Genomic DNA, 57,671 nt, shown 5'->3' on the forward strand with positions numbered 1-57,671 from the left:
AGAAACCGTCTCGAATTTCGAGACGGTTTTTTTATTCTGTTCATTTTCAAATTCCGATTTCTACCTTCGAAATTATAGCACCCAGTATATCATTTAATTTTTTATAACTTTAGCGTCTTTAACTAACAATACAAGGATCCTTTTATTTTTGAATCAAGTAGCAGGTAACGTTAAACATATGATGATTAACAAAATTGTTAGCTTATTCCTGATATTGCTATATGGCACTCTGCCCATGGCCCAAAACGAAACCAACAATTGGTATTTTGGTGATGAAGCTGGGCTTAATTTTAGCAATAATTCGCTAAGCGTTTTGACTGACAGTGCCATGGATACTCAGGCCGGTTGCGCTACTATTTCGGATAGCAGTGGACAATTACGATTTTACACCAATGGTCAAACTGTATGGAACCAACAACATGAAGTCATGGATAATGGAGCGGATTTAGCAGGCGAAATCAACGGCACCCAAACTTCCATTATCATCCCAAAACCAAACGACCCAAATACCTATTATATTTTTGTGACACGACAAAATAGATCCACATCATCTCCAGTGCTTCTGCCAGGATTGTATTATTCTGAGGTCCAGTTTTCAGACCAGTATCCTTTAGGGACGGTGGTCCTAAAAAATGTCAGACTGGCCCTTTCCGTAACCGAACGTCTAACCGCCATACACCATGCAGAAAGCAATACCATAAGAGTGATTACCTTTGGTAATCTTTCGGGTATCACTAGCGCTCCAGATCAGGACTTTATAATATTTAATGTTACAGAAAATGGTGTGGCTACAAGACCAATTGTTTCCACTCAAAGAAGCACAAACTCTGCAGTTGGCGCAATGAAAATTTCACCGAATGGACAATATCTTGCCATTGCTGATTATGGTTCCAACTACATCAATTTATACAATTTTGACAATGACAATGTCACATTTAATCACCACTCTATTATAAATTCAGTTCCAGGCTTCGGAACCTATATGCCTTATGGTATAGAGTTTTCTCAAGATTCAAAATTGATATATTTTACGGTCAAAGACACTTACAACACTAGTTTTTTACAAAAACATCTCATAGAAAGCACCACGGGAGTCAATCAAACAGTAACAATTGCTTATACCAAAGCTTATGAATTTGGAAGCTTGCAATTGGCCAGAAATGGAAATATTTACGTAGCAAATTTCGAGCAAGACAATCCCTTAATCTCCTCAAACCAAATTGGAGTCATTACAGAAGCTGAAAGCTTAGAAGCTGACAGCGGATTTCAACCTTTAGCCATAGGTCTGGAAACTGGCCAATCGAACAAAGGCCTGCCAAATTTCATTCAATCGTATTTTAGGAATAGGATCATCACCGAAAATGTATGTGTCAACCAAGCCTTTGAGTTTTCAATGGATACGTACGCGCCTGTTGAAGCTGTGTTGTGGGACTTTGGAGACGGCAATACTTCCACTCTGTTGGAGCCAACCCATCAATACCAGACGCCTGACGAATACTTGGTAAGAGCAACCATCACTATAAATAACGCACAAGCTGATCTTTACAAAATGGTTGAAGCCTATGCTCTACCGTCAATAAATCCCGGTGAAAGCTTGCTGCAATGCGATTTGGACAACGATGGTTTTTCTTTTTTTAACCTCAACACCATTACTGAAAAAATAAACAACCCAAATCCTGAGGATGAACTGCTCTTTTATGAAACCATATCTGATTTGGACAATGATAGAAGCATCGAAAATCCTGATATTTACGAGAATAGAAGCAATCCACAGGAGCTTTTCGTGAAAATTATTAGTCCAGAGGGATGTGAAACCATAAGTAATTTCTTTTTAGAGACTCTACATATTGAATTGCCCAACCTTAGTCCAATATACGCTTGTGAAGATTCAGATGAGATTCCTGATAATGGCAAAGCTACTTTTGATTTAGCTACAAAAGAAATTGAGATAAGAGCTCAATTTCAAATTGCCAACTCATCACTGCTAACCTTCTATGCCACATTTTTGGATGCAGAAACTAAAATTGATCCTCTTTCATCAAATCATAACACCGCTACCACAACCATTTGGGTGCGAATTGACAATCCAGACACTGGATGCAACGGAATTGGAAGCATAGAACTATTTGTAAATCCCGAATTACCTTTAGATATTCAAGAACGTTATACCATTTGCGATCCAAGCTTACAATCTGTTATTAGTTTGGATGGGAATACGTCCAACGACCGATGGGAGTGGAGAAACGCTTCTGGTACCATTCTCTCGACAAACCGGATATTTCACCTTACAGAACCTGGAAACTTCTCCGTAACAGTTTATAAATTGCAACATGGGATATGGTGTTCACGAACAGAAGAGTTTGTGGTCAATGACATCACCCCGCCCGTTTTTGATGAGATAAAAGCTGGAGATTATGAGATTTCAGTTTCCATCACAGGCGATAGTCTCTATGAATTTTCATTGGACAACACTTACTATTACGGCCAAAGCACATCTTATATCTTTTACAACGTCCAACCGGGAATTTATACTATTTATGTTAGGGATACCAACAATTGCGAACCACCAATTGCCACTGAGGTTTCATTTATTGGTTTCCCAAAATATTTCACCCCAAACGGCGATGGATACAACGATATATGGAAAATTCATGGCATTTCATCTGAATTCTACAGGTCAGCCCACATCGAAATTTACGATAGATACGGCAAACTTTTGCATACCATGGATTTAAAAAACAATGATTCTGGATGGGATGGCACCTTCAAAGGTGAAGTTTTAGGATCCACAGATTACTGGTTCACTGCAACCTTGATCGATCTTGACAACAACGCCATCAAACAAAGTGGTCATTTCAGTCTCATCTTATAATTATCGATTTCTCCAAAAGAAAGGCGTCAATAAAATCAAAACCGTAAATAGCTCCAAACGTCCAATGAGCATTAAAAAAGAAGCCCACCACTGCGCCAATGGGGGCAATGCGGCATAATTGTTTACTGGACCAAAATTGCCCAAGGCCGGCCCAATATTGCCAAGACTAGAGGCGGCCAATCCGATAGCGGATCTAAAATCGATCGCAAACATTGAAAACACCAAGGCACCTACAATAAATGAGATCATATATAAAATAAAAAATCCGAGAATATTATAAACAACAACTCCCGTTATCGCTTTTGTATTATAGCGAACTGGCAACACAGCATTGGGGTGAATTGCTCTTTTAAATTCCAAGAATCCATTTTTTATCAAAATCAGATGGCGCATCACTTTCACACCTCCTGATGTACTCCCCGCTGAACCTCCTAAAAACATAATCCCAAAAAATAAAACCATTAAAAATGGCGTCCATAAGGTATAATCTGCGGTAATAAATCCGGTTGTGGTGATGACGGTGACTACCTGAAACAAGGCATGTCTAAAAGCACTTTCTCCCGCCCCCCAAACCATAGGGTGCTCCAGGGTAGAAAGCGATAAATCGGCTCTAAAATAGATGATCAATGCGGCAATAATCGTAAAGGTAGCTATGAATCTGAAATACCAATGCAGCTCTTCATCACCTAAAGCTCTTTGTACTTTTCCCTTGAAGGCATAATAGCTCAATACAAAATTGGTTCCTGCCAAAAACATAAAGGTGATGATTATATATTGAATGAGCGGCTTGTCATTCCAATAGGCCACACTCGCGTTTTTCGTAGAAAACCCTCCTGTAGACAAGGTGCTCATAGCATGATTTATGGCGTCAAAAAAGGACATGCCCGCTACCTTTAACAAAATGGTCTCTGCCGCTGTGTAGCCAAAATAAATCAACCATAAACGCTTTGCTGTATCGGTGATGCGCGGATGCAATTTATCGGCACTTGGTCCTGGTGCTTCTGCAGCAAACAACTGCATGCCGCCAATACCCAATAAGGGCAAGATCGCGATAGCCAAAACAATAATTCCCATGCCACCAATCCAATGGGTCGTACTCCGCCAAAACAAAATCCCTTTGGGTACCGCCTCAATATCATTTATAATGGTTGCTCCAGTAGTGGTATATCCGGACATGGTTTCGAAAAAAGCACTCGTAAAACTCGGAATGACCTCCGTGACCATATAGGGCAAGGTGCCGGAAATGGCCATGACCACCCAACCAAAGGTAACCACCATATAGCCTTCCCGCTTATTCATTTCCTTACTGTGCTTTTTGGTAGCAACCATGAAAATAATACCAAACAGCAACACGGCAACTCCAGAAAGAAAAAGATTCAAGGTAACGCCATCATCATAAATAAAACTGACTAAAGTAGCCAATAGCATAAATCCACCATTGAACAATAATAACAGTCCAAAAAAATAAAAAATGATTTCGTAGTTGATTTTCATATCTTTTCACGCCATCTCATGAAGATTCAAAGTTGTTCTCTCCGTAGTTTGCGACTAATTCAAGGTTAGTTTAAAGCATTATGTTTTAAAAGAATAGTTTCTCTACTTCGGTAATCGCCTTTGGCAAACAGCAAACCACCACTCTATCACCACCCTGTACTTTAAAATCGCCCAGTGGGATAATCCCTTTGCCATCTCTTATGACACCACCAATAATGGCTGATCGGGGAAATTCGATATCCTTTATCACTCTTTCGGTAATCTTAGATCGGTTTTTAACAACAAACTCCAATAATTCGGCATTCATATTATTGAGTTTTGTCATTGCAACCACCTCGCCCTTTCGGATGTATCTAAATATATTATTGGCAGCCAATAGTTTTTTATTGATCAAGGTATCAATTCCGATCGATTCAGAAATCTGATAATAATCCATGTTTTCCACTAAGGCAATGGTTTTCTTCACACCTTTGGATTTGGCTACCAAACAGGACATAATATTGGTTTCTGAATTTCCGGTAACGGCAATAAAAGCATCCATATTGCCTATATTCTCTTCTTCAAGTAGCTCTGCGTTTCGTCCATCGCCGTTTACAATCAATACTTTGGGCATATCATCAGCCAATTCAAAAGCGACCTCTTTATTGCTTTCAACCAGTTTAACGTTGAAGTTGGCACGACATAATTCCTTCGCCGTTTTATGGCCAATCTTACTGCCCCCAAGAATCATCACATTCTTAACATCTAAACGCATCTTTCCTGAAAGCTTGAACAATTCTTCGCTCCCTCCTTTTGAGGTCACAAAAACCACTTTATCTCCTTCTTTAAACTCTGTATCACCGCGTGGAATGATGGTGTATTGCGTCCCAAAGCGCTGAATGGCGATGGGCACAAAATGAATCTGTGGGAATACTTCTGCCGCCTGCTGAACCGTTTTCCCTACAAAGGTGGCAGTCATAGACAACCTTAAACTCAACATGGTCAAAGCACCTTGTTCAAACTCATAACCATCATCAAAGCCATATTGGTTCAATAGCAACTCTATCTCTCCTGCTGCCAAAGACACTGGTGAAATCAATTCATCAATCCCAAATTTTGAAAAACCAACCTCATCTTTTTGATCAATAAACTCTGTATTTGAAATCCTGGCAATGGTTCGTCTGGCGCCAAGCTGTTTGGCCAGCACGCAAGCTGTAATATTGGTAGTTTCAGAAGATGTTACGGCAATAAACAGATCTGAATTTTCAACCCGTGCATCTTTCAAAACGGCAATGGACGTAGCATCCCCTTTAATCACCCGAATATCCAAATGATCAATGGCATAGACCAAACTTTCCTTTTTTGTATCGATCAAAGTGATTTCCTGGGATTCGTAAGATAATAGTTTTGCCAAATGAAATCCGACTTCACCAGCACCTGAAATGATTATTTTCATTTAATACATCTTTCAAAAAGAGCTACAAATATAAGATATTTAAAAGTTTCCTATTTAATTTGGAAAGGATATAATGGTATGCCGTCAATATAAAAATCAAGAACTACGAACAGGTTTTGTAAGCTTCTAAAGGACAATCACTTTTTAATTGTGCCATAGCGCTTGGTGTAAACACCTTGGGTTGGAAACTGATTTCTCGCCTTTGAAGGTAGCATTCCAAATCATCAACATTTTCAGCTTTTCACCTCACATTGACAAATTTGCAATAAAAAAATATGTAGTTTTGCCAAAAATAATGCCATGTCAGAAAAAGTAAAACCATACAAGGACAGTCAAGCGAACAAGAAGGAACAAGTGACCAAAATGTTCGACACGATTTCAAAGGAATACGACGGTTTAAACCGGGTCATTTCTTTCGGAATTGATATTAAATGGCGAAAAAAAGTGGTGGACATTATTGCCAAAACCCAACCTAATCGGATTCTTGATATTGCTACTGGCACGGGCGACTTAGCCATTAATCTTGCACAAACCAATGCCCAAGAAATCATTGGATTGGATATCAGTGATGGCATGCTTGAGGTTGGCAGACAAAAAATTGCGGATAAAAAACTGAATGACAAGATCAAAATGACGCTTGGCGATTCTGAAAATCTTCCGTTTGAGGACAACAGTTTTGATGCGATTACCGTCGCTTTCGGTGTCAGGAATTTTGAGGATTTAGAAAAAGGCCTCTCCGAGATTCTACGTGTATTGAAACCCGAAGGCACGTTTGTAATTTTAGAAACATCTGTTCCGATCAAGACACCGTTTAAACAAGGCTACAAATTCTATTCAAAGTATATTTTACCAACTATTGGAAAAGTGTTTTCGAAAGATCGGGTCGCTTATTCCTATTTGAGTGAATCGGCATCTATTTTTCCTTATGGCGAGGCCTTAAACAATATTTTGAGACAAATTGGGTTTAACAATGTTAAGGATTTGCCTCAAACCTTTGGTGTGGCTACCATTTATACGGCAACCAAGTAAACATCCCATTTTAATTGACCAAGAACCTCAATACAATGAAAAGAACTGGTATTATCATTCTATTTTTACTGATCTGCAATTCGGCATCAGCACAATTATTCACTAAGGAAAGAGTTAAAAATCAAGAGAATTTTGATAAGGACCGATTGACCTGGGGCTATTTTTTAGGTTTTAATAGTTATGACTTTAAGTTTCAATACCACGAAGATTTAAAAGATGTCACGGTTAAGACAAGTCTCGGATTTAACGTGGGTTTAGTGGGAGATTTGCGCCTCAACGACTATTTTAATTTACGTTTTGAACCAGGTTTGTACATCTCAAAAAGAAATCTGGAATACGATTTTCCAACTACCAATCCTTCAGACCTCTTCCGAGAAGTGAATTCTACCTATATTCACTTTCCCTTTTTATTAAAAGCCAGCACTAAACGCATCAACAATTTTAAACCTTTTATTGTAGGAGGCCTTTCAACCGCTTTAAACTTGTCCAGTAACCAAGATGGCGATGACAATCGCGCAGGAAAGTTCCGGACCAAAAAAAGCATGCTCTTTTATGAGGTTGGATTTGGGATCGACTTTTATTTGGAGTGGTTTAAGTTTACACCATCTATAAGAGGTGTGTTTGCCATTAACGACGAATTGATTAGAGATCGCGACCCTAATAGTCCTTGGACAGATAATATTGCCTCTATGGAAACACGTGGCGTTTTTATAAATTTCACGTTTCAGTAGGTTCGGATTTCGAGTTTCCTGCTTTGAGTTTCCCGAGGATTCCACAGATTTTCGCAGACGATAACTGATATAAGTTAATAGACCAGAGCTCGTTAAAAAAATCCCAAATTAGAGTTGACCATTATTCGTTATTCAAAATAAACAATCTTCAATCGGTAATTGAAAAAACACCCCGCTCATCCCTAATCCCTAATACCTAATACTACCCGCGCCTCTTAAACTCACTCAATAAAATAGCGGTGGCCGTTGCCACGTTCAGACTTTCCGTTTCTTGATGTTTACTAAAATGTGGAATACCGAGTCGATTTTCGATAAGAACTTCAATTTCAGGAGAAATTCCATTAGCCTCATTGCCCATGATCAAAATGCCTTGTTTTGGTAAAACCTTTTCGTAGATACTATGCCCATCCATAAAAGCACCAAGCTTTTGAACTTTTGTTGTTTTTAAAAAGGTCTCCAAGTTGAGATATCTGACATTGACCCGAGTCAAAGAGCCCATTGTAGCCTGAACCACCTTCGGATTGTAGCAATCGACCGTCGTTTCACTACATACCAAATGCTCAATTCCAAACCAATCGCACAGTCTAATGATGGTCCCTAAATTTCCGGGATCACGAATGGCATCCAAAGCGAGGATCAAGGTATCTGTAGCAACTTTTTCTTCGTTAGGAATTTCAAAAACCGCCACCACTTGTTGCGGGGTCGTTAACGCACTCATCTTTTTGAGTTCAGGTTCAGTAACCGTATAAAATTTTTCAGACGGAACATTATAGTCACCCCTCGTCAGAGCATATATACCGTGGAGCTTAAAGTGGGATTTTAAAAATTCGTCCACAGCTTTTTTTCCTTCCACCCTAAACAACCGATGTTTCAATCGCTGTTTCTTTTGTCCTAAACTTGCAATTATTTTTATTTGATTCTTTGTTAACATTAAAATGTATTTACTTTTGTTACGTTACTGATTCCTAAGAACGATAATTGCAATAGTTGTTTTACCTCCTAGAAAAACAGTAAATTTGATCCCATCAATACTTATGTCCACTTCCTCTTGAAAGTTAAGGTAGCAAAAATATCACTTATTATGGCAATATTCCTATTGCTAGCGTCTTGTAATGCCGTCAAGCGTGTTGCCAAAGACGAGCATCTGCTCATGGACAATACAGTTTACATCAACGATAAGAAGACCAATACAGACGCGCTTAACAGTTTATTGTTTCAAAAACCAAATGGCAAATTTCCATTGTTCGGCGTTCCAATCAGATTGCATATTTACAACCTGGCCCGTCCCAATATAGATTCCATTCTAATTGCCAAATACAGGAATCCTGACGATCCAAAAACCGGTCTCAAAAATTTCATATCCCTAAAACAATATGAAGCCATCATCAATTCGAGAAAGAACTTCAATACCTGGTTAAAAAATACAGGAGAGCCACCGGTCACCATCGATTTGTCAAAAACTGAAAAATCAGCAACCAACCTTAAAACTTATTACTATAAAAATGGATGGTTCAATGCGGATGCTACCTATAAGATTGATACCATAGATACGCAACGGGCAAAAATGAGCTATTATATAACCACTGGAAGCCCTTATTTTATGGATTCCATAAGAACCAGAATAGCCTCTCCCGTTATAGACACACTTTATAAGGACCTTAAAAAAAACTCGTTACTGGTAAAAGGTGAGCAATTTAAGGAAGAAAATTTAACCAATGAGCGTGAGCGATTGGCAACAGAGTTGCGCAACTCGGGACTTTATCATTTTGCGCAAGATTATATCACCTATGAAATTGATACCATTGGCACCAATAAAAAAGTTAATACTGATCTTATCATCCAAAATCGGATCATTAGATATGACGACTCCACTACAACAAAACCATTTAAGGTGTACACCATCAAGGATGTCAATATCTTTACGGATGATGCCTATCAAAATAAGAACCTGACGCCTACAGATACCATTAATTATAAAGGTTTCAATATTTACAGCTACGGGAAATCCAAATACCGGGCAAAAGCATTAACCGATGCCATATTTATTGCCAAAGGTGATATTTTTAAAGATATCAATCGTACGCGGACCTACCGGTATTTAAGCGAATTGCAGACCTTCAAATATCCAAATATTGAGTATATAGAAAACGCAAGGGACAGTTCTTTGACCACGAATATTTATTTAATTCCCAAGAAAAAATTCGGATTAAATTTCAATACTGAAATCTCACAAAGTAATATACAAACTATTGGACTTGGGTTCAGCGGTGGGCTTCTGATCAGAAATGTATTTAGGGGCGCCGAAACATTTGAAGTCTCGGGACTTGCGGCAATTGGTTCCTCTAAAGAATCTGGCAGTAAGAAAGATGTGTTTTTTGACATCACTGAAGTAGGTGCGACCGTTAAACTTACCATCCCGCGTTTATTTTTTCCGTTAAATACTGACCGGGTCATTCCAAAATACATGTCGCCAAGCACCCGAATCAGTGCGGCCGCTACAAGTCAGCGTAATATTGGTCTGGACAAGCAAACCTTTACGGGAAACTTAGGTTACAATTGGTATCCTAATGCTAAAGTCACCAATACCCTGGATCTCTTTAATGCGCAATACGTCAAAAACCTAAATGCCGATAATTATTTTGGGGTGTATCAAAATTCATACAATAGCCTTAACAGTATTGCAAGAAACATCAATTATATTGCTAACACCGAAGCCTTAGCCATTCCTGATGGTGCCGATCAATTTATAAGCGATGTTTTGAGCAACAACACCCCCTTAACGCCGGCAGATCCAAATTATAAAAATGTCAATAATATTGATCAACGAAAAACAAGATTGACGGAAAACAACCTCATCATTTCGTCCAGTTTCAATTATGTCAAAACGAGGCGAGAAAGCATTTTTGACAATGATTTCTCAACAATAAGATTTAGAGTGGAATTCGCGGGAAATATCCTCGCTAGTATTTCAAAATTTGCTGGAGTTGAAAAGAACGCGAATAATCGTTATGATATTTTTGGGGTGGCCTATTCGCAGTATTCCAAAGCTGAAGTGGATTATGTCAAATATTGGGACTTGGGGAAAAAGAATGTTTTTGCCATCCGGAGTTATGTCGGGATTGCTGTGCCTTATGGCAACTCAGACAACATTCCGTTTTCCAAGAGTTTTTTTGGCGGCGGACCTAATGATAACCGTGCGTGGACGGCCTACAATCTGGGCCCCGGACGAACCAAATCAACCAATGAGTTTAATGAAGCCAACTTTAAGCTCCATTTCAGTGCCGAACACCGTTTTAATCTTTTCGGATCTATTTACGGTGCCTATTTTGTGGATGCCGGCAATATTTGGAACGTTTTTGATAATGTCACTGACCCCGAACAAACCTTTGATAATTTCAGTTCGCTTAAAGATATAGCCGTAGGTTCAGGGTTTGGCTTGCGCTACGATTTCAGCTTTTTTGTTCTGCGCTTGGACGTCGGTTTTAAAACCTATGACCCTTCCTATAACAAAGGAAGCAGATGGTTTAAAGACTACAACTTTGCAAATGCCGTTTATAATATTGGCATTAACTATCCTTTTTAGCACCAAAAGACCTCTCTCATATTACCAATTACGAGTTCAAATGCAACACTGATTCTGTTTTCCATTGATATTTACCATAAGTCATCACTACTACAAGGTTATCGTTGCATTTACATGGGCTGTTCACAAAAAACAATAAGGCCAAATCCGTAACTTTGCTTTAATTTCATTATTTTTGAATCTAATTAAAACATAAAATTATTATGAGTCACAACATAAAACCAGGTGTTGCTACCGGCAAGGAGGTGCAAGCTATTTTTAAACTTGCAAAAGAAAAAAAATTCGCATTACCAGCAGTAAACGTCATTGGTTCCAACACCATTAACGGTGTATTGGAAACAGCGGCCGAACTTAATGCTCCGGTTATCATCCAATTTTCCAATGGTGGGGCCGCTTTTAATGCAGGTAAAGGCTTGAGCAATGAGGGTCAGAAAGCAGCTATAGCAGGATCTATTGCAGGTGCAAAGCACGTACATCAAATGGCTGAGGCTTATGGTGTTCCCGTGATATTACATACTGACCACTGTGCTAAAAAATTATTGCCATGGATTGACGGTCTATTGGATGCCAGTGAAAAACATTTTGAGGAAACTGGCAAACCCCTTTATAGCTCACACATGATTGATCTTTCTGAAGAGCCTCTTGAGGAGAACATTCAAATCTGTAAAGAGTATTTAGAGCGCATGAGCAAAATGGGCATGACCTTAGAAATTGAATTGGGCATTACCGGTGGTGAAGAAGACGGGGTGGACAATACGGATGTGGACGACTCAAAACTCTACACGCAACCTTCAGAAGTGGCTTATGCTTATGAAGAATTAAGCAAGGTCAGCGATCAATTTACCATTGCGGCTGCTTTTGGCAACGTGCATGGAGTTTACAAACCTGGAAATGTGAAATTAACGCCGAAAATTCTTAAGAATTCTCAAGAGTTTTTATCTGAAAAACACAACTTACCACACAACCATATTGATTTTGTATTCCATGGGGGATCGGGATCAAGCGTTGAAGAAATTAGAGAAGCTATAGGTTATGGCGTGATCAAAATGAATATAGACACCGACATGCAATTTGCGTTTATGGGTGGAATTCGTGATTACTTCAAGCAAAATGAAGCCTATTTACAAACTCAAATTGGAAATCCTGACGGAGAAGATATTCCCAACAAAAAGTATTATGACCCTCGGGTATGGTTGAGAAAGGGTGAGGAGACTTTTGTTCAACGGTTGAAACAGGCCTTTGAAGATTTAAATAACGTAAATACCTTATAGTTTTACACAGGATTTGCTGGAGGGTTATTTTAATAGCCTGAAAAAAGATTGATGTGATTTTAATCATGGAGTTTCCTTCCCGATAGCTATCGGAATTCGCAGGAATAGCGCATTTAAGAGTTAGATATCGTAAAAACTTCATAACTTTGCGGGAGGTTTTAGGATATTATAAGATCACGAAAAGAATATAAGATAATTTCTAATCATAAGATTCCTTCCCGATAGCTATCGGAATTCGCAGGAATATAAATCGTAAATCAATATGTCTTGGTTTAAAAGAAAAACAAAAGGTATTACCACTACCACAGAGGAGAAAAAAGACACGCCTAAGGGCTTGTGGTACAAATCTCCAACGGGTAAAATTATTGATACAGAAGAACTTGAGAAGAACTTTTTTGTCAGCCCTGAAGACGGATACCACGTAAGAATTGGCAGCAAAGAGTATTTCCAAATTTTATTTGATGATAATAAATTCAAGGAATTGGACGCCAATCTATCTTCAAAAGACCCCTTGAAATTTGTAGATACCAAAGCCTATCCCGATCGGTTGAAGGCTGCAGAGGAGAAAACAAAACTTAAGGATGCGGTACGCTGTGCCGTAGGAAAATCTAAAGGCAAGAACATTGTTGTGGCTTGTATGGATTTTGCTTTTATTGGCGGCTCCATGGGGAGTGTGGTAGGCGAAAAAATTGCAAGAGCAGGCGATTATGCCCTCAAGAAAAAATTGCCGTTTGTTATCATCTCTAAATCGGGAGGTGCACGTATGCAGGAAGCTGCTTTATCCTTGATGCAATTAGCCAAAACATCGGCTAAATTGGCGCAGTTGGCTGATGCAGGCATTCCTTATATTTCTTTAAGTACCGATCCTACAACGGGTGGTACAACCGCTTCATTTGCTATGCTGGGCGACATTAATATCAGTGAACCTGGTGCGTTGATCGGGTTTGCCGGTCCACGTGTAGTAAGAGATACGACAGGACAGGAATTACCGGAAAACTTCCAAACCGCGGAGTTTTTATTGGAACACGGCTTCTTGGATTTTATTACGGAGCGTAAGGATTTAAAGAATAAAATTAATCAGTATATCGATTTGATTACCAATCAGCCGTTGCGGGTATAGTCCCAATATAACGTCTCATTGTAAGAATCTAACGTTGAAAATAGCGGCGGAGTAACAGCCTCTACTGAAAAACAACTTGCCACGAAGTGATAGTGTTTAAACAAAAAACTATCATTCGTGGCATTTATATTAAGAATAGGCTTAAGATGCCAATTCAGCCTTCTGAAAATACACCCTAAAGGTGGTGCCTACACCTACGGTACTTTTAACCTCAATCTTTCCACCCATTCGTTCCACATGGTTTTTAGTGATGAACAATCCTACACCTCTCGAATCTGAGAATTTGTGGAATGTCTTTCTGAACTGAAACAAATCATTCTGATGGGTCTCCAAGTCGATGCCCAGACCATTATCTTCAATTTCCAAAATGACAAAATCGTCTTCAACGAATGACCGTAAGCGCACATAGGGACTTCGTTCTTTTGAGCTGTATTTGATAGCATTGGTCAAGAAGTTAAGAATGATACTATCTAAATAAACAGATACCCCCATAACATGGACATCGTGGTTGACCTCATTGATGATTTTACAATCTTCATTTTTGGCTATGGCATTCATATTATAAATGGCATTTTCAACGAAAGCACGCAATTTTTTTGGTGATAGATTACCATGCTGAGAAAAATCATCCCTTCTGACCTCATTCAGGTTGGATATCGTAATTTCTAACTGGGACAATGACTCTTTAAGCATTTTAAAATTCTCGTCATCTTTAATCCCTGCAGTTTCTTCTTCCATAAAATCCGTAATCATGCCCAAATTACCAATATGGCTTCTAATATCATGAGTTGCGATATGTGCAAAATTCATCAGCTTGTCACTTTGATTTTTCGCAATTTCCTTGATGGAATTTATTTCCCAAAGGATCTCTTTCTGCTTTGTAATGTCCACCACCTGAGAGATAAAATATAGCGGACGTCCATCAGCATGAAACTGCATAGAAACCGACAACAAGCACCAAATCACACTTCCGTTTTTATGAAAATAACGCATTTCAATCTGATAACTATCTATTTCCCGACGCTCTAATTTTCGAAGCTGTATAATATCAGACTCTAAATCATCCTTATGGGTGATGTCAGGAAATTTCATTGCATAGAACTCTTCTTCAGAATAGCCTAAAAGTTCAGTCATGCTTTGATTGACCTTAACCCATCTATAATCCAAACCTACAATGGCAATTCCATTGGGTGCATTTTCAAATATATTTTCGAAAAGCTTATCCTTTATATCTACTAAGTGTCTTGGCATGCGATTAACTGAATTAACCTCAAAAATAACTGTTAACAGGTCAAAAAACTGACCTATTAACAAATATTTATACCCCAATTGGTACAAAACACCCATTGAAAACTTCGAACCATTGACACCACGTGTTGGAATTTAAGATTTTTTCATCTGAAGCATTATTCATGTAACATTAATCACTATCTTTGCACCGTGATTCGAAAATCGAGTCCGTACATAACAATCATTTACAATAATATTAGCATGTATTTAGATCAAAAAGAAAAAGAAGCCATCTTTACAAAACACGGTAAAGGGCCAAAAGACACAGGTTCTGCAGAAGGACAGATTGCGTTGTTCACTTATAGAATCAACCATTTAACAGGACACTTAAAAAACAATCGTAAAGATTTTAACTCTGAGCGTTCTTTGGTAAAATTAGTTGGTAAACGTCGTGCCTTACTCGATTATTTAACTAAGAAAGATATCTTAAGATATCGTGCCATAGTAAAAGAATTAGGGTTAAGAAAATAATCACTATAAAGACCACGCCTTTCAGCGTGGTTTTTTGTTACATTAATATCAATTTAACTACAAGGTGTTAATCACCTAATAGGATTAAAGATAAAAGAAGCGAAGTTCCAAATTACCCCCGATAGTTATCATTCCGATAGCCCTTGGGTGGGACAAAAAAGTTTTTCATTGGTCAACACACAACACTACACAACAACACAACCCTGTCCGTCCAGTAAGGCGGAGACCATTGTTTAATTAGAATAAAAAATTTATGATTCCAAAAGTTTTTAAAGAGGTCATTGACCTTGGTGATGGACGTACAATCTCCATCGAAACCGGAAAATTGGCAAAACAAGCCCATGGCTCGGTTGTTGTGCAATCTGGAAAATGTATGTTATTATGTACAGTTGTTTCCAATTACAAACAAAGTGATGTTGACTTTTTACCGTTAACAGTAGACTATAGAGAAAAATTTGCCGCTGCAGGACGTTATCCTGGTGGCTTTTTCAAAAGAGAAGCAAGACCAAGTGATGGTGAAGTATTGACCATGCGTTTGGTAGATCGTGTATTGCGCCCACTATTCCCAAGTGATTACCATGCAGAAACTCAAGTGATGATTCAGTTGATGTCTCATGACGACGATGTGATGCCTGATGCTATGGCTGGATTGGCTGCATCTGCTGCGATTCAATTATCAGATTTCCCATTTGAATGTGCCATTTCCGAAGCTAGAGTGGGTAGAGTCAATGGCGAATTCATTATCAATCCGACCCGCGCGCAATTGGAAGCGTCTGACATCGATATGATGATTGGTGCTTCTGCTGATTCCGTGATGATGGTGGAAGGTGAAATGGATGAAATATCCGAAGAAGAAATGGCAGAAGCCATTAAATTTGCCCATGAAGCCATTAAAGAGCAATGTGCTGCACAGGTTAGATTGGCTGAAGCCGTTGGGAAAAAACCTGTTCGTGAATACGAGCCGGAAAGAACCGACGAAGATTTAGCGAAGAAAATCCACGATATGGCTTATGATAAAGTATATGCCATCGCAAAAGCTGGATCGGCCAAACACGAAAGAAGTGATGCTTTTGACGCCATTAAAGAGGAAATCAAAGCCACTTTTTCTGAAGAAGAATTAGAGGATTACGGTGGTATGGTATCTAAATACTATTACAAAGCCGAAAAGGATGCAATCCGCGACCTCACCTTAAATGAGGGCTTACGCTTAGACGGAAGAAAAACAGATGAGATCAGACCGATTTGGTGCGAGATTGATTACTTGCCATCTACTCACGGTTCTGCTTTATTTACACGTGGAGAAACCCAAGCCTTGGCAACCGTTACTTTAGGAACTTCAAGAGAAGCCAACCAAATTGACATGCCATCTTATGAAGGCGAAGAGCGTTTCTATTTACATTATAACTTCCCTCCTTTTTCAACCGGTGAAGCACGTCCAATTCGTGGGACGTCCCGTCGTGAAGTAGGACACGGTAATTTGGCACAACGTGCCTTAAAAGGAATGGTTCCTGATGAGTGCCCATACACCGTTCGTGTGGTTTCAGAAGTATTGGAGTCTAATGGTTCGTCTTCTATGGCCACCGTTTGTGCTGGTACAATGGCCTTGATGGACGCTGGGGTACAGTTAAAGAAACCGGTTTCTGGTATTGCCATGGGCTTGATCTCTGATACCGATTCTGGAAATTATGCGGTATTGTCTGATATTCTTGGCGATGAAGATCACCTTGGCGATATGGACTTTAAAGTGACTGGAACTGCAGATGGAATTACCGCTTGTCAAATGGACATCAAGGTCAAAGGTCTGTCATACGAGATTTTAGTGAATGCATTAAAACAAGCCCGTGATGGCCGTTTGCACATTCTTGACAAATTGGTAGAAACCATTGCTGAGCCAAACTCAGACGTTAAAGCACATGCTCCGAAAATGGTGACCCGTGTGATTCCTAACGAATTCATTGGTGCATTGATTGGACCTGGAGGAAAAGTCATCCAAGAATTACAAAAAGAGACCAAAACGACGATTGTTATCAACGAAGATCCGGATACTGAAGAAGGTATCGTGGAAATTTTAGGTACCGATCAGGAAGGGATCGATGCGGTATTGGCAAAAATCGATTCGATATTGTTCAAACCTAGCGTTGGTAATTCGTACTTAGTAAAAGTCATTAAAATGCTCGATTTTGGTGCGGTCGTTGAATATGAAGATGCGCCAGGAAACGAAGTGTTGCTACACGTGAGTGAATTGGCTTGGGAACGTACAGAAAATGTTTCGGACGTTGTGAATATGGGTGATGTTTTTGAAGTGAAATACTTCGGAGTCGATCCTAAGACGCGTAAAGAAAAAGTGTCTCGTAAAGCATTGTTGGAAAAGCCTGAAGGTTTTAAGGCAAGACCACCAAGAGATAACAACCGAGATAATAGAAGTGGCGGACGTGATAACCGTGGCTCACGCGATAATCGTGGCTCACGTGACAATAGAGGTCGTGATGACCGCAAACCAAGAGAAAATAAAAAAGAGGATTAATTTTCCCTTATCATTCTGAATACTTTCCAAACCTGACAGGTTTTAAACATCTGTCAGGTTTTTTTATGGCCATTTTTAAGATAGTAACCCGACAAAATTGCAAATTCCCGACAACCTGTCACCTTTATAAAATTTAACAATTGAGAATATGACAAGTTTTCTCTACCCTAATTCAGAAATATGTGATGATAGCTATTCATAATTATGAAATTGATGAATCCCTAAATTGATTTTCTAAAACTGGACTTCCGTACAGTCCTTGCAGCTATAATGGAAATTTATATTGATAATCAATACACTAAAAAATGAAAGTATTAGTCATTGGAGCAGGAAATATGGGATTGACCTATGCAGAAGGCATGGCCAACTCTCCCTTGCTCAATAAACATAAACTTCGGATTTTTGACACGGATCCAAAAAAAATCGAAACCTTAAGACAACAACCTCAATTTGATGTCTATGACACGCTTGACGATTGTCTGCCAAAAGCGGACCTCGTTTTTATAGCGGTAAAACCTTACCATAGTGCCGATCTTTTCAAGATCATGATACCAATGCTCAACGACGACCAGATCTTTGTGTCGCTGATGGCTGGAGTGACTATAGAAACCATTCAACAGCAATTGGGCAAAAGTAAGGTGGTACGAACCATGCCAAACCTTCCGGCGCAAGTTGGAAAAGGCGTGACTTCCTATACCGAATCGGACACGGTCTCAAAAGTAGAGTTACTGATGGTAAGAAATCTATTAGATACCACTGGAACTTCCATACATGTTGATACAGAAAAATTTATTGACGCCTCAACAGGAATCTCAGGAAGTGGTCCGGCTTATGTATTCTATTTTATGCAATCAATGTTGGATGCAGCCTTAAAAATGGGCTTCTCACCATACGATTCCAAAGTCTTGGTGAGCAACACGTTTGAAGGAGCCATTGAGCTCTTTAATCAGAATGATATGTCACCAAAAACATGGATTGAAAAAGTGGCCTCCAAGGGTGGTACAACCCAAGCGGCCATTGATTGTATGGACGATAATAATGTAAAACAACTCATTCAGGACGCGGCCTATGCAGCATTTGATAGAGCCGTCGAATTGGGAAAAAAATAATAATGGAAACGAAACGAATAGTAGTAAAAGTTGGTACCAACGTACTGACCAATAAAGACAATAGAATTTTAGGCCCTGTTTTAAGGGAACTGGTAAGACAAATATCGGTATTGAACGAAAGGGACGTTGAAGTGATTCTTGTGTCCTCCGGATCGGCCATTGCCGGTAAGGAAATTTTAGGTGAGACCAGCATTCAGGATCCCTCCATCAGAAGACAAGTGTACTCATCTGTAGGTCAACCTCGAATGATGCGTCATTATTACAGTCTCTTTCATGATTATGGCATGCGGTGCGCCCAGGTTCTGGCCACCAAACGCGATTTTGACCCAGGCAAACACCGAGAAAACATGATCAACTGTTATGAGGGGCTTCTTGCTGAAGGAATCACACCCATTGCCAATGAGGACGATGCCACATCATTGACCATGTCCATGTTTACTGACAACGACGAACTGGCGAGCCTTGTGGCGGAATTACTGGATGTTGACCGATTGATTATCCTCTCGGATACCAATGGTCTATATACCGGTCACCCTGATGATGAAGACTCCACCCAATTGAAAGAAGTCTCAGTCAATCAAGCCGTTGAGCAATATGTCAAGGCTTCCGGCAAAAAAGAAGGCGAAGGTCGCGGCGGAATGGCTTCAAAATTAAAGATTGCCAAAGGAACAGCCAGAAAGAATATCCCAACGTATATCGCCAACGGAAAATTGGAAAATGTCATCGTGGATATTGTTGATAACAAAGAAATTGGAACAAAGTTCATTAACAAAAAAGAGGGCAGCACCACCCATAGCGGCAAAACGCCACTCCCTGGAATAAAAGTGCAATAATCTTAAGCTCGACGTATTTATAGATGGCTTCGCTCGAACAGTAGAATGGCGATGCATTCCGTGAAATCGGAATAAGGATGAAAGGGTTACAAGTTTTACCCTTGAAAGATTTCCAATGGTGGTTAGCTTTTATATAGCCAAGATAAATGGATTGGCAAAAAACTTAACAGTAATATTATTTAAAATAAACACATATTATGAAACTCTTAAAAACAGATATAAAAAATAAAGTGCTTAAATCAATGATGACCATTATTGATAAAGAGCGCAACAATATTTTAGAAGCAAACAAAAAAGATTTGGATGCCTTTGGCAAAGATGATCAAGCGCTATATGACCGCTTGGTGGTTGATGATTCCAAAATTGATGGGATGATCACTGCCATATCAGAGGTGGAAGCCCAAGACGATCCTGTTGGTCAGGAAATCTCCGATTTAATTTTAGATAGCGGATTGCAGATTACCAACAAAACGGCGCCTTTTGGGACCATTTTGATCATTTACGAATCCCGACCGGATGTGACTATTGAAGCGGCTGTGTTAGCTTTTAAGGCCAATAATAAAATCCTTTTAAAAGGCGGAAAAGAAGCCTTGAACAGTAACCTCATTCTCGAAAAGTGTTGGCACCAAGCCTTGGAAGAAAATGGACTTAGCAAAGACTGGATCAAGCTTCTTCATTTACAGCGTGAAGAAACTCAGGAATTCTTAAGGAATCCGACCGAAAAAATTGATTTGATCGTGCCAAGAGGTGGCGAACGCTTGATTAAATTCGTTAAGGACCATGCTACCTGCGCCGTCTTGATCAGCGGAAGAGGAAACAATTTCCTATATGTTGCCAAAGATGCCGATTGGGAGAAAACAGTCAAGGTCATCGTTAATGCTAAAACCGATAAAATTTCGGGTTGTAATGCCTTGGACAAGGTTTTAATCGATAAAAACATCCCAAATTATGAAACAAAGCTAAAAGACCTTCAGGCTATCTTACAAAATCTGAACGTCGAATTGCTGGTGGATGATAAGGTTGGTAAAATTTTAACCGATGTTGCCCAAATTAAAACGGATGACACCTGGTACGAAGAATTTTTAGCCATGAAGCTCGTTATTGCAGAAGCTGAAAATGAAGATGAGGCTATTGACATGATCAACACCTATTCTGGTGGACATTCAACCTCTATCCTTACTGAAGACCCTGCCCTGGCACAAAAATTTATGGAGCAAGTAGATAGTGCTGCGGTTTACCATAATGCCTCTACCCGATTTACTGATGGCGGACAAATGGGCGTTGGCGCCGAATTGGCCATTAGTACGGATAAGCTACACCACAGAGGCCCATTAGGATTGAAACAATTGGTCACCAATAAATATTATGTATTTGGTGATGGCCACGTGAGAGTGTAGATGGTTTGAGGTTTTTGAGTAATTAGCGCCCCGTCCGAACCTGCCTTTTCATGTCCGAATGAACACATTCAGGCAGACGGTACGGGCGGGTTAGGGATGAGAATTAATGATTGTTGATTGTTGATTTTTGATTGTTGATTATTGATTGTTGATTTTTTGAAGAAGGAATAACGAATAATAATCAACTCTAATCGAAGACAAAGATTAACGATTGTTGATTTTTGATTGTTGATTGTTGAATCAATGAATAACGGTCCACTCTCATCAGGGGTGTTCAGTGAGAGGAGAGCGAGATGTCAATGCCGACTGCGGCCTGTCAACTGCTGACTTTAAAAGTTAAAGATTCCTAAAAATTTGTATTTGTCAGAAATAAAAGTATATTCTTTATTATGGTTCATACAGATAAAGAGAAGTATACGGAAGTTTTAAGTACCTCATTAGAGTACTTAGAAAACATTGGTTTTGAGAATATCAAAGCAGACGCAGAGGGTTACGAAACCCCAAAATCATATCTCAAAAAGGGTAGTGATATTAACATTACACCGGATATTGTAGCCGAAAAAGAAGGCAGGAAGCACTATTTTGAACTGAGTTTAAAATCGGATAAAACTCGTCTTTTAAAATCAAAATGGTTGTTTTTAAACACGTTGAGTGCCATGAGCGCTTCCCGTTTTAAAATCATTACCACTCGTGGACATTATAAGTTTACGAATGAGATGCTTGAAGACATCAATTTGACAGATAAGAAATTGATCAAACTTTAATTATAAAAATGGTTTTTAGTAGCTTTACTAAAAACCATTTTTTTTTATGCCACGCTATCTCAAAAGAGATCTACACTTCTGATTAACTGACACATATCCCCCAAGTCAGGTCACCTCAATCACTCAAAAAACATCTCACTTTAAAATATATTTGACTTTCTTGTAACATTTCGAACCCCTTTTACGTATAACTACTTACGAAAGGATTATTCACTATATTAAATAAGAGAGGCACATTTAAATGAGACAACTCAAAATTACGAAGCAAGTTACCAATAGGGAAACGGCTTCGCTAGACAAGTATCTTCAAGAAATTGGAAAAGTTGACTTAATTACCGCAGATGAGGAAGTGGAATTGGCGCAACGTATTAAAGCTGGAGATCAACTGGCTTTAGAAAAGTTAACCAAAGCCAACCTACGATTTGTCGTATCGGTAGCAAAACAATATCAAAATCAAGGCTTGACCTTACCCGATTTAATCAATGAAGGTAACTTAGGTCTTATTAAAGCGGCGCAACGTTTTGATGAAACCCGCGGATTCAAATTTATTTCCTATGCCGTATGGTGGATCCGTCAGTCCATTTTACAAGCTTTGGCCGAGCAATCGCGTATTGTTCGATTGCCATTGAATAAAATTGGCTCCATCAATAAGATCAATAAGACGTTTGCATTTTTAGAGCAAAGTCATGAGCGTCCGCCAAGTGCCGAGGAAATTGCCAAAGAACTGGACATGACTATCAATGACGTGAAGGAGTCCATGAAAAACTCTGGCCGTCACGTATCGATGGATGCGCCTTTGGTGGAAGGTGAAGATTCGAACCTTTATGATGTTTTACGCTCTGGCGAATCGCCAAATCCGGATAAAGATTTATTGCATGAGTCGTTGCGTACAGAGATTGAACGTGCGTTGGAAACATTGACACCTCGTGAAGCCGATGTCATCCGTTTGTACTTTGGTTTGGGCGATCAACACCCGATGACCTTAGAAGAAATCGGCGAAACATTCGATTTAACGCGGGAACGTGTCCGTCAGATTAAAGAAAAAGCAATTCGTAGATTGAAACACACCTCAAGAAGCAAAATATTAAAAACTTATTTAGGATAGTCGCACTTAGTGATGATTACTAAATGACAGCAACAAACAGCACATTCTCTTAAATGAGACACCTGCATTCGCAGGTATTAAGCTGTTCGTTTTTTGATTGATGAAAGAACCCTCGGCTGATTACCGGGGGTTTGTTTTTTTGAAAATGAAAATGAAGTCGAAATTGCTAATGAATGTTGAACATTCAATCTCGAAGTTGAGATGCTATTTCACAAAAGACACAAAGAAGAATTTGATAAAATCCTTTGTGTAACTTTGAGTATCCTTTGTGGAACTTCGTGTCATAGCTCCTATAACTGAAAACCTCCCGCAGATGACGCTGATTTTCGCAGATGAGAACTTCCTATTCTGGCTGTGGAAAAAGAGATTAAATTGCCTGTCCGTCCGAAGATTCATTGAACGCGGAAAGTTGAAATTGAAATCCCTAATTGTACTTCGCTAATTGGAGTTGACCGCTATACATTCAACAATCGTCAATCACTAATCAACAATCGTTCAATAATCTCTCCGATAACTGAAAACCTCCCGCAGATTACGCTGATCTTCGCAGATAAGAACTTCCTATTCTGGCTGTGAAAAGAGAATAAATTGCCTGTCCGTCCGAAGATTCATCGAAGGCGGAATGTTGAAGTCAAAACCTGAAACCTGAAAACAATAGAAACTAAATTCAAACGTAGCTGCTAAAAACTGAGACTGCATGCTGCCGACTGCCAAGTGTATACTGTCTACTACAAAATACCCTCTAAAGAAAGTTTTTAATATCGAATAATGAATGTTGAACACCCAATCTCGAAGTTGAGATGCTATTACACAAAAGACACAAAGAAGAATTTGATAAAATCCTTTGTGTAACTTTGAGTATCCTTTGTGGAACTTCGTGTCATAGCTCCTATAACTGAAAACCTCCCGCAGATGACGCTGATTTTCGCAGATAAGAACTTCCTATTCTGGCTGTGGAAAGAGAGTTGCAATTACCTATCCGTCCGAAGATTCATCGAAGGCGGGAAGTTGAAGTCGAAGCTTGAAACTTGAAACCTGAAACCAATAGAAACTAAATTCAAACGTAGCTGCTGAAAATTGAGACTGCATACTGCCAAGTGTATACTGTCTACTACAAAATACCCTCTAAAGAAAGTTTTGAATATCGAATAATGAATGTTGAACATCCAATCTCGAAGTTGAGATGCTATTTCAAAAAAGACACGAACCAGTCGACCGACAGGCAGGGAAGTCACAAACGACACAAAGAAGAATTTGATAAAATCTTTTGTGGAACTTTGAGTATCCTTTGTGCAACTTCGTGTCATAGCCCCTATAAACCTGAAAACCTCCCGCAGATTACGCTGATTTTCGCAGATAAGAAATTGCTATTCTGGCTGTGGAAAGAGAGATTAAATTGCCTGTCCGTCCGAAGACTCATTGAAGGCGGAAAGTTGAAATTGAAATTCCCAATTGTAATTCGCTAATTGGAGTTGACCGCAATACATTCAACAATCGTATATCACTAATCAACAATCATTCAATAATCTCTCCTATAATCCTGAAAACCTCCCGCAGATGACGCTGATCTTCGCAGATAAGAAATTGCTATTCTGGCTGTGGAAAGAGAGTTGCAATTACCTCTCCGCCCGAAAATTCATCTAAGGCGGAAAGTCGAAACCTGAAACCTGAAAACAATAGAAACTACATTCAAACGTCTCTGCTAAAAACTGAGACTGCATACTACCGACTGAAGACCGTCAACTGCGGACTTTTTTTCTCTATCTTTGCAAAAACTTTACAACAACACAACAATAACAAATATGTCTTCAAAACTTATTGCCCCTTCAATTTTAGCAGCAGATTTTGCCAACCTTCAACGTGATATCGAAATGGTCAACCAGAGTGACGCCGATTGGTTCCATATTGATGTGATGGATGGTCATTTTGTACCCAACATTTCCTACGGAATGCCGGTGATTTCAGCCATTAAAAAACACGCCACCAAACCCTTGGATGTGCATTTAATGATTGAAAAGCCTGAGCGCTATATTGAAGAATTCGCGAATGTTGGCGCAGACATTATTACGGTGCATTATGAATCCACCGTGCATTTGCATAGAACATTAAGACAAATCAAAGATGCAGGCTGTAAGGCAGGTGTTGTGCTTAATATCACGACTCCTCTCGTGGTTTTGGAAGACATCCTTCCAGAATGCTATATGGTGTTGTTAATGTCCATTAATCCCGGCTTTGGCGGTCAGAAATTTGAAGAGGTTACTTATAAACGTATCAAGAATCTGCGTCAAATGATTGATGCGCAAGGCTTGGACACGCGAATTGAAGTTGATGGTGGCGTCACCGATAAAAACATCCAAAAACTGGTGGAAGCAGGCGCTGATACTTTCGTCGCCGGAAGCCATGTCTTTGGAAGCGATAATCCAACCGAAACAATCAAGGTTTTACGAGAATTGGCCAACGCATAAGTGCAACTATCCTATCGACTTTCTAAGACGGATTTTTGATTTACGACTGTTGCCCGAACGTACCGTTTCCTTCCCAATGGAATTCATATAATCCTGGCGGTACCGGTCGGACGGGCTGAGGTGCTTAATTTTCCTATTTTTTGGTCAATCGGTTAATTTTAGACAATCGATTATAGTCGTTGAAATAGTAGAGTTCAATTAGGTGAACCTATTCCATAATCCATTGGGTAATATATTTAACACGAGTAGCCTTAAGGTGGCTTTATCCTGCCTTTATCCTGCCACTATCCCGCCGCTATCCCAACAGCACCTACGGAGTTAAATTTCGGTATCTTTTGATTTATTTTCCTTCAAAAATTCTAAATTCAACAACCCAATATCAATTTCACCAAACAGAGGGCTATGAGACAGTATCTGAAACCAATTATTAAGTTCTTTATTCAGGGACAACCCACTAAAAACTACCCACTACAAGCCACCCACCCCTCACTCTAAAGCCTCATAATCAAAAATTCAATCAAATCTGTGGTGGTCACAATTCCCACTAATTCGTTATCATCCACAACCGGCAGTGCATGAAATTCTCTTTTAGTCAGAATTTCGGCAACCTCCTTGATACTCGCCGTAGAAGACACGCTCACCACATTTTTTGCCATCACCTGTTCAATGGTAAACATATTATAGACCAAGCTTTCAATCTCACCATCATCATCAACAGCGTCTACGAAACTAATTCGCAGCAGATCGGTGTAACTCAACATTCCGATAATGGACTTCCCATCAACCACAGGGATGTGTCTAATTTTATGTTTTTTAAATAAATATTCTGCCCTTTCAAGATCATCGTCTTTTTTGAGTTTGACAATTTTAGTGGTCATTATTGCAGAGACTAATTGGATATTTTTCATGGTATTTCGTTTTATGATTCAATGATAAAAATAAACCATTGTTTGCGAAAAAATCATGATATATATCACTCCTTAAACCTATTCCAACCCACAAAAATTTCTCTACGCCATCATAAGCACCAGTTCATGCCCTCGAACCTCAGACCTCAATAAACACCCCAATAATCAATGTTTCACCCCCAACACCATATAGAACACCCAAAACCCAAAACCAACAACAGACAACCGACAACCCCACAACCGACAACCCATAACAGACAACAGAGAACCCACAACAGAAGACAGACAACCGACAACCGACAACCGACAACCCACAACCGACAACCAAAAAAATCCGACCCACAAATAAATTGCAAGTCGGATTTCAATGATTAGATATTATTCTACATTAACTATTCCCATAACCATAGTTATACCCATAGTTATAGCTGTATCCGTACGACTTGCTTGCACCAACGCTATTGATCACATAAGCCATATTTTTCAACTTGCCACTTTCCGATAAATCTTTAGAGAATTTCAAGAGATTCTTCTCGGTAAAATCGGCTCTTGCTATATAAACGGTAGCATCCGCTAACTGAGAGATCAGCATGGTATCGGTCACCAAAATGGTTGGTGCGGTATCGACAATAATATAGTCAAATTCCTCTTTGGCTTCTTCAATAAGCTTTGTAAAACGGCCATTGGTCAAAAGGTGCGCAGGATTTGGAGGAATGGTGCCTGATAACAAAATACGGTGTCGTGGGTGTTGCTCAAAACCACTCACCAACATCTCTTTCCAATTAAAGCTATCATCATGGAGATAATTGGAAAGTCCTGGCGTGTCTTTGCCTTCTTCAATATGCACATGGATCTGCGGATTTCTTAAATCGGCACCCACCAGTAACACTTTCTTATTGATACTGGATAACGCCAAGGATAAATTGATACTTACATAAGTCTTGCCTTCACCTTTGATGGTTGAGGTACAGTAGATCACTTTTCCTTTTCCATCGTCCTCTGCCGGCAAAATATAATTAACATTGGAACTTAAAATTCGAAAAGATTCTGCCAATACCGACCGCGCATTTGGATCGTCAAAAACAAAGCCCTTATCTTTCTTCATATCCGGAATTTCACCAATCACCGGTACCTTAGGGTTAATCTTTGTAACATCCTCTTTACTGTGCAATTTGGTGTCCAGCAAGAAGATAAGATACAGCAATCCGAATGGAACAAGCAAGCCGCCAACAAAGGCACCTAAATAAACGATTCGCGACTTCGGTGAAATTGGCGCGTTCCCCGTCAAAGCATGCTCTACAATCTTTATAGATGGCTCCGTAATGGCTAAATTAATTGCAGCTTCTTCGCGTTTTTGTAATAATAGGAGGTATAGACTCTCTTTAATATGCTGCTGACGGTCAATGGCGCGCAATAACTTTTCCTTTTCAGGAATCTGTGCTACTTTTCCGCTGAATCGTTGATTTCTGTTTTCCAATTGTTGGCTGGACGTTTCCAATTGGTTGACGTAGTTATTGAGAGAGCGGTTGATATTCGCTTTAAGGTCTTCAATTTCGGCTATAGCCTGTTTCACGATGGGGTTATTGGCACCACCACTATTTAAAAACTTATCCCTATTAAGTACGGCTGTATTATAATTAGCAATTAATTCATTAATGCCGCCGTTATTAATCCCAATATTGGCCGGTAACAAATCGGACTCCGTGTTCTCGGTAAGCGACTGTTTCAATAAGCGGGATAAGGCCAATTGGCTCTCTATTTGAAAGGCTTCCTCTTCGGATTTAGTGCGTTGCTCCAAGCCGAGTTCTGCATCTACCTTAATATCCACCAAATTATTCCGCTGCTTAAAATCTTGACGTCCTGATTCAATCGAATCCAATTCTTCAGCCAAGTACACAAAACGATCGTCAATAAAATCTAAGGTCCGTTTGGAGATCAACTGCCGGTCGTTGATGCCATCATTATCAAACACCTCCATCAACGTGTTGACGATGTTTTCCGAAAGGGCCTTACTTTCGCCCTTAGTCGATATTTTCAACAAGTCACTTTGTTTACCTATAGGCTCCACCGAAATTGCAGATTTTAAGCTTAAGGCGACATTTTCTATCGGTCTAAAGGTTATAATAAAAGTCTTCCCTATCATATCTGATTTGGAGCCTTCAGCTCTAAGATCTACTTCAAAAGGCAGCTCATGGAGTTTGCTATAGGTTGAAAAACCATCAAAAGACACGGTAGCTTCATCATCTCCACTGATAATTTCTAAACCTTTGTTCTTAATTTTAAGTTTATAGGATGAACTTTTTAAGATACTATCTGGATGAATTAGTTGCTCAAACTCAAAAGGTAGGCTTTCTTGCTGGGTCGTTCTTACTGTCCCCTCCTCATAGAAACTCGTATTTAAGTTTAATTCCCTTACCACACGGTCCATCATAATATAAGACGTTAAAATTTCCGTCTCATTTTCCAAATTGATGTTTGAACGTTTAAAAATAAAAGCCGCCGTTGGCAATTCCAAGCCATCAGATTTATCCAAAATTTTGATTTTAGAATAGGTCTGATAAATACGAGGTGAAAACCTCACGTATAGATAGGCGCTGATTAAGGCAATAACTAAGCTTAGTACAAACCAAGGCCAGTATCTTAAATAGCGTAAAATTTCCTGCTTTAAATCGAGATGCTCCTCTTCTTCAAACGCATAAGGTTTATTGACAGAATCTTCCATAATTATCGCGTTAATAAGATGGTTATACTTAAGACAAGAGAGATGACAGTGGCCACGGTACCTACATTACCAACAAATCCTGACGATTTAACTTTCGGATCATTAGGATTCACCACAATCAAGTCGTTGGGTTTAATAAAATAGAATTCACTATTCATGAATTCCGCCGAGGTTAAATCAATATGGGTCACTTTTCGGATGCCATCCACCTCTCTCGTCATCAAGATATCCTTGCGTTCCCCATTAATGGTTAAATCTCCTGCAATCCCAAGCGCTTGTAAAAGCGTCATATTTTGATCGGTGTAATTAAAGGTCCCTGGCTTATTGACTTCACCAAGAATAGTGACTTTAGCGTTAATCAAGCGTACGTTTACCCGAGCATCCAAAAGATGTCCTTCCGAAGTCAATTTATTTTTTATAAACTCTTCAAGCTCTTCTGTTGTTTTATTTTTAGTAGATATGGTTCCTAAAACAGGAAAGCCAATAGTATTGTTTAGTGACACCACGTATCCATCAAGTTGCATGATTTCCAAATTACTTGTGGGCTGTGCTTTTGAGGCCATCTTATTATATGGTAATGCGGCTTCAGGTGACAGACTCTCTACCGTGATCTTTAGGATATCATTAGGCTGAATATTCGGGGTTTGATAAGGAATTTCCCTACTCCCTTTGGTTTCAATATCCTGTAAATAAAGGATTTCTTTTTTAGAGGCACAGGAACTCAGAAGAAAGAGTGCGGATAAAAACAATAAGAGGTGTTTCATTAAAATGATCTTGAAATGTTTAAACGATAAGCCATGACACAAATTGTGTGCAAAAGTAAGGCGTTTTATTTAAAAATAGTACGAAATTAACGGGACTGTTCAACAATTTTAGATTGTGATTTATTTTTCAAGAGCCAATGGTAAATAAATGCCACCGAATACAGGACCGTACCAATAGCAAGCAATAAACATAATTGCAAATGGATCTCAAAGTCCTTAAACAAAAGTGCCAAAATAAACAATACGGTATTGATAATCACAATGCACAAGGTGGTTTGTTTATGCGAATAGCCTAAATTAATAAAGCCGTGGTGCAAATGGTTTCTATCCGCCTTAAACGGACTTTTCTTATGAATAACGGCACGAATAAAGAAAATACGTAAGGTATCCAAAAGCGGAAAGAACACAATAGCCAATGCTAAAATGGGGGCCGAGGTGTAATAAAGCGAGGTTGGGAACATTTGTGCTTCACTAAGAAAGCGTACCACAAAAAAAGCAATCAGAAATCCAACAATCATCGAGCCGGTATCACCCATAAATATCTTTCGTTTTTTCGAAAAATTAAATCGTAAAAACGGCACCAAGGAACCGATAGTAGCCACCGCAATGGTGGTCATACTGACATCCTGGGTTTTCCAAAATAGAAAAGCCAAGGCCGCACAAGCAAAAAGCGCCAAACTCCCCGCCAAGCCATCCACCCCATCAATCAGGTTATAGGCATTAATGATCAATATATATACAAATAGGGTAAAGAGCACGGACACCACATAAGGTAAGGTAGTGATGCCGAAAATCCCAAAAAAGCCAACAATACGGGTGTCCGTAAAAATAATCAGCACCCCTGCCACTAATAATTGGGCCAAGAACTTTGTTCTCGGTGCTAAAACCAGCAAATCGTCTTTAAGACCTAAAAAGAAAAGCACGGTCAGACCGCCTAAAAGCAACATCAATATTTTGGTATCCAACACCCCACCAATTGTGGTGATGACCACCGCCAAGCTGAAAAAAATTGCAATCCCACCTAAAGTTGGCGTTTTGGTAGAATGCGAACTTCTTGAACCAGGTTCGTCCATCAATTGCTTTACTTGCGCCACTCTTATAATAGTAGGGAAAGTCAACCAAGAGACAATAAAAGCCAAGATAAATGCCCACAATAACCAAATCCCTAGATAATCTAAGGGATCAAAATAAGCAAGTAAATCTTGAATCATGACTGTATAGGTTTAAGAATCAATAGATAATATAAAGGGGAACTTTGGCAAAGATACATTTAAAGTGTAATATGTCACAATGTTTTAGAATCTAAACTCAAATTTCTACCACGACTATTGATGATATTTTCAAAAGTAGTGCTTCTTACAAGCTCATATTAACGCAAATCCTAAAATTATTTCACTTTCTTTAAATATCCTTCAAAAATCACTTTTTTGAGTATCAAACGCTGTACTGCCAGGTCAAGCTGAACGCAGTCCAAGCACACTGTTAGGCTGAGCGCTTCCGGCGCTTCGGAACGAAGCCCGTTTATTATGCCAAATGGCGTTATACTGGACAACTTCTATAATTTCGGCTGTACCCCCGTCCCCTAAAGGGGTGACGCAGAATTTGGCCGACAATTTCCCCTGTTATAGGGAGGGGTTAAGGAATAGTGGTGAGTGGTGAATGGTGAGATAAAAAATTCTGTGTCTTTTTATCTCTTTTTACTTATTTCGCCGCCTCTTGGGTCCTGCCTCCTGCCTCTATTTTCTATTCTCTTTTGTCTTAATTCTTAATACTTTGTACTTAATACTTTGCACTTCACACCCAACACCGCCTCGCTAATAATTGTGTGCATTCCACAAACATCATGCTTCCTGCCTCCTGGCTCATTTGTCTTTCGTCTTAATTCTTAATACTTAATACTTAATACTTAGTACTCTGCACTTCACACCCGACACCGTCTTGCTAATTATTGTGTGCGTTTCAAAAACATCATGCCTCCTGTCTCCTGGCTCCTGATTCCTTTGCCTTTTGTATTTCGTCTTAATACTTAATACTTAATACTTTGTACTTAATACTTAGCACTAAAACGGCCGCCTCGGCAAATCCTTAAACCATTTATAAACAATCTCATTTTCTGGATTTAAAATAACCCAAGCTGTAACAAGAATGACTTTCACATCAGTCAAAAAAGATTCATGGGCTTGGTACCATTGTTCAACCTCTCCTTTAAAAGGGTAAATCTGGTTCTTATAAAACGCCCAAGTGTCCTCACCTCTATTTTTCACTTGTGTAATCAATTCTTCCTCATCCCTGAAAATAATAGAGCCTATGCCGGTCAGCCCAGGCTTGACATTATAGATCACCTCTTGCACCGCCTTAGGATAGGTTTCAAAACTGACCCGCATCAACGGACGCGGCCCTACAATACTCATATCGCCTTTAAATATATTGATCAATTGAGGCAGTTCGTTGATCTTACTTTTTCTTAAAAACCCGCCCATAGGGGTTATGCGCGGATCTTTTTTAGTGGTCAGCACCCCACCCGCCATATTGGGACTGTCTTTTAACATGGTAGCAAACTTCCAAATCAGAAAAGGTCGGTTCTTATAGCCCACCCGCTCCTGCTTATACCAGATATAACCCTCGCCCGTCAGTTTAAGGCCAATCATAATAGGGATTAACAATGGCGCTAAAATGACTAAGGCAATTCCCGAGACCACAATATCACAGCCTCTTTTAAATGCTCTATACATAAACTACATTTTTTGATCCAAACTCTTTCCGGTTTCAATATGCTCAAAATCCGGAAGCTGTTCCTTTAATAAATCCACAATGGCCGTTTTGTCGTAACTACCTGAATCCATAAGGTTTTTTAAGTCTAAAATGGTTCGGCTGATTTCCGCCTGCGACAGTTTTCTGGCATTTTTTATAACGCCTAAGCTCTCATAAGTATCTTGATCAACCACATCGGTATCTGTAAAAAACTCCTCGTATAACTTTTCACCAGACGTATCCGTATCGAAAAAGTAAACAGGATACGGATCTCCCTCTTTAGTGGTCAATGCTTTTTGCTTTGCTTCCTCATCCGACTGGCATTCCAGAATAGGTCTTTGGGACGCCTTGAAAAAGTCGATGGTAATGTCCTTGAAAAACGCCATCTGTTCTTCGGCCAATTTCGGAAAAAAGATGTCACCCGATTTCCCAAGCATACAGGCCAACATACAAATTTGGCCACTCTCTTCCGGCGACACAAAAAAGCGTTTTACATCTGCTGGGCAAGAGATGGGTTGATTTTGAAATAAACGCTCAATATACCCTGCCAATAAGGATCCATTGGAAAAAGCCACATTGGCAAAACGCGCTGTCGTGATCTGCAAGTCGTTGCTATAGGCCATAATCACTTCCTCCATGAGTTTTTTACTCGCACCCATAACATTCACCGGATTCGCCGCCTTGTCCGTAGATACGCAAAAGAAATGCTCAGGCTTATGGTCCATTAATAAATCTAAAAAGGCTTTAGCCTTAAAGACATTATTATCAATCATCGCCTCAATTGAATACTTATCCTTTTCACTCCGCACGTGCTTATGCGCCGCAAAATTGGCTACAATATCAAAGGGCCCTTCCGCCAAGAAAAGTTTTTCAAAAACCGGATCTCCAAAACTCATCGGATAGGTTTTATAGTCTTCCGGAACAAAGGTATTGGCGTCCGATCGTAAGGTGCGGGTCAATTCCGTTAATCCATTCTCATTGGTATCCACCACATAAAGCTTTCCTGGCTCAAACTTCAAAATAGCTTTGATATAGGATGATCCGATGGTTCCGGCGCCACCAATCACCAAAACCGATTTGCCTTTTATTTTTTCGCTAAGAATAGCAGCATTGGCCTGGATATCCTTTTCAAAAAGACTCGTGTCTCTTTTTGTGATGTATGTGTTTATAAAATTTGGGATGTCTATGATGTTCATTTGTTTGTGTTTTATTTTCTGTTTTTGTGAGTTTTGAAGATATGTGTTATTTGGGTTTGGTCACCTGCCTCTAAAGGGGTGACGAAAAATTCGGCCGACAAGCCCCCCTCCTTTAGGAGGGGCCAGGGGGAGGTCAATTCTTGCTTACCCCGGCCCCCTAAAGGGGTGACGAAAAATTTAGCTGACAAACGCCCCTATTTTTGGAGGGCCAGGGGGAGGTCAAATTCCCTTTCTTATTGAAATATTGATCGTTTTTATTACGTCTTTAATTTTTGTTACTACCATATCTATTTCTGTGTGCACCTCTTCATTTGTAAAACGTATCACCGTTAAGCCTTGATAATTCAATAATTCTGTTCGTTTTTCATCTTGCTGTTTCTGCTCTTTAGTTGCATGGTATGGGCCATCAACTTCAATAATCAATCCTAATTCATGGCAATAAAAATCGACAATAAAAAGATGAATGGGATGTTGACGTCTAAATTTATAGCCTTCTAATTTTTTATTTTTTAAATAACTCCATAATATCTTTTCTGCGGAAGTCATCTTATTACGTAAAAGCCTTGCTTTAAGGAAAGTACTTTTTGGTGCTCCTTTGAACATACTTTCATCATGATAAAAATTATTGTTATCCACTAAACTACATAATTAAAATTAGGTTAGCTTGCTTGCGCTATACCCCCCGCCCCTAAAGGGGGACCCAAAATCGGTTAGGGCTCTACCCCCTGCCTCTAAAGGGGTGATCGAAAATTCGGCCGACAAGCCCCCCTCCTTTAGGAGTGGCCAGGGGGAGGTCAATTCTTGCTTACCCCCTGCCCCTAAAGGGGTGACGCAGAATTTGGTCGACAATTTCCCCTGTTATAGGGAGGGATTAGGGATTAGGGAATAGTGGTGAGTGGTGAGAGGTGAGAGGTGAGAGATGAAAAAGTGAGTGAAAGAAAAGATTTTTTGATGTCTTATTTTGATTCTTTACTCCTATTTCTATTCTCTTTTATCTTTATTCTTTTGTCTTCGCACTTGACTCTTGGCTCTTGACTCCTGCCTCCTGATTCTATCCTATTTTATCTCTATTCTTTAGTCCTGATTCCCACCTTCGCTTCACTGCGAACGTGCAAGCTTGGCTTCTGATTCTATTCTCTCTTAATACTTGATACTTAATACTTGATACTTTTTTTAACGCCTCTTGACTCTTGACTCTTGACTCCTGGCTCCTGGCTCCTGCCTCCTGCCTCCTTATGCAATTTTCTATTCTCTATTCTCTTTCGTCTTAATTCTTAATACTTAGTACTTAATACTAATTATGATAAAACCCCTTTATCACCGTCACCACCGTCTCCAATATGTCTATGATGTTCATTTATTCACATTTTACTGTATCAAATCCAAAGTTCAAGGTTAAAGTTCCAGATTAAGAAAACTTCAGATTCTAATTACAAGATTATTAATAATTAAAGTCTATGATTTAAAATTTAAGGTTTAAAGCCATAAAATAGTAATTTATTCGGCCAAGTTTCAACGGGACGATAAGCAACAACATAGGACGCAATTCGATGGTTAAAATTCAAACAAGTCCCAACGGGACGACATTTGAAAACATAGGACGTAAGTCCTTGATGATGTAAACACCCCGTGGATATAAAAGTCCTGGAGGGACGACACCTTAAGTACAACGAGCTTAGTTAAATAGCTTAGTTAAAACAAACGCAAGCTAATCCCATACGTATCTCTCGTCATACTCCTGTTTATACATCGATAAAAAACCAAGATATTCTTCCTTAAAAGTCATTTTTTCATGATGCTCATGTTGTTTCCTTATATAGTTGATCAAAACATCTGTTTCACTTGGATTCACCGAAAACGCCCCATATCCATTTTGCCAAGAAAATTGTTTTAACCTTTCATCTTCATATTTGATCCACTTCGACGAGTTTGCTTTAATCTTTTGAACCAAGGTCATTAAAGCTATCTTTTTAGAAAGCATACATAAGACATGAATGTGATCTGTATACCCACCTACTATCAAAGCTGGAGATTCCAGTGCATTACATATGCCACTTATATACGCATGAAGCTTATCTTCATACGGTGGTTGAATCAATGGTTGTCGACCTTTTGTACTAAAAACAATATGGATGTAGTTTTTCACTAAGGATTGTCCCATGATTATGCTTTATAATTAATACCAATTTGATTTTGTAATGTCGTACAGAAAGCGATGTTGCTTTTTTGTTCTATGACGCTGTGATTAATTTGCATAGCCTTAGCTATGGAAATTATGAACAAGGAAATAGAACGGAAAATGAACAAGCTTGAATGCGACATTGCATTGTTAACTTGGTATAAGTTATAAACCTATAGATAATATTACATATTTTACTATAAAACAATAGCTTAATACTTTGTATGGTCCCTTCAGGACTTGTTTGAACGCATTTTATATCATTAGCATAGAACTTGCGTTCTATGCTAATGTGTATCGTCCCTTCGGGACTATTTTAGACAACATGAGTTCAAGCACTACATCTCGTAAAGCTCTCGAATAATCCTCACCACCGTCTCCAATTGCTCCTGCGTAATCCCCGCTGAACTCGGAATACTGATACTATTTTGATAAACCGATGCGGAGACGTCATTTTTGGTGATATACCTATCATCTTTAAACATCTCCAATTGATTCATGGGCATCCAAAACGGACGCGACTGCACGCCGTTAGCATTTAAATACTCTAACAACTCGCGCATCCGTGAGGTCGAGAAGGTAAACAACCAACAATTGGGATTGGTACCTTCTGGGATTTCCTGGAATTTGATATCGCCCACCCCTTCCAATTCGCTTCTGTAAAAAGCATCCATGGCTTTTTTAGCTTTAAGTGCCTCTGGAAAGGTTTCCATTTGTGCAACACCAATCGCCGCAAGCACATTCACCAAGCGGTAATTATAGCCAATGGCGTCGTGGATATAATCCATAGCACTGATTTTTGCTTGGGTAGTGAGATGTCTTGCTCTTTTGGCCAAGGCTTCGTCATCGGTAACAATCACGCCACCGCCGCCGGTGGAGATAATTTTGTTGCCATTGAAACTGAACACACCAATTTTGCCAAAGGTTCCAGCGTGCTTGTTTTCAAAAGTACTTCCTAGCGCTTCTGCAGCGTCCTCAATGATATCCAAATGGTAGGTTTTAGCAATGGCCACCAGACTGTCCATATCCCCCATATTCCCTAACACATGAACGGGCATAATGGCGCGCACACGTTTGTTGGTGGTCGTATCATAACTGAAAGTCCCTGCCGCTGTGGTTCTTAATTCCGTTTGATCGTTAAGGTAGTTGACCAGCAATTCCAAATCCATTTGCCAATCGTCAGCATTCACATCAATCAAAATCGGTGTGGCGCCAGTATATTTAATGGCGTTAAGTGTCGCAATAAACGTGATGTTCGGGGCAATGACATGATCATTCTCGGTCACACCCAATAGCACTTGGGCAATATGAAGTCCGGCGGTACCGTTCATACAGGCCACGCCATATTTGGCGCCTGCATAATTGGCAACCATTTCTTCAAATTGGTTGACATAACTCCCTGCGGAAGAAATCCAACCAGTATTTAAACAATCTAAAACGTACTTGGACTCGTTGCCCTCAATTTTCGGAATGGATAATGGTATCATTGATTGTGTTTTATTAAATTTTACAGAATGTAGGGTTAATGGTTTCTATTTTAAACATGACATTATAATTTAAGATTCTTCCCACCAGTGGATCTTACAACCGTATGGGCTTGCGCGCCCTTGCCACTCGGACGCACGCCGAAGTTCTTAATTAGTATAAGATAAAAATTCAGAAAACTTTTAATACTTTACTTTGTAATTGATTTACGTGATATCGCCCCTACAGAGCTCGATTTCTACTGGTTATGTTTTACAAAGGTGCCATCCCTCTGGGATTTTATGAGAATGATGATAAAATTTATTGGTGATTGATGAGCTTTGATTTGATTTGCATCGAATTAAGTTAGCATCGGCAGTTTCTAAATCCAAGGTTTCCTTCGGATAGTTATCAGTTGTCGGTGACTATTAATAATTAGTTCTTACCTTTAGGCATGTCCGAACGAATCCGTAGATACGAGCAGATTCTTCATACATAATTCTTGATATTTGATACTCTATCTTGTTTCCCGCCTTCACTTTGCTATGACAGGCTGGTTTTTGTTTCTTGTTTCTCGTTTCTCGTTTCTCGTTTCTCGTTTCTCGTTTCTCGTTTCTAAAAGAGAGAATATTTTTTATTTAATCTGATGTCTAATTGCCGATCAAAATACGTAAGAACCAATGTTGACAAGCAGTCTATAGTTCTTTTTGTCCTGCATCATGTCTCTTGACTTCTGATTCTATTTTATTTTGTCTTGTTCCCCGCCTTCGCTTCGCTGCGGATGGGCAGGCTTGATTCTTCCTTCTTTTCTATTATCTTATATCTCTGTTCTTTTTCTTTTGTCATGGCTCTTGTTTCCTGACTCTTGACTCATGGCTCCTGAATCATGCCTCCATCTTCTATTTTCTATTTTACTTTTTTCTTTAGTCTTCCGTCCTGACTCCTGGCTCATGAGTCCTGACTCGTGACTCCTGACTCCTGACTCCTGACTCCTAAACCATGCCTTTTTCTCAATTCTACTGTCATATGTCTCGGCTCTTGGTTCCTAAATCTTGCCTCATTATTCCTTTGTCTATTTCTTCTTTAAAATCCGATAATACACATGTTTAAGCTGCGCAACATGATAGCTATTCATCAATTCAAGAGAACTGATTGAAGGTAAGGTAATTCCGTTGTAACTTGTGTCATCTTCTTTATACAAATAACCAGTTGGAGCGGAAATGACCTTTAGGCCTTGATCTTTAAAGATCTCTACCGCTCTTGGCATATGTACGGCACTTGTTACTAAGATAATATTTTTGTTGGTTCCAATTTCCGTTTTAAAAGCCAAAGCCTCTTCCAAGGTGGTGATAGGCGTTTTCAACATTTCAATATCTCTCTCATTTACCCCTAAAGATATCGCGGCGTCTTTACTGATTTCTGCTTGACTTATAGGTTCGTTGGTTGAAGCGGCTGAAGTCACCAAGATAGCCTGATCCAAGTAATTGTAAACCCGGATACCTTCGATTAGTCTAATCAGCGTTTCTTGATTTAGATTCATTGAGGCCGGCAAGCGTGCATCCCTTGAAGCACCAGCACCTAAGACATGTATATAATAAGATTCTGAACGGTCAATGAGGTCAAGATCAATAGGGTCATAAGCACTTTCAATAGACGCAATTAATTTTTTAGGCACATAATTGGTTGCGCTTAATAAGAACAGCACAATTCCAATGATAATAATTAAAGTCGTCAATCTGTGTTTGTTTTTATGCAGCCAATATGCGAAAATCACCCAAATGCTAAAGTATAAACCAATATTGGGTAACGCTTTTAAAAGACTAAGCATGACTTACAATTTCTTTATACCTGCTACGGTCAAGGACTCTGGTTTAGAGGGTAGATTTTTAAAGGTTTTATAGACCAACTCTGAATTAGGACTCACCAGAGACCAAAAAGTTAGAAAAAGGATTTTAAAATCGACATGAAGAGAACAGTGGTTATAATACCATTGTTCAAGCGCACCTTTATATGGATAAATGTACGTTTTATAATAAACCAAGGGGTCTTTTCCAAGTTCCTTATAAGTACTCACTAAAAGCTCCTCATCTCTAAATATCAGCGACCCAATGCCCGTTATACCTGGTCTATTTTTATAAATGACATTTTGCACTTCTAATGAATATTTCTTGAAACTAGCCACCAAAAGTGGGCGCGGACCGACCAAAGCCATATCACCTTTCACAACATTTATAATTTGAGGTAATTCATTGATTTTAGTCATCCGTAGCAGTTTGCCAAATTTAGTAATTCTCGGATCATTTCTAACTGTAACCGTTTTCCCTCCAATATTTGGACTGTCTTTTAACATGGTCGCAAATTTATAAATGAAAAAAGTTTGATTATTGAAACCCATGCGTTTTTGGAGGTAAAAAACCTCACCTTCTCCAGTAAGTTTAAGAATGATGATAATTACCAAAAACAAGGGAGATAAGAGTAACAATCCGAATAGAGATAATAATAAATCCAATGCTCTCTTCAAGAATGAATATGCACTAACGCTACCTGTTCGTTTCATTGAAATATAAGCTTTTTAAAGAAATTATAAATGGATTACAGCTTGATAACATTAATAAAGCACCAAATATTTATTTTGCAATTTTCCTCAAAGGGTTGTAACAGCAATAGCTTAATTTTTTATTAAATCTGATTCGTTCATTAAAATAGGTTCAACATCAACATCTCTAAGAAAGATGGTGCCAGGCTCAAATTCGTACATTTTATAGTTTTTATCAAAACTCGGATCCTCACTAAGCAAACCTAAAATATCTTCGGAAAAATTTGCGCCTCCCTTCGCAAAACTATAATTAAAAGCGACCATTCTAACATTAATTTCAGTAATGTAAGGGCGCCCATTGACATCTTCTTTGAAATCGGCAGTAAAAAAACCATGTTTAGGTGTGTTCGTCGCATTGAAAAGCTTGTCCATCGCTTTGATAGCTAAATCCACCAAGTTAGGTTCATTTAATAAGCGGCCAAATGAGGTATTACCAGTAATCCCAGATGGTGCCACCTTTGACATGATATAATTAACACGTTCACCCGAGGCTGACCGTATTAATTCGCCATTATGGTAAAGAAGTTTGCATGCTAAATTCCTGCCTGGCAAAAAGGTGCTTGCAATAAATTCAGAAACATCAGGGTTTATGGTCATCCAATTATTCAGACTCTCCCGATTTTCAACTTTCAATGAGCCTAAACCACTAGAGCCCGAAGTACTGCGAATCCAAAATGGATAACTCAGTGATTTTTCAAGCTCAATAAAATCTAAATCCTTCGGTTTAAGAACGTAAGAAACAGGAACTAAGCCTGTGTCTTTTAAAATTTCAGTCATAGCGCCTTTGTCTATTAAAACTTTTACTAAGTCATAATCTGGGAGTATAGTTTTGCAAGGCCATTCGCCACCCTGTTTTTTAAGTAGAGACCAAGCCAATACAGCTTGTTCTGGATGTATCATTGCGTACTTAATATCGTTCTCCGTTACGAATGCTTCTAAAGTACCCCAATAGCTTTCATCTCTAGAACGCGGAACTAAAATGTTTTTTTCATAAAGCTCAGATTCATAAAACCCATAAGTTAGCGGATTTACCTCCGTTCCGTAGAGTTTAGAATCTTGAGCATACTTACTGATTTTAATACTACGTGATATACTTCTCGGCGTAGGTCCACCAACACCACTTATTAAAATTTTCATATCTTTCTTTTCTATAAGTTCTTATAATTTTCCAGCATTGGCTTTAAACCTTTATTTACAGGCAATTGCCACACCAATTTACACCAATCGTGATTTCCTTCTATAAATCCAGGGCCATCATCCGTAACTACGATATCCCATCCTATTGACTTGTTTTGAGGATGTTTCAAGGCTGCTTTTTCAGTCATTTCCAAAATTTCTTCCCAGTATGGGATTTGAAAACCTAAGATGTCAATTCCGGTTATTGGATGTTTTTCTTGAGGTAGTTTTGTTATATCAGAATATACTCCTGGACCAGTAATTACCCCAGTATTCACATCAACAGGAGCCGCTAAATTTCCAGCGGCCATATTATCTACAGGACTATCAACAGAAATACGCATTCTACAACCTAATATTTCATAGGTACCATCATTTCTAATTTGTGTAAATATACGAACCGTATTTACCGCTGAAGGCGACAACTCTTGAATTTTAGCATGTTGCTTGACGTAAGTTTCCAATACACCAAAACGATTCTGCTTCATAAAACTCAACAAATTTGATGCCTCTATCTCAGAAGTCTCTAAAATTTTAATACCTCCTCCAGCCTTCCCACTTGACTCTTTCAAAACAATCCGTGCATTGGAAGCATAGATTCGATCCACTAACCCCTTGTCACTTTCTAACTCTTCTAATGTGTACATCTGATGTTTAAAGAATTCTTTATAATTACTATAAAAAAGCCGTTTGTCATCTAATATAACTCGTTGCTTCGGAGGATTGGCTAATTTTTGAAATTCATATACCGTTCCAGTACCTGCCCAAAATTGCTTCTCTTCCGCAGTTTTATTATAAAACCCAAACTGAAAGTACTCCAAAATTGATATATTATATTTATATACATCTCGAATACTTGCCAACAATAATTGCGTCTTTGACCTGCCCGTCAACTGAGAGGTATGTGTTAAAAACTTTTTGAGCAAATCCCATTTCATTTGCTTAAAATAATATCCTAAATACAGTGTTCTATTCATCTATTTTCTCTTTAGAAATTATATCTCCCAACTGATCAGCACTTATAAATTCAACATCAGGCCAGCGATTTACAATTTTATCTAGTAGTTGTTTTAAGGCACTTAAACCTACTTTTCTGTTTTCTTCGTCAATATGACCACAAAAATTGACCCGATGAGAACTAATATTTGCAGGTTTTTTCATTTTGAAAGCTGCTTCGATTTGTTTAAAGCTAAAATCAACCCAATTCGTGATCCTAGGAGTCGTTGGTTCAAAAACAACATTTCTAACTAATTCTTTCATTACAGTTCCACCACCTAATCTATGTTTCTCCATTTGGTACTTTCCATCACCCAAATATCTCTTTAAACTGCGAGGGCGATCTATAAACTCAAATCCCAGGTTATATAATTCATTTTCTAAATGTAATGGAAATTGTTGTGCTGGAGGGGTGAATGTATTTGGAGCATAGCCGTAAACCCTCTTAAAGGCTTTTACTCCATCTGCTACATTCTCTAAAAATCCGAAAGTTTCATCAAGTTTATCAAATGAATAAGCGGCAGTCCATCCATTTTTATAACTTTTATGCCCTGGAATTGTCACATGTGAATGTTGCTTCAAAACAGTAATTAAGTCCTTATCCTTTTTTTTAAGAAGATCTTTAAAAATATGCATATTAAAGTGTTCTCTACCATGAAACTGTGGTTTCATTAGACCTTTTTTAATGCCATCCTTCCATAATTCCCAAGTTCCGGCATATGCATTTGTATCTTTCAGGGTTAATTTCTCATAAGTTTCTGGCAATAACTCATAAATGTATTCTGTATACTTATTATTCGCCATGGAATCAAAATCTATATTACAAGGAAGTGAATAGGGTGTAAAAATAGCTGGATTTTCGTGTTTATCTTTTACCGATGATAAAACATCAAACAGGTCTTCTAAATCGGCACGTGTTTCCAGAGTGTCAAAACGATCGAAATGCGAATCCAAAGGAATATTGGCCGCCTCAATTCTATTAAGAGATTCTTTAGAATTCAGCCGTACATTTCCGTAATCATCGATTGAAAATATTACCAATTTCCGATTTGATCGCCAACCAGAAAAATTTTTTAAATAATTATATAAAGTTTGCTTCATGAATAAAAGTAAATCAAACTACTATGACTACTGTTTTGTTTATTTGGCTCATACATTCAAATAGATCTTATAAATATTCGTCATGCTCTTTAATGAGTTTTCAATTCTAAATTCCATAGATTTTTCAAGTGCATTTGCTCCTAATTCGTTTCTTAACTTATCATCAGTATATAGTAACCTTATATAAGAAATAAATTCATCGGTATTTCCTTGAGAAAACATATAACCAGTTCTTCCGTGAATAATCATTTCCTTATGACCTCGGTCATAACTTGCTACAATTGGTAACCCGCACATCATTTCTTCAGCCAGTCCCAACCCAAGTCCTTCATGTTTACTGGATGAAACTCCAATATCAGCTATGCCACTTAATTCTGGCACATCATTTCTAAATCCTAAGAAATCAATATACGTCGATACTCCCAAAGTTTTTGCCAATGACTTCATTCTTTCCAGAGAAATTCCTTTACCAGCGAAAACAATCTTAATATTTGGAATGGTTTTAATCAGTTTCGGTAAAGCTCTAATAATAAATTCATGATTTTTGCGAGGAATGAATTCGGCTACATATAATAAAACAAATGAATCATGAGAAATTCCCAATTCAAAGCGTTTCTTTTTCTTTTCTGATTCAGTCAGAGGCCGAAACCTTGAGCTATTAACACCAATCCCTTTGATGTAATATGACGCATTATGCAACATTTTATTATTTACATAATTATAATCTTCTTGATTTATTGTGATAATGGCGTCGGTATAATAACTTAATATAAATTCAGATGGATAATAGAGTAACCAACGACTTATAGGACCACCTTTATAGAAATGGAAACCATGAGCAGTATATAATACCTTCGTCCCCTTAGTTCTCGCTTTTATAGCGGCTAATCTCGTTAACATGCTAGGTATGGGAGTATGGCAATGTACTACATCATACTCCCCTTCATCTATTATTCTTTTGAGCTTCCGATAAGATCGAAATAATTTTTTATTAAACAAGGATCTCGGAAAATCGAGATAATAGGCTACATGGATATTTTCAATGATTAATTTCCCCCTGTTTTCTACAGCAATATCTACTTGTACTCCCTCTTCAGATAACCATTTAATATATGGTTTATGGAAAGTAGCTAGATGAATATCACTCGTGGCTATATAAAGTATCTTCATTTGAATGACGAATATCACATTTTGTTAAAACTTGAACTATTGATCAAATCATGGAATAAATATTTCGAAACCGAAAAACTCGTGATTTTATTAAAATCAATTAACTTCGTTATCTCGCCTTATCATATCACCTTTATGGTTGTCTCTCTTTTCTGGATAATTAATGAATTATCGGGATATGAACCACTAATAACACATCCCGCACCAATGACACAATTCTTTCCAATGTAAGTATTCTTTAAAATTATAGTGCCTGCACCTATCCAAGAATTTTCACCAATAATAATTTCACCATCTTTATATTTATTAGCTTTTAATCCACCCTCTACTCTAAAATCGTGATCATGATCATAGAGTAATACATTAGGTCCGAACTCCACACCTTTATGAATATGAATCAACCGACGAGCAGTAACTATGCACCCATAATTAAATGAAACATTGTCATCAACAATTAATTGAGCAGAATTTATAGAACGAAATTTAACAAGAGAATGGGCTCGAACTTTATGCCCCAAATTAATTTCTCCCTTATTAATAAAAAGAAGTTGTGTTTGTGGAGAAAAGCGTTGTATCCCATCAAAATAAAATCTCTTGCCATGTATGATTTTTAAGATTGAAAACCTCAATAAGGAATATAATACAGATATAACATTTCTAAAAAATATAGACATTTTTAACGATTTATTTTATGTTATTATGAAATTTCTAATATATATTATGGATTATCCTAATGCAATTATTTAAATATCAGAATTAATTTTATTATAACGAAAAAATAAATTTAAAATAAAATTTTTAATTTGCATCTCGTTATATCATTTAGAATTGCTGAAATCGAACATTTATATTGGGATAAATTCAGAAATATTTAACATCATTCTTTATCGGATTTCTTTAGTATTAAACATCTATAAACGTCCTCTCTTCGTTTTTCCAAAATTTCATATTGATATGTTCTTGCTTTCTCAAGATTTTTTTTTGCTTGTCTGTTTAAAGCATTTAAATTATCCAGGAAGTATATAACTTTATTTACTAATTGGTCTATATTATCTTTATCTATCAAAGCTTCTTCATCTAATAACTCTGGTATTCCACCAATTCTCGTCCCTATGCATGGCAAACCTTTTGCCATTGCCTCGATCACAGCTCTCGGCAAACCTTCCGTGCGGGACGCTTGAAGATATAAATGTGAATTTTCTAATTCTTGAAATACTACTTCAGGACTGACATTCCCTTTAAAAAATACAGCCTCACTAATTTCAAGCTCTTTTGATAATTGAATCATAGAGCTTTTATGAAAACCACCTCCCAACCAGGTTAGCTGAACATTTTTTCCAAGATCTCTTATTTTCTTTATCGCCTTTAATACGATATCTGGAGATTTGTATAACTGTTCTAATGAACCAATTGAACAAATTTTAAATACATTCGGTGGTGTGGAAAGTTCTAATGGTTTATTACTAAACGATTTTTTCTTTAAGACTACATTGGAGGCATGTGTAGTTATCGCTTTTTTTTGAGCTGGATATCTTTTTTGAAGAATATACTCTGTTACGTAAATAACGCCCTTAGCATTTCTTACAGATTTTCTTAATGTAAATAGGCTTCTATATTTATTGAATGTTAAAAAAAAAGGATTCATTGATTTTTTTAAACTACCTGCACTATATACATCCCACGGATCGGCAACTAATTCAACAACGTAGGGAATATTTTTACGTCTTAAATGCTTTATTAATAAATTTCCAGACATATTTGGAAGACGACAAATATAGGCTCGATCTCTCCTTATCAATTTTGCAAGAGTTTTATTTATTTTGAAATAATTTTTTATGAATTCTTTAGGTCCAACAAAATAGGGGATGGCAACAAAAGATATATTTTTCTGAGAAATTAAAAACCTTTCATCAACCTCTTCTTCTACTTCTTGTATTCTAGCCAATACTGTTAAGTGAGTAAAAACTTTTAAATACCTATCCCAAATTAAATTACTTTCAACATGATTAATTGTAAACACATTGCCATTCCTATCTCTTTGAAATCGATGCGTAAGTATTAAAATAGCTTCCATAATTTATGAATTGTTTAAAATCAATTTGAGTTCTTTAAATCTTTTGTTGGGATCAAAATTCTCTTTTGCCCATTTTTCATGTTTATATAGTTCAGTATAAATATTACCTGTGTAAAAACCTTTCAATATTTCATAAGAAGCATTTACGTCTAAAGGACTCAGTGCTAAAAACTCACTTTCTGCGGGCAATGTTTCAAGAATTGGGCTAATATTAGACGTAACCACAGGCAAACCACTAATCATAGCCTCAATCAAGGCATTAGGTTGTCCTTCTGTTATAGAAGGGAAATAAAACACATCTAATGCTCTGTAAAGCATGGGTAAATCGCTTCTTAACCCCAAAGCTATAACTACATCTTGAATATTATATTCCTCTAATTTACTTATGAAGGCAACTGAATTGGTATCTTTCCCACAAAAGACAAAACGGAAATTGTTATGATTCTCTTTAAAGGACTGGATGACCTTGAAAATAGTTTCATGATTTTTTGCAGGATCAAAGCGTCCCACATGCCCAATCATAAAACAATCATTAGGAAAATTAAATCGTTTTCTCGCTTCATAATTGGAAAATGGTATATTAAAGTCACCAGCACTTACCCCATTTTTGATTATTTTATACCTTGAATCTGATTGATAGACATCTCCATGAAAATTTTTAAATGCGGTTTCCGAATTAGACAAGATAAAGGTGGCATTTTTTCGTACCAAGCTATTAACAAAATTGTTGTATAGCCGTTTCAACTTATTATTCCCAAACGCATTGGTAGATCGTCGATAAAAAGCGATTCTGTTTTCAACGCCAGCAGTTTTAGCTATGGTTAAAGGTACCCCACCAAAGTTGCCGTTAAAAGTACAAACTGTATCGTAAGCATTGTTTTTTAAAAGTAAATAGAAGCTCCTAAATTTTTTAAGATTAAAATAACCAAGAGTGTGATGGAAAATGGTTACATCTAATTCTTTAAAATCTTGATAAAGATCCCCTCTTTCCATATTTACCGAAAGTACATGAAACTCAAAATCTCCCAAATTATGCTTTATGAACCGTAAAGCATAGTTTTCGGCACCGCCAGCACTTAAGGTAGGTAATATGAAGAGGACTTTTTTCATTTGACACTAATTACTATAGATCTATTTCGGAATATACATACATGATTTTTCCAGTAGAAGTTAAATCAATCTGATCTTTAAATTCTAAGTTTACTATAACATCATCACCCAACTCATGTTTAATTTTATCAATAATTTCATCTAACTGCTTGTTTGAGAATTTATCAGATTTCACTATATTCAATTGAATATTATAAAGAGATTTTTGAACAATCTGAAAACTTTTGATACCGTCTTTATTAAAGAATAAACTAGTGAAAAATTGACCATCTATCTTCGATTTGTCCTTTTTATGAATTACGCCTAATGTTCTACCAGTAACATTATCCAATTTGAGAGTTCCATAAATCAAGTCATCTCCTTTGATTCCACGATCCCCAATTTTATAACGAATCAAAGGCATATAATCGTTATTTAAAGTGGTTATTACAATATTACCTTCAACCCCATTTTTGACTGGTTTGTCATTATCATCCAAAATCTCTACAAAAACATTATCGTAGAGAACATACAGACCTTTTTCATTGAAAATTTCAGTAGCAATTGCAGAAACCTCTCTAGAACCATAAAAATTATAAACATAAGCATTATTAAATGCTGCCCTTATTTCATTTCTCATCTCAGGATAAAGTGGCCCTGTAGTACAGTGGATTGTAGGTGTAAACTCAATCTTTATTTTATTCTTATTTATAAATTTTGATATATCATATATTGAATGTACGTAAGCTTTAATAAATGGGGGTTTTATTTGATTTATTGTTTTAATATATTGTTGGATGATTTCATCACTTAATACAAAAGTATTTAAGTTGGTAATATCATTTAGGTAAGATTTTATATTATAAGAGGGTTTATGATTATGCATATCTCTTTGTGCCCCCCATAAATTAATAGATTTATTATTTATATCAACTTTATTTAAATGGAGCGCGTGCCAATAATTTCCGGTTCCATAGTGCGCTTGTTCTTCTGTTTTATAAAACTCAACGGGTTCGCCCGTTGAACCTCCTGAGGTGTTTCGAAATACTTCAGACATTTTTTTGTAATTCTCATTAACAAGAGAATTTCTATATTCCCTAATTATGTCTTTGGTCATTAATGGGATTTTTTGAAACTCATCATAGGAAATTCTACCTAATCGAAGATGATTTAAACCTTGATAATATTCAACATTTGTCGAAGCAAGTTTAAGCACTCTTGCAAGTTTTAAAGTTTGATAATCTAAATTTTTAGTAAATTTCAATATATCCCTGTTTTTAAGATTATTATATATCTTGATTTGTCTCTGGTTAAAAAGAGATTTATATAAAATAGCTAAAGATTTTCTTGTGTTACTAAACATGGCAATTTAGTTTTTGTTCTTGTGTATTAAATTCGATAGATCAGACGATGACATAAACTCTATATCTGGATAGAATTGTATAATTCTTGATACAAGGGTTTTCAAGGTTTTCAAATTATCATCTCTGTTTTTTATATTCATTTCACTGACAAAGTTTATTCTATGCATACATATTATAGCAGGTTTCTTCCATAAAAAAGCATTCTCAACTTCGCTCATTGCGGAATCTACCCAGTTCTTATTTGGATTAGAGTAAGGTTCAAAAATCACATTCCTCACAGTAAATAATTGATTATATGTGTTCCTTTTACCTGTATAGAATCTTTTTATTGAAGATTTACCTGTTGTATAATCCGTTTCCAAATTACCGCGCAACGTTTGTAACCCTCGTACTCCACTTTTATCTAAAATGGATTCCAAGTCTACGGGCCAACAATAATTTGATGCAATAAATGTTTCTGAGTTAAATCCAAATTCATCTTTAAACATTTCTAAACCATCAGTTGTTGCGGCAGCAACTCTTTTAAACTCTTCTTCTGTTTCAGAAAAATAGGTGGCCAAGTAGTGATTTCTTAATTTAGAAGATGTTTTTGTCTTTAAGGCAAAGTAATCATGTTCAAAACCTAATAATGTGTCTTTAAAACCAAGTTTTAGATCTTTTAACCACAAGTACTCATTTAGATGTTCTCTTGCATGGAACTGTGGTTTTATCAATTTTTCATCTATTCCTTTTGTCCATAAGTCTTGTAATTTATCTCCATAATATTGCTGATATGACTGATGGAAGGGCACTCCAAAAAACCTATTATAGCCAGACTCCTTAATTTTAACAAAATCGGGGTTTTGCATAACCGTGTTTAACGTAAAAACCAATGGATTATTTTCGCTGTCTTTAAATTGATTTGCGACCTCAAGAAGGATTTGAAAATCATCACGTCGCTCTAAACTATCCAATTTGTCATACATGGATAAAGTATTACCTATTCTTGAATTTTGGAGCTTGTTATATGTTCTCTTATCCGGCATTCTAATACTTCCCCAGTCATCGCTTTCAATGACAATTATTTTTCGATCAGTACGCCATCCTCGGGCATTTGTAAAATTCCGAGAAACTTGTGATTTAATTTTTTTTATCATAGAATGCTAAATAATTCAAAAGTGAAGTTAGAAAACCAAAAATTGACACTAATCAAATTTTTAACCAATATTAAAGACACTAAATTGTTTAATAGTAAACATGGAATTAATAAATACATGAGCGGCTTAAACTTTAATGCGGAATAATTTATTTTTTGAAGAAAATAAATATAAGTAGCTAAGACCATAAAACCACTAAAAAAGTAAAATCGCTCTCCTTGGGATATATTAAGCATTAAGTTTGTAATGGCCATGCATGCAATGCTTAAATTAAGCAAATCCAGTAAGGTTTTATCATCATGATATTTTTTACGGTTCATGTATAAAACAAATAATAACAAGGGAATAATCAATTTGTTGGTAATCTCTCTTATATCTTTAAATAGTCTATAATTCGAATTACCTGTCTGATAACCTTCGGCATAGCGATTATCCATACGCTCCATTCCTTTTTCAGAACCATAAGCTCTAAACTTTTCCTCAAACACGGTATCACTATCTTGTAATTTAGTTTGAACATTTGTTAATAAAAAAGTTTGTGATAAAATTGTAAATGTAATAAGTAATAAAATGTATAAGTTAGTGCGTTGTCTAAAAAGAACAAAAAACATTGGGACCAATAAAAGAGGCGTCAATCCAATATGAAACAAAGGAGTTACAAAAATCAATAAAAAATATTTTTTAGTGTTCTCATTTAGTATTATCTGTAATAGAAAGTATAAGAAATAGATGCCTCCTGTATAAAATGCATAATTGAAAACAGTCAAAATGGAATAAAAGAAAGCAAAGGTCACAAATCCAATTAAAACTGGAAAGCTTGATTTTTTTAGCACTTTTATTCGTAGTAAATTAACAGCACCTACTAGAAAGTAACCATAAAACCCAAATAAAAAAGCAAAATAAATATGATGATTATCAAAAACAGAAAAAAGCATAGCAGTGAAATCAGTAAAGAATTTACCTGCCTTAAGATTTAAGAACATATCGAATAAGTACCCTAGTTGATCATTAGTTGCTTCATAATATACTGTTGCATAACGCTCTAAATCTCCAGAATCTATAGCTGTGTATCCCAAAAAAGCAAACGCAGCGATTAAGAGTTTTCTACCAAATGCAGAATCGAAATTCCTTAGTCCAATGACCACGGCAGAAAATGGCCATAGTACATATAAGATTATTGATATTGCCTTAACCTGCCTATCCATTTGGAAATCTCATTAATTCCGGCTTGTTCACCAAAGTTATATGATCTAAAATTATGGGATAAGATTGATTTAAAAACTTTAAGTCTATATCCTTATAAATAGGATAATTAAAATAATAATTACAAGTATTGTTTTCAGTTATCAATACGGACGACCATCCTGTAAAAACAATACAGTTTTTAAGGCTTATCAATATTACCTCTGCTGGTACTGAAGATTCTATTATTTTTAAACCATTCAATGATCGATACATTTTCTTAGTTTTTTCAGAGGTAAGCGGATGGAGTTTTAAAACTATAATTTTATCTGGAAAATTATTTAAAACGCCTTTCAGAAAATCGAACTCTTTATCTATCAATTCAGGCCAGAGGGGCTGGTTAAAATAATAAATAACATCGTGAGTTGGAAAGCTATCATTAAATTCAAAACAAGTTTTTATAAATTCTATACAAGTATCATTGAATTTTGGCAACTTTAAAACAGTAGGCCTGTTCTTTGCTACATGTATATATTGCTCTGGATGAGTTATCCAAATATTATCTAAAAACCGCTGATTGCCGTACTTATAATAATCAAAAAGATAGATGTTGCCATTAAATAATCTATTTTTAATTAAGTAAATGTTAGCTTTATAAGAATCCTTAAGAAGTGATAAAAACGCATGTTTTTTGTTAAAAACACCGTATGAGTTATATCCATCTGGACCCAAAGAAATCTCAGCTCCTCTTTCTGACAATGTAGCACCTAAAAAAACATTTAACGGTAAATTGCCTTGAAATATAAAAAAGTGTTGCGGTTTTTCATCCAATATAGAGTTTGCAATCTCATTTGGACTTTTTCGATCTAGGATATTTACCAGTGTATTATCTATGCTCCAATTTCTCTCTGAATTAATGCCCATTAATCTTTTACCGTTTCTTGCAATGTAAATAATATTTTCATAATTGGAAGAAGCATAAACACTAGTCGATATATTAAGCGCTTGTAGAAATTGGTATTCTGTTAATACAACATATACATTTTTCCGTTTATTCATTTTATTTATTAATATGTTTTATAACATCTTGTAGCACCCTCATCTTTAAAATAAATGCGGTCAATATATACAAAGTAAAAAAAACGGTAAGACTCGCTCCCATATTACCTAAGTCTGGAAGTTTATTAAACCTTTTTATTTGTAAAATATACAAGATTAGTCCTAAAAAAGCATTTAGGCCTAGTATTGGTAATATATCTTTCAATTGATCTCTTAAGCCATACTCAATCAATTTACCAGAAAAATAAGCATTAATAAAAGTTATCAGGATATTAATTACAATTAAACTATACAAGAGCCCATAGATGCCAAACCAAATCGCGCTAAACGCACCAACAAGCAACATAATGTTTTGTAACACAGATAACTTAAGCACCATATCACTTCGTCCTTTGAGTTTGCAGATATTGAGATTATATTGATGGATAGGATAAAAGATTCCCGAAATCAATAATAATTGAAAATACGGCACTGCTGGCAACCACTTCTCGGTTAAGAGCCATCTAAAAAATGGCTCAGCAACCACACCTAAATACACCAGAATGGGAGTTACTATAAACACTACGATTATCATCAATTGAGAATACACTCGTCTTAATTGCTGATTATCATCATTCACTTTTGCTAATAAAGGATAAAATACGCGATTGAAAGCATTATAAAAAAACAATGTAGGCAATTGTTCTAAAGATCTTGCTCGGGTAAAGAACCCTAACTGAGCAGCGGAGAAATACTTCCCTATAACCACATTGTAGAGGTTATTAAAACTGGTGTTTATAATTTGGGTCAAAGAAAGTTTATAACCAAAATTAAAATGATACTTAAATTTTTCTCTATCAAAGACAAAACTCGGCATCCATTTGGCATACCACCAAAGCTGCAGAGTTGCTAGTAATGCATAAGCAAGATCTTTTACGACCAAACTCCAAACCCCATAATCATTATACGCCATCCATATCGCTACTAATGAACTAATAATTAAAGAAGGTAATTGTAATTTAAACTGGGTTTTAAACTGTAATTCTTTATTTAGTTTCGTTGATTGTACTAATGAAAATGCATTTATAATCAAAATCAAACCTACTACTCGTATTAATTTAATTAGAATTTCTTCTTCATAGAACTCCGAAATTAACGGAGCAGTTGTGAATAAGAGTCCATATAAAAAAGCTGAACTGATAAGATTAACAAAAAAAACTGTGGAATAGTCTACATTATCAGCATCCTTAGTCCTAATTAAGCTCGAAACGAAACCACCATCTAATAAAGCACGACTGATTGCTATGAAAATGGCAATCATCCCAATAAGGCCAAATTCTTCCGGCATTAAAAGTCGGGCTAAAAGTACAGTCACAACAAAATTGATGGCTTGAGTTCCTCCTTGTATTAAAAAAGACCAAAGCATGCCAGCTTTTCCAGAAGCTCTTAAAGAGTGAGCCATTAAGCCAAGAGTTTTTCAGCCAATTGCCAATCCATCATCGTATCAATATCAATTGAAGAAAACTCATCCATAACGTATTTCTTCACTTTAGTGAATTGATTTATTGGCTTTTTTTTAAGTGTGTTGGTGTTAATAATGTATATGGCTCCATTCAACTCCCAAACTTTGGGCACATCTTGACGACGATCCGCAGTAAAGGATTTGGAAGGTACTAAATAACCTTTTTCATCTTCTTCCCTTAAAACAAAATAGGGATTGGCTTTTGTTTCTTTGACAGAAACAAGCATATCCATATTGTCATTATACAATTTTAACGCCTCCTTTATCTGTTTACCAGTTCTAAATGGAGAAGTAGCCTGAAGAAAAATTAAATAATCGTAGAATTTCCCTTTTTTTTCTAATTGATTTATTTCATGAAGTAAGACTTCATAAGTCCCTACCCTATCAGTAGCAAGTTCTTTTGGACGTAACGACGGCACTCTAATGCCTATCTCTTCAACCACAGATTTTATTTCAGGACTATCCGTACTGACGATAATATTTTCCTTAGTGGTTATTTCTAGTGCAGCTTCAATAGTATATTGAATTAAAGGTTTTCCATTCAATAATTTAATATTTTTACCTGGTACTCCCTTAGATCCTCCTCTTGCTGGAATTATAATTAGTGGTTTCATTTAGAATCTGATATGCTTTACATCATTTTGGGCCTTTTCAAAATCTTCATGTTTCCCAATATCCAACCAATAGCCATTTATCGGATACGTAAGCATTTTTAAATTCATCTCTAAAATTCGTTTTATGAGATCGGTGATGTCATAAAATTCATCTTGTGGAATCATTTTTAAGAGATGCTTTTTAAGGATATAGATCCCTGCATTGGAATAGTAGGTGTATCGAGGCTTTTCTTTTAAGGAAAGGACCTTATTTGATTCATCAGCTTCCAACACACCATATGGCACATCAACATGGTAAGAGGTTGCCGCAACGGCCATATCCGCTCCAGAATCCTTATAACACTTATAAAAATCGTGAAAGTCAATATTGGTCAGCAAATCACTATTCATCACAATTATATCCTCGTGGTAAAATTCTTCTACTAACAATATAGAACCGATAGTGCCCAAAGGCTTATCCTCGCGAACGTACTGAATATTTAATCTTCTACTTTCACCATCTCCGAAATAATCAACCAATTGATCTCCTAGATAGTTGATGCTGAGGGTAATATTCTTTACACCAACCTGTTGTAATCTATCAATATTATATTCTATAATAGGTTTATCCCCCACTTTCAATAATGGCTTCGGTGTGGCTTCAGTCAATGGACGAAGACGTTTGCCCTCCCCTCCTGCCATAATAATAGCATCGGCGGGAATAATAGTGGATTGTTCCCTAAAATTGATAACTTCAACAATTTGCTTAGTATGGTTTAGAACTGGAATTATTTTAAAATTTTTAGCCTTATACTCCTCAAGCTTGTCCATAACAAACTCTCCCTCTACAATAAAAGAAGGATTAGGCTGAATAAATTTCAATAACGCATCTTCAAAACCGAGTCCTTTAATAAACCCTCTTCTTAAATCTCCATCCGTCAGGGAGCCTAATAAAATATTCTCAGTATCTGTAACAAATAATATAGCATCACTTGCAAGTATATCTAATTTAATAAGAGCTTCTCTGACACTCGCATTTTCTCTTATAACATGTCGACTTATTTTGTTCATAGTCTATTTGTCTATTGATTTTACAAGTTGAAAAGCTTCCGCATATATAACGCCCGCACTAGCACCTCTGTATGTGGCTAGTGCTTCAATATTTTTTAAGCTTCGAGGGAATGGATGAATCCCCAATTCTGATTTATAAATGCCCATTATTCTAAGCTTATCTTCCATATAATCCGAGATATCAACATAATGATTTGGCAAGAATGCTTTCTCTGCTAATACTGGAGCAAATTCAGTTTCCGATAAACACTCATACATATAAACCTTTTTTATATAAGGATACCTAAAAGATTTAGTACAAGCCATTACCGCATTAAAGGTTACTCGATGGTCAGAATGCGCATCAGATCGGTTTAAACAATAAATTACTTCTGGCTCTACCTCCGTAAAAATTTTTGAAATTTCAGGCACCATAGTAATTAAACTTGACGAAGACAAAGCCATCGTTGGATAAGGCAGTATAAATGTTTTTACTATGCCTAACTCTTTGGCTACTTGTTTAATTTCCTCTTGTCTGGATTTTAAAAATTCTTCAGAAAATCCATCTTTCTCGTATGCTGTAGTAGTTATCAACCAATAGATAGAATCTCCATTCATTTTATGTTTTAGTAGAGTACCTCCGACTCCAAGAATCTCATCATCGGGATGCGCTGAAATTATGATAACATTTTTACTCATAAGTATTCATTTATTTTAGGTAATTCTTTAAACTCATGTCTTATTAAAACGATTGCCCCATCATAAGATTTAACGACAACTTCACCTTTATCTGAAATATCAAGAATTTTTCCCGGCTCTAAATTATTCGGATATTCAACTTCGGAAATAGAAGTTTTCCAAACTTTCACATCACCATTGTTGGTCTCTATATGGGCTCCAACATAAGGGTGAGTTAATGCTCTAACCAAGTTATAAATGGCATTTGAAGTCATACGAAAATCAATCTTCCCATCCATCTTCTCTCTTTTTCTCCAATTATTTCCAAGAATTTTGTTTTGAATTACTTTATTAGAAATTTCACCCTCATTCTCATAGATATAAGAAAATTCTAATAATTGATTTAAAGCACTGACTTTGATCTTCTCATATAATGTGGCTGCGTCATCATGCGGTGAAATTTTAATATCACGCTGAGAAATAATATCACCGGTATCAGCGCCCTCATCCATTTCAAAAAAGGTAGAACCAGTTTTATCCAGACCTAAACACAAAGCCCATATAATAGGGTGTCTACCTCGATTATTTGGTAAAAGTGCAGGATGAAATCCGACTACACCATATTTTGCGGCATTAAGAATACTTGGTCGAAGAATGTGAGACCATCCAAAACAGTATATTATATCAGGGCGATGTTCAGCTATAAATTCTTCCTTTGTCTGAGGATTAAGCCTTTCGTCAAAATAAAGGGGAATATCATTACTTATACAAAGGGGAGATAAATCCTTAAAGTCTGAATTGAACTTCGAATACCTTTTTGTTATGACTCCACATAAATTAAAATTATTATCTATTAAATGTTCTAAACATGAATAGGAAAAATCTACAGTGCCAATAAAAAGTATTTTCATTTTATTCAAGGTCATAAAATTTCTTTTTAATTAAATTATCCAATTCAACATTTTTTAAAATTGAAACAATACTTTCAGAAGAATTCTCCTTTTCATATGGATTAGCGACCTTTTTAAGAGTTTCTTGAAAATCTTTAGACAAAGCCTTTCTAATAGCGTTTGATATACTCAATTTATCAGGATCGCAGTCAATTACGCTTTCAGCTTTTATTCTACCTTTCTGTCTGTCTCCTATATTTACAGTAGCCTTCTTAAATGAAGGGACTTCAATCAAGCCACTAGAAGAATTTCCTACAACCACATCAATAAACTGCAGTGCAGAAAGATATCGAAGCTGTCCAAGCGATGCGAATACAACCGATTTACCTGGATATTTTTTCACGAACTCATCAACGAGAGTATTTATAATTCTACCGTCAGTATCAGAGTTTGCTTTTGTAAAAATTACTTTAACATTTGTCATTTCTTCGAACACCTCTAATAATTGGCTAATCTGCTTCTCAGCGGTAGACTTCTCA

Annotated in this window: 46 protein-coding genes (1 of these 46 cut by a window edge); 14 read left to right on the forward strand and 32 right to left on the reverse strand. The window is 37.1% G+C overall.

Annotated elements, in window-relative coordinates; translation table 11 throughout:
• Positions 1 to 178 precede the first annotated feature (178 nt).
• Positions 179 to 2,872, forward strand: coding sequence for a T9SS type B sorting domain-containing protein (locus H3Z82_RS11520; RefSeq protein WP_182205657.1), 2,694 nt, complete (start codon positions 179 to 181; stop codon positions 2,870 to 2,872).
• Here H3Z82_RS11520 and H3Z82_RS11525 read toward each other — a convergent pair whose 3' ends face one another.
• Both H3Z82_RS11525 and trkA read right to left on the reverse strand, forming a co-directional pair.
• The gene (locus H3Z82_RS11525; RefSeq protein ID WP_182205658.1) at positions 2,873 to 4,366 is read right to left on the reverse strand and encodes a TrkH family potassium uptake protein; all 1,494 of its coding nucleotides are present in this window, start codon (positions 4,364 to 4,366) and stop codon (positions 2,873 to 2,875) included.
• Between the two features lie 85 nt (positions 4,367 to 4,451).
• Positions 4,452 to 5,801: a Trk system potassium transporter TrkA gene (gene trkA, locus H3Z82_RS11530; protein ID WP_182205659.1), complete on the reverse strand. Its 1,350-nt coding sequence runs from the start codon at positions 5,799 to 5,801 to the stop codon at positions 4,452 to 4,454.
• Positions 5,802 to 6,101: 300 nt separating this feature from the next.
• On the opposite strand from trkA, the gene ubiE reads away from it, so the two are divergent.
• Together ubiE and porT are read left to right on the forward strand one after the other, a co-directional pair.
• Positions 6,102 to 6,830 carry a bifunctional demethylmenaquinone methyltransferase/2-methoxy-6-polyprenyl-1,4-benzoquinol methylase UbiE gene (ubiE, locus tag H3Z82_RS11535; RefSeq protein WP_182205660.1) on the forward strand — a complete coding sequence of 243 codons (729 nt, stop codon included), beginning with the start codon at positions 6,102 to 6,104 and terminating at the stop codon, positions 6,828 to 6,830.
• Between the two features lie 35 nt (positions 6,831 to 6,865).
• A complete protein-coding gene (gene porT / locus H3Z82_RS11540; RefSeq protein WP_182205661.1) occupies positions 6,866 to 7,561 on the forward strand; it encodes a type IX secretion/gliding motility protein PorT/SprT in 696 nt (231 codons plus the stop codon).
• A 202-nt stretch (positions 7,562 to 7,763) separates the two neighbouring features.
• On the opposite strand, the gene H3Z82_RS11545 is transcribed toward porT, so the two are convergent.
• Positions 7,764 to 8,492 carry an RNA methyltransferase gene (locus H3Z82_RS11545; RefSeq protein ID WP_182205662.1) on the reverse strand — a complete coding sequence of 243 codons (729 nt, stop codon included), beginning with the start codon at positions 8,490 to 8,492 and terminating at the stop codon, positions 7,764 to 7,766.
• Between the two features lie 150 nt (positions 8,493 to 8,642).
• Here H3Z82_RS11545 and tamL point away from each other — a divergent pair, with 150 nt between their 5' ends.
• From tamL to accD, 3 genes are all read left to right on the forward strand, one after another.
• Positions 8,643 to 11,144: a translocation and assembly module lipoprotein TamL gene (gene tamL, locus H3Z82_RS11550; protein ID WP_235982441.1), complete on the forward strand. Its 2,502-nt coding sequence runs from the start codon at positions 8,643 to 8,645 to the stop codon at positions 11,142 to 11,144.
• 203 nt (positions 11,145 to 11,347) lie between these two features.
• Positions 11,348 to 12,415, forward strand: coding sequence for a class II fructose-bisphosphate aldolase (gene fbaA / locus H3Z82_RS11555; protein ID WP_182205664.1), 1,068 nt, complete (start codon positions 11,348 to 11,350; stop codon positions 12,413 to 12,415).
• 262 nt (positions 12,416 to 12,677) lie between these two features.
• Entirely contained in the window at positions 12,678 to 13,535 is an 858-nt protein-coding gene (accD, locus tag H3Z82_RS11560) for an acetyl-CoA carboxylase, carboxyltransferase subunit beta (RefSeq protein WP_182205665.1), read from the forward strand.
• 141 nt (positions 13,536 to 13,676) lie between these two features.
• Here the strand turns inward: accD and H3Z82_RS11565 are convergent, their stop codons facing one another.
• Positions 13,677 to 14,786, reverse strand: coding sequence for a sensor histidine kinase (locus tag H3Z82_RS11565; protein WP_182205666.1), 1,110 nt, complete (start codon positions 14,784 to 14,786; stop codon positions 13,677 to 13,679).
• Positions 14,787 to 15,026: 240 nt separating this feature from the next.
• Between H3Z82_RS11565 and rpsO the strand changes: the two genes are divergently transcribed.
• The 8 genes from rpsO (at position 15,027) to rpe (ending at position 25,493) form a co-directional block, all read left to right on the forward strand.
• Entirely contained in the window at positions 15,027 to 15,296 is a 270-nt protein-coding gene (gene rpsO / locus H3Z82_RS11570; protein WP_182205667.1) for a 30S ribosomal protein S15, read from the forward strand.
• Positions 15,297 to 15,549: 253 nt separating this feature from the next.
• The gene (locus H3Z82_RS11575) at positions 15,550 to 17,820 is read left to right on the forward strand and encodes a polyribonucleotide nucleotidyltransferase (protein ID WP_182205668.1); all 2,271 of its coding nucleotides are present in this window, start codon (positions 15,550 to 15,552) and stop codon (positions 17,818 to 17,820) included.
• Between the two features lie 305 nt (positions 17,821 to 18,125).
• Positions 18,126 to 18,929: a pyrroline-5-carboxylate reductase gene (proC, locus tag H3Z82_RS11580; RefSeq protein ID WP_182205669.1), complete on the forward strand. Its 804-nt coding sequence runs from the start codon at positions 18,126 to 18,128 to the stop codon at positions 18,927 to 18,929.
• A 2-nt stretch (positions 18,930 to 18,931) separates the two neighbouring features.
• Complete coding sequence (gene proB, locus H3Z82_RS11585; RefSeq protein WP_182205670.1) at positions 18,932 to 19,762, forward strand: glutamate 5-kinase; 831 nt, start codon at positions 18,932 to 18,934, stop codon at positions 19,760 to 19,762.
• A 197-nt stretch (positions 19,763 to 19,959) separates the two neighbouring features.
• Entirely contained in the window at positions 19,960 to 21,159 is a 1,200-nt protein-coding gene (locus tag H3Z82_RS11590) for a glutamate-5-semialdehyde dehydrogenase (RefSeq protein ID WP_182205671.1), read from the forward strand.
• A gap of 389 nt (positions 21,160 to 21,548) precedes the next feature.
• Positions 21,549 to 21,923 (forward strand): hypothetical protein, encoded by a 375-nt coding sequence (locus H3Z82_RS11595; protein ID WP_182205672.1) that lies wholly within the window; start codon positions 21,549 to 21,551, stop codon positions 21,921 to 21,923.
• A gap of 241 nt (positions 21,924 to 22,164) precedes the next feature.
• Entirely contained in the window at positions 22,165 to 23,028 is an 864-nt protein-coding gene (locus H3Z82_RS11600; protein ID WP_066433750.1) for a sigma-70 family RNA polymerase sigma factor, read from the forward strand.
• Positions 23,029 to 24,830: 1,802 nt separating this feature from the next.
• Entirely contained in the window at positions 24,831 to 25,493 is a 663-nt protein-coding gene (rpe, locus tag H3Z82_RS11605) for a ribulose-phosphate 3-epimerase (RefSeq protein ID WP_182205673.1), read from the forward strand.
• Between the two features lie 491 nt (positions 25,494 to 25,984).
• Here rpe and H3Z82_RS11610 read toward each other — a convergent pair whose 3' ends face one another.
• From H3Z82_RS11610 to neuC, 28 genes are all read right to left on the reverse strand, one after another.
• Positions 25,985 to 26,401 carry a CBS domain-containing protein gene (locus H3Z82_RS11610; protein WP_182205674.1) on the reverse strand — a complete coding sequence of 139 codons (417 nt, stop codon included), beginning with the start codon at positions 26,399 to 26,401 and terminating at the stop codon, positions 25,985 to 25,987.
• A gap of 388 nt (positions 26,402 to 26,789) precedes the next feature.
• Entirely contained in the window at positions 26,790 to 29,123 is a 2,334-nt protein-coding gene (locus H3Z82_RS11615; RefSeq protein WP_182205675.1) for a GumC family protein, read from the reverse strand.
• 2 nt (positions 29,124 to 29,125) lie between these two features.
• On the reverse strand, positions 29,126 to 29,887 hold the full coding sequence (locus H3Z82_RS11620) for a polysaccharide biosynthesis/export family protein (protein WP_182205676.1): 762 nt from the start codon (positions 29,885 to 29,887) through the stop codon (positions 29,126 to 29,128).
• Positions 29,888 to 29,973: 86 nt separating this feature from the next.
• Positions 29,974 to 31,098, reverse strand: a complete 1,125-nt coding sequence (locus tag H3Z82_RS11625; RefSeq protein WP_182205677.1) for a glycosyltransferase family 4 protein — start codon at positions 31,096 to 31,098, stop codon at positions 29,974 to 29,976.
• Positions 31,099 to 31,947: 849 nt separating this feature from the next.
• Positions 31,948 to 32,619: a sugar transferase gene (locus H3Z82_RS11630; RefSeq protein WP_182205678.1), complete on the reverse strand. Its 672-nt coding sequence runs from the start codon at positions 32,617 to 32,619 to the stop codon at positions 31,948 to 31,950.
• Positions 32,620 to 32,622: 3 nt separating this feature from the next.
• Positions 32,623 to 33,834 carry a polysaccharide biosynthesis protein gene (locus H3Z82_RS11635; protein ID WP_220459180.1) on the reverse strand — a complete coding sequence of 404 codons (1,212 nt, stop codon included), beginning with the start codon at positions 33,832 to 33,834 and terminating at the stop codon, positions 32,623 to 32,625.
• Between the two features lie 219 nt (positions 33,835 to 34,053).
• Positions 34,054 to 34,470 carry an endonuclease domain-containing protein gene (locus tag H3Z82_RS11640; protein ID WP_317172453.1) on the reverse strand — a complete coding sequence of 139 codons (417 nt, stop codon included), beginning with the start codon at positions 34,468 to 34,470 and terminating at the stop codon, positions 34,054 to 34,056.
• Between the two features lie 1,072 nt (positions 34,471 to 35,542).
• Positions 35,543 to 35,995, reverse strand: a complete 453-nt coding sequence (gene tnpA / locus H3Z82_RS11645; protein ID WP_182205679.1) for an IS200/IS605 family transposase — start codon at positions 35,993 to 35,995, stop codon at positions 35,543 to 35,545.
• Positions 35,996 to 36,351: 356 nt separating this feature from the next.
• Entirely contained in the window at positions 36,352 to 37,500 is a 1,149-nt protein-coding gene (locus tag H3Z82_RS11650; RefSeq protein ID WP_182205680.1) for a LegC family aminotransferase, read from the reverse strand.
• Positions 37,501 to 38,549: 1,049 nt separating this feature from the next.
• Positions 38,550 to 39,212, reverse strand: a complete 663-nt coding sequence (locus H3Z82_RS11655) for an ElyC/SanA/YdcF family protein (protein WP_182205681.1) — start codon at positions 39,210 to 39,212, stop codon at positions 38,550 to 38,552.
• A gap of 96 nt (positions 39,213 to 39,308) precedes the next feature.
• Positions 39,309 to 40,034, reverse strand: a complete 726-nt coding sequence (locus H3Z82_RS11660) for a sugar transferase (protein WP_182205682.1) — start codon at positions 40,032 to 40,034, stop codon at positions 39,309 to 39,311.
• 111 nt (positions 40,035 to 40,145) lie between these two features.
• Complete coding sequence (locus tag H3Z82_RS19535) at positions 40,146 to 41,210, reverse strand: ATP-grasp domain-containing protein (RefSeq protein ID WP_220459181.1); 1,065 nt, start codon at positions 41,208 to 41,210, stop codon at positions 40,146 to 40,148.
• An 11-nt stretch (positions 41,211 to 41,221) separates the two neighbouring features.
• Positions 41,222 to 42,226 carry a sugar-transfer associated ATP-grasp domain-containing protein gene (locus H3Z82_RS11670; RefSeq protein WP_182205683.1) on the reverse strand — a complete coding sequence of 335 codons (1,005 nt, stop codon included), beginning with the start codon at positions 42,224 to 42,226 and terminating at the stop codon, positions 41,222 to 41,224.
• Positions 42,219 to 43,346: a hypothetical protein gene (locus H3Z82_RS11675; RefSeq protein WP_182205684.1), complete on the reverse strand. Its 1,128-nt coding sequence runs from the start codon at positions 43,344 to 43,346 to the stop codon at positions 42,219 to 42,221. Before H3Z82_RS11675 ends, H3Z82_RS11670 begins: the two co-directional genes overlap by 8 nt.
• Positions 43,347 to 43,394: 48 nt before the next feature.
• Entirely contained in the window at positions 43,395 to 44,516 is a 1,122-nt protein-coding gene (locus tag H3Z82_RS11680) for a glycosyltransferase family 4 protein (protein ID WP_182205685.1), read from the reverse strand.
• A gap of 122 nt (positions 44,517 to 44,638) precedes the next feature.
• Positions 44,639 to 45,190 carry an acyltransferase gene (locus tag H3Z82_RS11685; protein WP_182205686.1) on the reverse strand — a complete coding sequence of 184 codons (552 nt, stop codon included), beginning with the start codon at positions 45,188 to 45,190 and terminating at the stop codon, positions 44,639 to 44,641.
• Positions 45,191 to 45,393: 203 nt separating this feature from the next.
• Complete coding sequence (locus H3Z82_RS11690; protein ID WP_182205687.1) at positions 45,394 to 46,590, reverse strand: glycosyltransferase; 1,197 nt, start codon at positions 46,588 to 46,590, stop codon at positions 45,394 to 45,396.
• Between the two features lie 3 nt (positions 46,591 to 46,593).
• Positions 46,594 to 47,619 (reverse strand): glycosyltransferase, encoded by a 1,026-nt coding sequence (locus H3Z82_RS11695; protein ID WP_182205688.1) that lies wholly within the window; start codon positions 47,617 to 47,619, stop codon positions 46,594 to 46,596.
• Between the two features lie 94 nt (positions 47,620 to 47,713).
• A complete protein-coding gene (locus H3Z82_RS11700; RefSeq protein ID WP_182205689.1) occupies positions 47,714 to 49,042 on the reverse strand; it encodes a phenylacetate--CoA ligase family protein in 1,329 nt (442 codons plus the stop codon).
• Positions 49,043 to 49,048: 6 nt separating this feature from the next.
• A complete protein-coding gene (locus H3Z82_RS11705) occupies positions 49,049 to 50,179 on the reverse strand; it encodes a hypothetical protein (RefSeq protein ID WP_182205690.1) in 1,131 nt (376 codons plus the stop codon).
• On the reverse strand, positions 50,176 to 51,384 hold the full coding sequence (locus H3Z82_RS11710; RefSeq protein ID WP_182205691.1) for an EpsG family protein: 1,209 nt from the start codon (positions 51,382 to 51,384) through the stop codon (positions 50,176 to 50,178). The genes H3Z82_RS11705 and H3Z82_RS11710 overlap by 4 nt, the downstream gene beginning before the upstream one ends.
• Positions 51,377 to 52,420, reverse strand: coding sequence for a polysialyltransferase family glycosyltransferase (locus H3Z82_RS11715; protein ID WP_182205692.1), 1,044 nt, complete (start codon positions 52,418 to 52,420; stop codon positions 51,377 to 51,379). The genes H3Z82_RS11710 and H3Z82_RS11715 overlap by 8 nt, the downstream gene beginning before the upstream one ends.
• 1 nt (position 52,421) lies before the next feature.
• The gene (locus H3Z82_RS11720) at positions 52,422 to 53,861 is read right to left on the reverse strand and encodes a lipopolysaccharide biosynthesis protein (protein ID WP_182205693.1); all 1,440 of its coding nucleotides are present in this window, start codon (positions 53,859 to 53,861) and stop codon (positions 52,422 to 52,424) included.
• Positions 53,861 to 54,535: an acylneuraminate cytidylyltransferase family protein gene (locus H3Z82_RS11725; RefSeq protein WP_182205694.1), complete on the reverse strand. Its 675-nt coding sequence runs from the start codon at positions 54,533 to 54,535 to the stop codon at positions 53,861 to 53,863. The genes H3Z82_RS11720 and H3Z82_RS11725 overlap by 1 nt, the downstream gene beginning before the upstream one ends.
• A complete protein-coding gene (locus tag H3Z82_RS11730; protein WP_182205695.1) occupies positions 54,536 to 55,585 on the reverse strand; it encodes a nucleotidyltransferase family protein in 1,050 nt (349 codons plus the stop codon).
• 3 nt (positions 55,586 to 55,588) lie between these two features.
• Positions 55,589 to 56,263 carry a PIG-L deacetylase family protein gene (locus H3Z82_RS11735; protein WP_182205696.1) on the reverse strand — a complete coding sequence of 225 codons (675 nt, stop codon included), beginning with the start codon at positions 56,261 to 56,263 and terminating at the stop codon, positions 55,589 to 55,591.
• Positions 56,260 to 57,168, reverse strand: a complete 909-nt coding sequence (locus H3Z82_RS11740; protein ID WP_235982442.1) for a formyltransferase family protein — start codon at positions 57,166 to 57,168, stop codon at positions 56,260 to 56,262. Before H3Z82_RS11740 ends, H3Z82_RS11735 begins: the two co-directional genes overlap by 4 nt.
• A protein-coding gene (gene neuC, locus H3Z82_RS11745) for a UDP-N-acetylglucosamine 2-epimerase (RefSeq protein ID WP_182205697.1) crosses the window boundary here: on the reverse strand, positions 57,155 to 57,671 show its final stretch. It continues 647 nt past the right edge of the window; only the last 517 of its 1,164 coding nucleotides appear in the window; its start codon lies off the right edge, out of view; it ends in the stop codon at positions 57,155 to 57,157. Before neuC ends, H3Z82_RS11740 begins: the two co-directional genes overlap by 14 nt.

This window comes from Gelidibacter maritimus (genome assembly GCF_014062315.1).
GTDB lineage: Bacteria > Bacteroidota > Bacteroidia > Flavobacteriales > Flavobacteriaceae > Gelidibacter > Gelidibacter maritimus.

Excerpts from the sequence above, each read along its gene's own strand:
- H3Z82_RS11520 (WP_182205657.1), top strand. The coding sequence starts at position 179 with ATGATGATTAACAAAATTGTTAGCTTATTCCTGATATTGCTATATGGC.
- H3Z82_RS11525 (WP_182205658.1), bottom strand. The coding sequence starts at position 4,366 with ATGAAAATCAACTACGAAATCATTTTTTATTTTTTTGGACTGTTATTA.
- trkA (WP_182205659.1), bottom strand. The coding sequence starts at position 5,801 with ATGAAAATAATCATTTCAGGTGCTGGTGAAGTCGGATTTCATTTGGCA.
- ubiE (WP_182205660.1), top strand. The coding sequence starts at position 6,102 with ATGTCAGAAAAAGTAAAACCATACAAGGACAGTCAAGCGAACAAGAAG.
- porT (WP_182205661.1), top strand. The coding sequence starts at position 6,866 with ATGAAAAGAACTGGTATTATCATTCTATTTTTACTGATCTGCAATTCG.
- H3Z82_RS11545 (WP_182205662.1), bottom strand. The coding sequence starts at position 8,492 with ATGTTAACAAAGAATCAAATAAAAATAATTGCAAGTTTAGGACAAAAG.
- tamL (WP_235982441.1), top strand. The coding sequence starts at position 8,643 with ATGGCAATATTCCTATTGCTAGCGTCTTGTAATGCCGTCAAGCGTGTT.
- fbaA (WP_182205664.1), top strand. The coding sequence starts at position 11,348 with ATGAGTCACAACATAAAACCAGGTGTTGCTACCGGCAAGGAGGTGCAA.
- accD (WP_182205665.1), top strand. The coding sequence starts at position 12,678 with ATGTCTTGGTTTAAAAGAAAAACAAAAGGTATTACCACTACCACAGAG.
- H3Z82_RS11565 (WP_182205666.1), bottom strand. The coding sequence starts at position 14,786 with ATGCCAAGACACTTAGTAGATATAAAGGATAAGCTTTTCGAAAATATA.
- rpsO (WP_182205667.1), top strand. The coding sequence starts at position 15,027 with ATGTATTTAGATCAAAAAGAAAAAGAAGCCATCTTTACAAAACACGGT.
- H3Z82_RS11575 (WP_182205668.1), top strand. The coding sequence starts at position 15,550 with ATGATTCCAAAAGTTTTTAAAGAGGTCATTGACCTTGGTGATGGACGT.
- proC (WP_182205669.1), top strand. The coding sequence starts at position 18,126 with ATGAAAGTATTAGTCATTGGAGCAGGAAATATGGGATTGACCTATGCA.
- proB (WP_182205670.1), top strand. The coding sequence starts at position 18,932 with ATGGAAACGAAACGAATAGTAGTAAAAGTTGGTACCAACGTACTGACC.
- H3Z82_RS11590 (WP_182205671.1), top strand. The coding sequence starts at position 19,960 with ATGAAACTCTTAAAAACAGATATAAAAAATAAAGTGCTTAAATCAATG.
- H3Z82_RS11595 (WP_182205672.1), top strand. The coding sequence starts at position 21,549 with ATGGTTCATACAGATAAAGAGAAGTATACGGAAGTTTTAAGTACCTCA.
- H3Z82_RS11600 (WP_066433750.1), top strand. The coding sequence starts at position 22,165 with ATGAGACAACTCAAAATTACGAAGCAAGTTACCAATAGGGAAACGGCT.
- rpe (WP_182205673.1), top strand. The coding sequence starts at position 24,831 with ATGTCTTCAAAACTTATTGCCCCTTCAATTTTAGCAGCAGATTTTGCC.
- H3Z82_RS11610 (WP_182205674.1), bottom strand. The coding sequence starts at position 26,401 with ATGAAAAATATCCAATTAGTCTCTGCAATAATGACCACTAAAATTGTC.
- H3Z82_RS11615 (WP_182205675.1), bottom strand. The coding sequence starts at position 29,123 with ATGGAAGATTCTGTCAATAAACCTTATGCGTTTGAAGAAGAGGAGCAT.
- H3Z82_RS11620 (WP_182205676.1), bottom strand. The coding sequence starts at position 29,887 with ATGAAACACCTCTTATTGTTTTTATCCGCACTCTTTCTTCTGAGTTCC.
- H3Z82_RS11625 (WP_182205677.1), bottom strand. The coding sequence starts at position 31,098 with ATGATTCAAGATTTACTTGCTTATTTTGATCCCTTAGATTATCTAGGG.
- H3Z82_RS11630 (WP_182205678.1), bottom strand. The coding sequence starts at position 32,619 with ATGTATAGAGCATTTAAAAGAGGCTGTGATATTGTGGTCTCGGGAATT.
- H3Z82_RS11635 (WP_220459180.1), bottom strand. The coding sequence starts at position 33,834 with ATGAACATCATAGACATCCCAAATTTTATAAACACATACATCACAAAA.
- tnpA (WP_182205679.1), bottom strand. The coding sequence starts at position 35,995 with ATGGGACAATCCTTAGTGAAAAACTACATCCATATTGTTTTTAGTACA.
- H3Z82_RS11650 (WP_182205680.1), bottom strand. The coding sequence starts at position 37,500 with ATGATACCATTATCCATTCCGAAAATTGAGGGCAACGAGTCCAAGTAC.
- H3Z82_RS11660 (WP_182205682.1), bottom strand. The coding sequence starts at position 40,034 with ATGAAACGAACAGGTAGCGTTAGTGCATATTCATTCTTGAAGAGAGCA.
- H3Z82_RS19535 (WP_220459181.1), bottom strand. The coding sequence starts at position 41,210 with ATGAAAATTTTAATAAGTGGTGTTGGTGGACCTACGCCGAGAAGTATA.
- H3Z82_RS11670 (WP_182205683.1), bottom strand. The coding sequence starts at position 42,226 with ATGAATAGAACACTGTATTTAGGATATTATTTTAAGCAAATGAAATGG.
- H3Z82_RS11675 (WP_182205684.1), bottom strand. The coding sequence starts at position 43,346 with ATGAAGCAAACTTTATATAATTATTTAAAAAATTTTTCTGGTTGGCGA.
- H3Z82_RS11680 (WP_182205685.1), bottom strand. The coding sequence starts at position 44,516 with ATGAAGATACTTTATATAGCCACGAGTGATATTCATCTAGCTACTTTC.
- H3Z82_RS11685 (WP_182205686.1), bottom strand. The coding sequence starts at position 45,190 with ATGTCTATATTTTTTAGAAATGTTATATCTGTATTATATTCCTTATTG.
- H3Z82_RS11690 (WP_182205687.1), bottom strand. The coding sequence starts at position 46,590 with ATGGAAGCTATTTTAATACTTACGCATCGATTTCAAAGAGATAGGAAT.
- H3Z82_RS11700 (WP_182205689.1), bottom strand. The coding sequence starts at position 49,042 with ATGTTTAGTAACACAAGAAAATCTTTAGCTATTTTATATAAATCTCTT.
- H3Z82_RS11705 (WP_182205690.1), bottom strand. The coding sequence starts at position 50,179 with ATGATAAAAAAAATTAAATCACAAGTTTCTCGGAATTTTACAAATGCC.
- H3Z82_RS11710 (WP_182205691.1), bottom strand. The coding sequence starts at position 51,384 with ATGGATAGGCAGGTTAAGGCAATATCAATAATCTTATATGTACTATGG.
- H3Z82_RS11715 (WP_182205692.1), bottom strand. The coding sequence starts at position 52,420 with ATGAATAAACGGAAAAATGTATATGTTGTATTAACAGAATACCAATTT.
- H3Z82_RS11720 (WP_182205693.1), bottom strand. The coding sequence starts at position 53,861 with ATGGCTCACTCTTTAAGAGCTTCTGGAAAAGCTGGCATGCTTTGGTCT.
- H3Z82_RS11725 (WP_182205694.1), bottom strand. The coding sequence starts at position 54,535 with ATGAAACCACTAATTATAATTCCAGCAAGAGGAGGATCTAAGGGAGTA.
- H3Z82_RS11730 (WP_182205695.1), bottom strand. The coding sequence starts at position 55,585 with ATGAACAAAATAAGTCGACATGTTATAAGAGAAAATGCGAGTGTCAGA.
- H3Z82_RS11735 (WP_182205696.1), bottom strand. The coding sequence starts at position 56,263 with ATGAGTAAAAATGTTATCATAATTTCAGCGCATCCCGATGATGAGATT.
- H3Z82_RS11740 (WP_235982442.1), bottom strand. The coding sequence starts at position 57,168 with ATGACCTTGAATAAAATGAAAATACTTTTTATTGGCACTGTAGATTTT.